The sequence below is a fragment of the Mangrovibacterium sp. genome (assembly GCF_041596335.1).
GTDB lineage: Bacteria > Bacteroidota > Bacteroidia > Bacteroidales > Prolixibacteraceae > Mangrovibacterium.
In genome coordinates this window covers 57,672-101,208 of the sequence record NZ_JBFHIT010000009.1, presented here as the reverse complement: position 1 = coordinate 101,208, position 43,537 = coordinate 57,672, and the positions used below count along the sequence as shown (strand labels likewise).

Sequence of the window (43,537 nt, the reverse complement as noted above, 5' to 3'; positions counted from 1 at the left end):
GGTCGTTGAAAGTCTTGGTCATTTTACATCAAACCACAACGCGCACATGTTCCGCATACAAGCTCGAACGGTTGAAAGTCTTGGTCATTTTACATCAAACCACAACGGGATATGTTGTGCCTGGTGAAATCATGGAGTTGAAAGTCTTGGTCATTTTACATCAAACCACAACTTGGTGGTGGCCGCAGCCATTACCGCCGGTGTTGAAAGTCTTGGTCATTTTACATCAAACCACAACCTCATTTGGTTGTTTGTTTGTTTATGCTACGTTGAAAGTCTTGGTCATTTTACATCAAACCACAACTGTTTAGGGCATTACTGCATTTGCCTGGTCGTTGAAAGTCTTGGTCATTTTACATCAAACCACAACAGCCTACGCCAAACAAGTGCGGCAAGGTACGTTGAAAGTCTTGGTCATTTTACATCAAACCACAACGAGCACTCGCTTAGTTGCCCGCTTATGAAGTTGAAAGTCTTGGTCATTTTACATCAAACCACAACATCATCGTTCACTACTTAATATTTGTTACTGTTGAAAGTCTTGGTCATTTTACATCAAACCACAACGTGTAATCGGCAAATTTCAGCCGGGCGCAAGTTGAAAGTCTTGGTCATTTTACATCAAACCACAACCCCAGCCAGTTCCGTCGAATCCTGAAAAAGTTGAAAGTCTTGGTCATTTTACATCAAACCACAACTAAACTCCTCGCGGTCGATTGTTCGTGGAAGTTGAAAGTCTTGGTCATTTTACATCAAACCACAACCTCAGCTGACAAAGCTATATTCATCTTATCGTTGAAAGTCTTGGTCATTTTACATCAAACCACAACGGAAATCTTCGATCTTTTTTTCTTAGTCCTGTTGAAAGTCTTGGTCATTTTACATCAAACCACAACTGAGCATGATGACTACACATTTCAATTATTGTTGAAAGTCTTGGTCATTTTACATCAAACCACAACTAAAGAACCAGGGTGATATTGTTGTACATAGTTGAAAGTCTTGGTCATTTTACATCAAACCACAACCGGATGTTGCGAATGGTATTTTCATAGCTGTTGAAAGTCTTGGTCATTTTACATCAAACCACAACCAGTCAGTAGACATAGCCGTAGAATCGCTTGTTGAAAGTCTTGGTCATTTTACATCAAACCACAACTAAGGCGAAGCGGGCGGGGTTTTGGTCTGTGTTGAAAGTCTTGGTCATTTTACATCAAACCACAACTGCGGAATTCGTCCCAGTCGCTTAGTGCAAGTTGAAAGTCTTGGTCATTTTACATCAAACCACAACTTCCGGTCGTGTGTCAGCCGCAAAGTACGAGTTGAAAGTCTTGGTCATTTTACATCAAACCACAACGGGGTTACTGTGTCGACTGCGAATAATCTTGTTGAAAGTCTTGGTCATTTTACATCAAACCACAACGGAGGACTAAAGTAGTATTGCCTGTAACTAGTTGAAAGTCTTGGTCATTTTACATCAAACCACAACCCAAGTGGAACTTCAAACTCAACATCAACAGTTGAAAGTCTTGGTCATTTTACATCAAACCACAACGGCCGACGTTCCTTCAATAACGATTATGAAGTTGAAAGTCTTGGTCATTTTACATCAAACCACAACTGCTTTACTGAATAAGACAAAAAAACGATCGTTGAAAGTCTTGGTCATTTTACATCAAACCACAACAGGTCGGCGATGTTGACGCAAGCGGCGGCAGTTGAAAGTCTTGGTCATTTTACATCAAACCACAACTTCGGGAAGAAAAAGAAAAACTTGCGATGCGTTGAAAGTCTTGGTCATTTTACATCAAACCACAACTTCCTGCCTTACCTATATATTCAGCCTTTAGTTGAAAGTCTTGGTCATTTTACATCAAACCACAACCGCATACTTACACTAAAAAACTACAATGTTGTTGAAAGTCTTGGTCATTTTACATCAAACCACAACCAAATTGCCTTTGATAGTGCGAACAAATTTGTTGAAAGTCTTGGTCATTTTACATCAAACCACAACGTTTAACTTGCGTCTGCCTTTTAAAAAATGGTTGAAAGTCTTGGTCATTTTACATCAAACCACAACGAAATTGTCCTTGATGAAATAGGGGGTTGAGTTGAAAGTCTTGGTCATTTTACATCAAACCACAACCGAAAAATGCCTTTGCCCTTTGCTCTGCGGTTGAAAGTCTTGGTCATTTTACATCAAACCACAACATCGAAACATTGAAGTTCATAAGATTACACGTTGAAAGTCTTGGTCATTTTACATCAAACCACAACTGTACGCCTGCCGAGAATTTCCTGCACATGTTGAAAGTCTTGGTCATTTTACATCAAACCACAACACTTTTGTCTTTACGCACATCCAGTACAAAGTTGAAAGTCTTGGTCATTTTACATCAAACCACAACACAGGATCGGGGTGAACGATCAGGCTATCCGTTGAAAGTCTTGGTCATTTTACATCAAACCACAACGCATTCGCATTCGACGGCGAATTATTCGAAGTTGAAAGTCTTGGTCATTTTACATCAAACCACAACCTTACCTAACTGAGGCAATCGAAAAATCGGGTTGAAAGTCTTGGTCATTTTACATCAAACCACAACGCAACAGACGTGTGCAAACTTCCAGGACGGGTTGAAAGTCTTGGTCATTTTACATCAAACCACAACGACTGGCTGAAGATGACCACTTAGTTATTGTTGAAAGTCTTGGTCATTTTACATCAAACCACAACGCCCCTCCGAATCGACTATTGCCACAGAAAGTTGAAAGTCTTGGTCATTTTACATCAAACCACAACTTTCAACAGCGACAGGAATTTTCACGTTTGGTTGAAAGTCTTGGTCATTTTACATCAAACCACAACATACCTTAATCGTTGTTCAAATGTTCCTAAGTTGAAAGTCTTGGTCATTTTACATCAAACCACAACCACATATCAAACCGAACAGGTCAGGGCGATGTTGAAAGTCTTGGTCATTTTACATCAAACCACAACAAAAGGAAATTTTAACCGCTTTAAATAATTGTTGAAAGTCTTGGTCATTTTACATCAAACCACAACGTAATGCTTTCTAAGGCGAGGTTGGTTATTGTTGAAAGTCTTGGTCATTTTACATCAAACCACAACCACTTATTTATGCTATGACCAAAAGGCACAGTTGAAAGTCTTGGTCATTTTACATCAAACCACAACGCAGATCCATTTCTCGAACCGCTTAACATAGTTGAAAGTCTTGGTCATTTTACATCAAACCACAACTGAGCATCGAGTGAGCCTCGAACAATAGATGTTGAAAGTCTTGGTCATTTTACATCAAACCACAACAACAGACTCACGCAAACTAGACAAGTCAGAGTTGAAAGTCTTGGTCATTTTACATCAAACCACAACACAGAGCAACAGTTAAAAAAATGATCGAATGTTGAAAGTCTTGGTCATTTTACATCAAACCACAACCTGATGATAGTTAGTGTACAAATTGTTATGGTTGAAAGTCTTGGTCATTTTACATCAAACCACAACATGATATAGTGACCATTCTCTCTGCTGATTGTTGAAAGTCTTGGTCATTTTACATCAAACCACAACTACAATTGTTTGCCATGCTGAATAACTTAGTTGAAAGTCTTGGTCATTTTACATCAAACCACAACCTTGAGCTCCTATTCCCTTATTTTGCGGGACTTTTGAAGCATTTTTCAATTCTAAAAATGCCCGATTTGTATCAAAGAAGCGGAATGATGTCTAATTTTTTAAATTCTATCGTTGTAAAACTAGCCAAATTTGTCAGTCTGTCAAAGAACGAATGTATGTGTTTCTTATTTCCGCAGTAAATTTAAAACATTTCCAGTTGCCGGGGGCCTTCTGGCAGGGGATCGTCCTTTTTACCCCAAAAATTGGTAATGTTACCATACTGCTTATCGGTAACCGACAGAATACTCACCTGCCCTTTCTCCGGAACAAAATCGTTCACTCGTTTCAGGTGTACATCGGCACTTTCTTTGCTGGCACAATGACGAATATACACAGAAAATTGCATCATTGAAAAGCCATCTTTCATTAGATCTTTCCGAAATCGGGCCGCCTGTCTCCGTTCCTTTTTTGATGTTACCGGCAAATCGAAGAAGACAAACAACCACATAATATGATAGGCATTTAATCGGATTTGTTCCATGGTTCTTCTATAAATAGACCTTCAAGGTGTTCGAAACCTTGAAGGTCTAATTATCCAGTTAGTTGAATTCAGGATAAACAATCTTTCGGCTCTCGCCACTAAAACAGCGACTTAAAGAAGCCGTAGTTTGAGAGAGCGCAACCATTAGCGGGCGTCGGTTGCCATCAATCCAAACATCGCCAGCCATCAAACTCAACATTTGAGCTTTCATTTCTTTTTTTAAGAACAAATCGTCCGGATAATCGCCATAAACACGCAGCGCTAGTTGGTCGACAAACGGCCGGTAGGGTTCCATCACATCGTCGGCCAGGCAAAACGCGTTGTACTTATTGTGATGGTGAATTCCCAGGGTTGGCAGTAAACCCGATCCCACCAATGCCCGGGCAACGGCCGATCGCAAGAGAATGTACCCGTAATTGAGCAAGTGGTTGGGAGGATCGCCGTAGCGGTCGCGAGTAAAGCCATTGCCAATTAATCGCGACCAATAGATGCGGGCTGCAAGCCCTTCGCGGTTTTCAGTATCGCCACTTTTCACGCTTTTGGCATAGGCCCTAAGCTCGTGCGATTTATTACCTTGTTGCTCGAGGTGGGCTGCCTGATTGGTAATTTTTGCTTCAATGGTCTGCTTCCATAAGTTCTTTTTCAAGGGTTCTGAAGCACTCACTTGCGCTCGAAATAATTCACTTTGCAGGCTATGGCTTTCCAGATTTAGCAACATCGATGAAGGCATGTGCTGGCTGTCGCAAAACACCACCGCCACATTGTTGGCATTCAACTGCTCCATCACTTTCATGGTGATTGAGATTTGCGGATGTTCCAGAACAATGAAGCCGATGTCTTCGATCGGGACAGTTTTGCTCATCATTTCATCTTTCGACTGAATTACCAACTGGCAATCGCGCAGGCTCAAGTGGTAGGCTTGTGAAAAAAACAAGGTTCGTTTTAGCATTTTTCTTCTTTTTGAACTTTGAAGGTTTTCCTAACCTTCAAAGTTTGGTTGAGTGAATAAACTCCAGTTGAAGCTCCCGATATCGCTCCAGCGACTGCTGTCCATGATAAACTTGAAACTGTTGCACATTAGCGTACCATTTCAGTACCGCATCCCGTTTCAAGCGAGTTTGTTTGGGCGACATAATTGATAGGTACGAACTCCAGGGATAATCGAGGTAGTGCTCGCAGTATCCGTGATGGATCGGATTGTGGTGAATGTAGTACACCAAATATTTTAATTGAGCCAACGATTCGACTCGAATGCGCCGGAATGGATGTTCGAACAAGGCACCAGTACGGGTATAACGTTTATTGTAAGCTTTCGTGTATGCGTTAAAAAGATTGGCAAATTGTTGGTTTACCCGATTCCGGTTTTTCAGACCTTCAAGCTTTTCGAAACCTTGAAGGTCTTTGATGTCTGCCTCTTCCTTTATCCGCACCAAAACATGAAAGTGATTCCCCATTAAAACCCAGGCATAAGTATCAGCCACAGGCGATATATGGTGATCATACAGTCGTAGGAAATGCTCATAATTGGTCGGTTCCCGAAACAACGCGCAACTGTTAATCCCCCGGTTATAGATGTGATAAAATTGACCGTATTGAAGTGGTTCTGTATTCATCTCTTCTTATTACTATGTTAGCCGTTTCCTGGAACCTTCAAAATCTCGTGAAACAAAGCTGCATTGACACGTTTCATAAACCTGATGTTTAGCGCATTAGACTCTACTCTTCGAAACAAGCTTCAGACCAATCATCAGCGAAACAAACTATACCAAGGCAAACTACGATGATGGAATCTGAATGCAATACAACCTGGTCAGATGTCATTCCGTTCCGGTTTTTCACATTTCGCTGCAACAAGTTACGGTTCGCCCTGGTCGTGTCGAAATCCGAATTGTTTTTTTTGCGGTGAGCTTCGGTTACTCTCATTTTGTGTTGACTTTCATCGTTTTGAGTTGTTTCGATCTAACTGTTTTCCAAAGTTTGAGACTTTGGAAAACAGTTGATCAGTCTACTAAATTGGTTTGATGTTGCCAAGTGGGTCGACGGTTACCTTAATAGGGTTGTATTTTCCCCACGCTCCAAAACTCTGGATATAAATTTCCTCATCTTTATTCGTTATTGTAGATGCTAAGTGATGCCGAAATGTATAATAAGAACTCGACACTTTTTGCACCCGATATAAGTGTTTGCTCAATATGGATGCATTTACTTGATTGATATCTACACCTTCGTCAACACCTAAAAGGAACATATCGTTAATTTCAAGTGTACTGATCATTTGCTTACCATCTTCTGGTAGTTTATAAACAGCGGATTGTTGGCGCTGTCGCTCTACCACTTCGATAAATGAAACTACTTGTTCCTGAAGTTTTCCATCAAAATCTTCATATATTAGCACATGGTGATTATTCCGAGGATTTACATACTGCTTGATGTTCTGTTTTAGCAAAATAGCATTTCCTATATTTTCGCGCAAACGCACTTTTTTCACAGGAACCGGTTCTCCTCCCTTTCGGTTCGGCAAAAATAGGCGGTATTGCCCATCTCTGAAGAAAGCGTCCTTTGGGATCGAAAAATTAGCTTTTGCAACATCAACATCACAATTATCCCGCAAGTGATCTAAAATGAGTTTGCGGATTGTATCATCGACCACTTTATTGATCTGCTTTTTATCCTTTAGACCGATGATATCTTTTCGGATGTGATACGAATCCTCTGATTGCCCAGGCGCCTTTCTCTTTCCAAACACGGTTTCCTTATGTAATTGCCCTCGTGCTGCAAAACCTACGCTTCGATGAGCTTCGCCGTTTTTCACAACTGTTTTTGAAATTTTGGTCAGTATCTTGTTATTTTGTTTGTGTGAAATAAACATAGCTTCCGCTGCCTTTCGCACATCGTCTGTAAAGCCCAACCATGGTTCCGGAAATTTTTTGGTGCTGTCGATTCCCCGTTTTTTATTCTCCTCCTGAGCATGGTAGGTGCTCAATCTTTGCAAAAAGCCCTGTTCGGTCAAGGCTACCGTAATCGCATCAATAGCATGATGGCGATGGTCATCGCGATTCTTTTTCGGGTCGTATTTAATCTCTCCTGTATTTCTATCAACCCAAACCGTAGCCTCCGTTAAACGTTGCCCTTTGGCTGGTACGGGGGCCTCATTCTCCAATGGATGCAATGTTTCTTCAACTAATTCAATATCGAACATACAATAATAACGACCTTTCGCTTTAGTTACCTTACGACGATAACCGGGATCCGGATCTGCAGCCATCCAACCATCCTCGTCAACGGTGGTATAGCTTATCAATTGCCGCTCTGCAGGTTCCGGTTTGGGGTTTACAGCTCGCACATAATCAACCTGCTCAAAATCCAGTTCGAGCAAAGCCCAGTATTTTCCGTCGGGTAAGCTAGTTTCGCATTGGTAAATGTGACAACTAAACTGCCCGTTGCGGATTTCGCCAAACAGAGCGATTGATGATCCGCTTGTTTTTAGTTTGCCTTTTCCTTCCGCCAGTTTAAACTGCTTTTCTTTTATGCTGAAGCTGGCCCAGTAAGCGCCATTATCCAATCCCTCTGCCTTAATCCGTTTGCCAACCGTATCGTTTGTAAAAAACTGTTTTTCAACCCGACCTTTAAATACAAGCCGCTGCTCATCCCCATCGGGTTTTTCAGCAAATACCGATTGAAATGAATGTGGTGCCGAAACATTCACCACAGCCCAGTATTCACCATCTTTCAAATTAGGTGCATCTATTTTCATACGTAAATATTTCGACGAAAAAGCTCCCTTATTTACAGCTCCGGTCAGCACCAGTTGTTCAGCGCCAGTTTCCGGACGGTCGTTTGATTTTCGCTGCATTGCCAATACCCGGTTATCTTCATCAGTAACCACATAATAGGTCAACCGTTCGTCACCCCTCACTTCGGCTTTAAAGTTTTCAATTCCCAGAACAGGGTTCAGAATATTGTTGATTCCCCAGAGGTGACGCAACTCGGCGGTTACCTGTCCTGGCAACATGCGCACATCGCTACAGATGGCCGATAATGATTCAACCGCTTTGCGACTAATGTATCGTGTGTCGTTTAGCTGGCGTTCAATAAAATCAGTTTTTTCAATCTTCTTCTTCACAGTAAAACGTTTAGCTTTTGGGTAGGGTAACACCTTGAAAGCCCGTTCCGAAATTTCTTTCCAGCCATCCTCCAAATCTGGATATTTATTGATGCCCCAAAGTTTATAATCCGGGTTAGTCAGGTAAAACTCATAAGGGGTTTTCTCGCCTTTCATCCGATTAAAGTTGGCTTCACAAAGAGTTTTGTTTCCGAAACTATCGTCGAGCGATACGCTGTAAGGAACCATGTGTTCAATTTGTACGGTATTGCCTCCGCCAATTAGGTCGGCCATGCTAATCACCTTGCCGGTATAAGGGCAGAGAACGGGCCCAGACACATGCATTTGAATTTCATCGTACAGTAAATAGCGCAATAAGTTATCCCGAGTCGGTCGCAATCCAAATTCTTCCAGTCGCTTCCGGGCCTCATCATTCTTTTTCTCATTATCCCTGATCTTACGCGTTAAATCTTGGCGCTTAGTTTTGTTGTTTTTTAGGTCGCGCCCCATTTCCACATGAATCCGGTCAAACGAAAAGTCAGGCTCTTTTTCCCGATATTTTTTCAACAACGAATTCACTAAACGGCGCATCTCCTGTAGTGCTTGTTGAACAATCGGGTTCCGTAAATTTTCCAGCTCAGGCACTAAAGCCAGGCGTTCTTTCTTCAAAATTTCCTGACTGTGATGATATAATTGCGAAAACGCCGGATCTTTTTTCGAGAAACCGTAACTATTCACCGGAGAGGCTAACCATTCTTTTATTTTTTCGATGCCTTCACCTTCTTTATTGTCTTCCCGCAATATCTGACATACAGCCCGCTCAATTTCATCCTGGTACATTTCAAAATTTCCCCAACGATATCCAAAAGCGTTTTTTACGCCCCCTAATACAACAGAGTCAGCGTACAAATAGCCTTTTTCCAAAAACGGATTGATATTGCGGATTGCTTTCAACGAAACATTCGAATAACCGTCTTTCAATCGGATTTTCGAAATTTTATCAGGGTCGTCAACTTTTAATTGAAAATCCTTTTTCAGTTTTGCAAACAATCGCTCATTATCATCATAAAAATAGAAGCAATGCCAAATAACCTCATAGTTGCGTTCCCAAATGCTAGCGGGAAAAAGCGGAGTTAGTTTTTTTATTGTAGTGTTCCCTGCTATTTTCTGGTCATTGTCGTAGTTGAACTTCTCATAAGTCAACTTCAATGCCTTCGGTATTTCTTCAAAATTGAAATTACCATCTCTGCCGTTCATCAGTTCCAATACTTGTTGTCGCTGTTCCAAGGTCAGCTTCTGTCCTTTTCCGTACCGGATGTTATTAATGAACTGATAGGCCCTGAACAGTTCAAACTCGGGGTGAGACAAAGGGCAAGGCTTTTTGCTACGGAGCACCAATTCCCCATTTTTCATCCGGTATTGTCCGTTTGTCATTAGCACAGGCCGGTTGTTCTCGAAACGACAGTTGTCCAGCAAGTTCTTCTGAGATCGAAGTGGCCGTTGCCAAAACAACAAACTCTCGTTACTTTTAAACTTCAATTGTCCATCCAACTCTTCAATTTCACCGGCAAAATATTTTTTCAAAGGAATTTCAGCAATACTTGTCACTTTATTGTCCTCGATAAAGAGGTTATTCTCGCCATATTTTTCCTTGTACTTTTCCAGCTTATGCTGGTTGCGGGGACTTTCCAAACTACCTTTCAGAAATCGGATTTTCCGCACAGGCATTACTCTCCGGTCTAGGTCTAATCGAGCGGCTTGTTTTTCCCAAATTCTCTGAAATTCGTCAATATACATGTCCCGTTGGGTATATCGGGCACGCAACCTCAAGGCTTTCCCATCTTTGTCTATTTTGTTGTGGTATTTTTCACCAGGCTTATATGATATGTCATGTAGCGCTTTTCCAAGTGTTTGTCCGTCCATCAGCACACGGGTACTATCAATCCCCGACATATTTTCCTTGCCTTTGTATATCGCTCCATCATCGCTCCCCTTTCGACTACTTAAAAATCCTCGGCGTTGTATGAAATGATAAAAAATGCGGCCTAGTTCCTGCATACTAAGCTGTTCATCTAACGCTTTGGCACGTAACTCGTATGGATTAAGTTTAAGCCATTCAACAAAATCCGGCTCCGATGGAAATTGTTGCCCATTGGTTTTCTGAGACTTTTCCCATTTACTCCATCCCTTAAGGCCATCGACAGACAAGGGACACATTTTCAGTTTAACCAGAGCCTCAAGCAATTTCACTTTTCTCAACTTCTTGCGATAAAACTGACGACGCATTTGTCGATGTTCTCTCCTTGTTGCATTTTTCGACTGTTCTTTATCGCCTTGCCCGATTGTGTTTGGTTCAACGCCTTCGGGAAAAATCCGAACTCCTGAATCAGAAATCGATAAGTAACGTTCAACCTGTCCATCTTTCATTGTAGCGTCCACCACTGCCCAGCCGATGCTGTTGGTGCCTAAGTCAAGTCCCAGTATTTTAGCCATAAGTTTATTTTTTTATATTATCTATTGTTTTGTATTTATCAATTCTTTACTTTAGCAGACATAAAATTGAATCATTTTACATCTTATCACAATAAGGCTATATGCCGAAGGTGTTAAAACCTATACTCCCGCTTCGGTGGGAGTTTTTATTTTCAGGCGGTTGGTTTCGGAATGCTGCCAGTTAAACTGTGTTTCCTCAAAGTACTCTTTCTCTTCAATCCAAAGCGGCTTTCTCCCTACGCGTAAAAACAGACTTCCAATTTATATTTTTATTATGACCACAGTAAGTTTTTCGAACGTAATTTCATGAACGAATGCTTTCGTGGGATGAAAGCTGAATTCTGGCCGATGAGCGAATAATGATTGTAAAAATTGCTTTACACTTAAGTCGGATTTTAGATCGTAGGTACTTGAAATTTTAATGCTATTTTTGCCAAAAATGTCAATAATGGGGAAAAACAAAGCGGAATTACTGGTTCCGGCCGGGAGTGTAGATTCGTTTCGGGCGGCCACCCGAGGTGGTGCCGATGCGGTTTATCTGGGCTTGAAACAGTTTAATGCGCGGGTTCGTGCCAACAACTTCAGCGAAGACCAATTACCGGCGATCATGCAGGAAGCCCGAAACCACGGGGTAAAGGTGTATATCACCCTCAATACCGTGATCAAAAATAAAGAGCTTCCCAAGTTGCTCGACTTTTTAGCCTATCTGGAGAAAGTTGGAGTCGATGCCATTATTGTTCAGGATTGGGGAGTATTTGCACTAGCCAAACAGTTTTTCCCTAAGCTTATCGTGCATGCCAGCACCCAAATGGGAACGCACAATTCGGTTGGCGTAGAGTTTGCCGCTCGACTTGGAATTAAACGAGTTGTTTTGGCACGTGAACTAACCGCGACAGAGATTGAGACGATCTCGAAAAATCCGGCCTGCGAACTCGAAGTTTTTATTCACGGAGCACTCTGTTATTCGTTTTCGGGACAGTGCTTTTTTAGCAGCTACATTGGTGGCCGGGGCGCCAACCGCGGAATGTGCAGTCAGCCGTGCCGCATGGTATACAACGATGATAATCAACAGAAATACCTGTTCAACCTAAAGGATAATCAACAACTGGCAAACATTGAAAAGCTGAACAGCGCTGGCATCCATTCGTTGAAAGTTGAAGGACGGATGAAGTCGGCCGACTATGTTTACCAGGTCGCATCGGCTTACCGTTTAGTGCTCGATCATCCGGATCGCAAAGCGGAGGCAGAAGAAATGCTTCGGTTAGATTTTGGACGGGCCAAAACGGGCTACTTTCTGGCCAGCGATGTTTCAGAAGCCATTGCGGACAATTCGAATACCGGCATTCCGTTGGGGCAAGTGATTCGCGCCACCAAATCGGAGATTACTATTTTTAGTACTCAGGAGCTTAAAAACAACGACCGTATTCGAATTCAGCATGCGAAAACGAATAAAACAACCAGTTTAAAGCTGGAAGACGTATGGGAAGAAAACGGCCGATATAGTTTTCCGAACCGAAGCGAAGAGACCGTAAATTCGGGTGACGAAGTTTACTGGATTGGTCGCCGCGAGCAATCCTTCCCTTCCCGCCTCCCTAAAGTTCAGGCTCCACGGGTTCAGCTGAACTTTCAGAAGAAAAGTCAAATGATCAGCCAACAGAACATCGCAACAAAACCGAGCCCGAACCAAAGTCTGTTTTTGCGTATTGACGATACCGGTTGGTTTCCGTTTATTCGGGCTGAAGAGGTGGATTGCATTATTCTGTCGCTTAGCCGGCAACAGTTGAATGAACTAAGCTGGGACCAAAGTTTCATTCGAAAAAACAAGACTAAAATAGCCATCGAACTACCCAAATTTATTGCTGAAGGGCAGCTCGATCAATGGCGAAAACTGATTGCGACAGCGGAATCGAATGGTATCAATCATTTTTTTGTCAGTCATTTGTCGCAGAAAAACTTACTGCCGAATAACTGCCGGATGAGCTGTAACGAGCAAGTTTACGTTTACAACGATGCGGCATCGAAATTCATTAACAGTCAAAATGCCCTAAACTTTTGCTACTCGCTCGAAAATGATTTCGAAAACCTGAATAATCTGCAGAACAGGCAGGGTATTGTGTTGTTGCACAGCATTCCGGAGCTGTTTTATTCGCGTATGCCCGTGAAAGTTGAGAACGAAAATCATCAGTTTAAAGATGAATTCAATAAAACTTACCGCAAGCAGATTTCAGATGGAATCACCATCGTCATTCCGGATCGGCCTGTCAATCTGTTTCAGTATAAAAAGCAGTTAGTAAAAAGCGGCTTCAGCCGTTATTTAATCGATCTGAAACATCAGGCTCCCAATCCCAAATGGATTAAGAAGCTTTTTCTGGGGTACCGTTCCGGGGAAACAATTCAACCATCAACCATTTTCAATTTTAAAAAAGGATTACAGTAATACCCATTTTCTGCAATAATTGCGTAATCATTATGCAATCTCTTTTTCATTTTTCTAACTTAGAAGCCTGACTAACAAGAACCATCGACTTAAAACCTCCATGATAAGAAAATTAAATATTGTGCTATTTGTTCTGCTGTTGGGAGCCGGAACAACATCGGCGCAAATTAGTATTAAAAAAGAACAAGGTGGAATTTGGATTACCGACGGAGGCAAAAACGTTGCCTTTTACCAAAAAGAGCCAATGGGAATCAATCAGTCCGAAAAAAGGAACAATTTCCTTCATCCACTGATGCTTCCTGACGGCACAACCATCACCGAAAATGCGCCGGACGATCATCCCCATCATCGTGGTATATTTTGGGCCTGGCATCAGATTTTAATCGACAACAAAAAGATTAGCGACGGTTGGGATTTGATCGATTTCTCGATTGATGTAAAGACCATTGAATTCAGTCGCCTGAAAAATGGCGACGGGGAGGTTCACACAACCGCCTTTTGGAGTTCGCCGAAGTACAAAGAAGGTAAAGAAGCCTATCTCAAAGAAACAACCTCGTTTACTTTTCATCAACAAAAAGGAAACTTCCGAATTATTCATTTTACCATCGGTTTAACTTCGCTGGTTGACAGCCTGCAGCTAGGTGGAGCCGATAACGATAAAGGCTACGGAGGATTTTCTGCCCGGATAAAATTAACTGATGATGTGCAGTTTAAATCGAATCAAGGCCTTATTGAACCACAAAATTTACCGGTAACTGCCGGCGATTATATCCACATAAGGGGCTCAATAGCAAAAAACGGGAAAAGTGAAGGAGGGATCATTTTATATGCCGCACCAACCAACCCACAGCCTGCCAACAGCTGGATCCTACGTAAGAAAGCCAGTATGCAAAATGCTGTTTTCCCGGGACGCTCACCAATATTACTCGAGAAAGATGTTCCACTGACACTGAAATACAGTGTGGTATTGTATCATGGAAAAATAAAAGAACGGAAGATTCGGAAAGAAGTTGAGCTTGACGACCGGCAAAACTGATCTACAATTTAATCGTTCGCTTTTCGGCATTACTCAGCAAACAAGCTTCGAGAACTTTCAAACAATCACGACTTTCTTCAGGCTTAACCCACAAATCAGCGCCATTCACAATCGCGTCATAGACATTTTCGTAAAAAACGGCATAATTACCAGCGATCGTTTTCAGTCGCTTTTGAACAAGCTGACCTTCGTTCTCTGTATGTAAAAATCCCCATGCTTCTTCGGGTTCTTCACCCCAGCCAAACTCATTTGGCAGTTTCCCGGCCTTTAGAGCTTCTTCCTGCGGATCGATTCCCCATTTCTGAAAAGACCCCAGCGTACCATGCAATGAATACCGTGGGCCCGGCTCCCGAACCAGGTACGAGCTTTTAAGCAAGGCCGCAAAACCATTGTACTGTAGGCGAATGTCATAATAATCGGGCACCACACCACCCGTTCGCAGTTTCGCCAGGTGCGCCGTCACCTCACCGGGCATTCCAAACAAATTCAGCACCTGATCGACCATGTGCGACCCCAGGTTGTACAATACCCCTACCCGGTCAATCCCTTCTTCTTTCCATGTATTTGGTTGTATGAAATTGCGATAACGGTCGAAATGTGACTCGAACTCAACCAGACGCCCCAATTGTTTTTCCTCCAAGATTTTTTTCACAGTCATAAAATCGCCATCCCAACGCCTGTTCTGATAAACAGTGAGCACCAACCCTTTTTTCTTTGCCAATTCAATTAAGTCGTTGGCTTGTTCCATGGTTTGGGTAAAGGGTTTCTCAACGACCACATGCTTGCCGGCCTCAAGAGCCTGTTTACACATTGTGTAATGAAGATAATCCGGCGTGTTAATCAGCACCAAATCAATCGCCGAATCGCTTATAAGCTCATCGAAATCGCGAACAACAGTTGCTTCGGGATAGTTGGGCTCTGACAAATTTTTAGAGCGCTCCAGAATCTTGCTGATCTGAAAATTAGGATTGACTTTTAACGATGGTCCGTGAAAAACCATCCCAGACATTCCAAAAGAAGCGAGGGCTGTTCGTATTGTTCGGCTCATACTATTCGTGTTTAAAGGCGAAGATACAAAAGCCCGGTTAGTTTCGGAATAAGGTAAGCAAAGAGTTTACTTAGCGAAAATGAATTAAGGGAGGAATGGAAAATAAGAAAGCCGTCAGTGTGTGAAGCTAGAACGACAGGTCAAAACCCATTTAAGGGTCAAAAGTTATTAACAACTAAAAGTCTGTTTTTACGATACTTACAGCAATATTTTTTAGGGTTTACTATTGCAAATTATAACCACCTTTTTACCTTTGTGGTTATAACGTGGTTATAATATGGCAACACTAAAAATCATGCTTCACCCGATTAATAAAGATGCGAGAGGAAAAAGAAAAATTGTTCTCCGCTTAACCATGCACCGGGTGAAATATTACATCGACTTAAAGATTAACGAACGGTTTTTTCCGGATCATTTCACCGATGGGCAAATAAAACCAGCATCCGGAGTAAAGCAGTACAAGCAGATCAATGCTTTTGTAATTCAGCGGGAAGCCGAGGCACACAGTGTTTTACTGGATCTTGAAAAAAGAAACATTCCGGTAACCCTGGAGACCTTCAAAAAGTATTTTTTCAAGATCAAAGATCAAAACTACGTCTATCCTTTTTTTGACCAGTTGATCAAAGGCCTTGAAAAGAAAAACAAGATCGGCAACGCCGGGATTTATAAGACGGTGAAAAACTCACTGTGGAATTTTAAACCGGTGTCCGGACTTCGCTTTACCGACATCGATCTTTCATTTCTGGAAGATTATGAGACACACCTCACCCAGAAGGGAATGAAGGGAAACGGGATGGTTTTGTATATGCGTACACTCCGGGCGACATACAATAAAGCCATTGCCGCCGACATTACACCAGCCGATCTGTATCCGTTCCACAACAACACAAAACCAAACGGGTACAAAATAAGCGCGCTGGAAACCGTCACCAGGAAACGGGCTGTAAGCCTGGACACGATCAGACTGGTTGAGAATGCCGAAACAAAGCCCCTGTCCTCTTTACACGATGCCCGGCTTTATTTCCTGTTCAGCTTTTACACCCGTGGTATGAACTTTACGGACATGGCCTACCTCACCAAAGACAACCTATCCGGAAACCGGATCATCTATTCCAGGATCAAGACCCGGAACAAACAGCGGTTTTCGATTGAGATTATGGAACCAGTTAGCGATATGCTAAAGTATTTTTCAAAACATCCTTACGCCGGTAACTACTTGCTACCAATATTAAACGACAAGATTTATAAAACACCCAAGGAGCAAAAGGAACGGATTAAAACTGTACTACGTCAAACCAACCGGAAACTAAAAGACTTATCGAATGAGTTAGGGATTGAGCCGTTGACTACTTATGTAGCCCGGCACAGTTGGGCAACTATCCAAAAACAATTGGGTTCTCCGGTGGCTGCTATATCGGAAGGAATGGGACACACCAACGAAAAGACAACGACAATCTACCTCAAAAGCTTTGAGGATAGCTACCTGGACGAAATGAACAGAAAACTATTATAGCAACCTTTTGCGACTGTTATTTAGTTGCATTTTTATATATTTGTACTATGAGCAAAATTGAAAAGCTGATTAGCCGGTTTAAGAGCAAACCCAAAGATTTTACTTACAACGAGCTGCTTACCCTGTTGTCCCACTTTGGTTACAAACAAGCCCAGGGAGCCGGATCAAGAGTTGTTTTTGCCAAAGAAGAAAACGGGCACAAAATGAAACTGCACAAGCCACATCCGGGCAACATCTTAAAACGCTACCAGCTGGATCAAATTGAACAGGAACTAAAAAACATGAATGCACTATGAAAAATGTAATGGAGTACAAAGGTTTTATGGGCACAGTTAATTACAGTGCCGACGACCGGGTTTTCTTTGGTAAAGTTGAAGGGATAAACGACCTGGTAACTTTTGAAGGAACGACCGTTGACGAACTGGAGGCCGCCTTTGAGGAAATGGTGGATCTGCATATTGAGGACTGCAAAAGAGAAGGAAAGCCGGTAGAAAAATCGTACAAAGGGAGTTTTAATGTTCGGCTTAGTGTTGACCTCCACCGGAAAGCCGCTCAAGTAGCAGCCGCCAAGGGCATTACCCTAAATCAACTGGTAAAACACGCTCTAAAGCGGGAACTGCACGAAGAAAACGAAGTTGATTAAAAATTGTAATCTGCAATAATAAAGAAAGGCCTGTGCACCGACCAAAGTATCACAAGCCTCTCACCTAAAATAAAATTTAGACATGGACAAAATTAACAAATTACCCGACAAACCGCAAAAACGGCCTACCAGGTTTGTCATTTTACCGCTTAAGCCACACTTGGCAAAGTTTATAAAAGTGGATTGGGATCGTATTTGGCCACTGATTCCCCGGGAAGAAACAGAGAAATACATCAAATCATTATCTAATGCCAGAAAACTAGGCAAGTACAAGTTTGAAAGAATCTACTCCGATGAAAGTATGAGAGAAGACCGTATCTGTCATATCATAGATATGTATTTCATGATGTTACTTGATGGCATTGAGCCGCTAGTTAATGATTATGATGATTTAACTATTGAGTGGTACAAAAGCAGAAAAAACTTACCGCCAGAGCTGAAACAGTTTGTATTGACCGGATATTCCCTCGTAAAAATCACCTTTCCTATAAAACGAGTAAATAAGTACAAAAGAAAAACTGGAGACTATAACTCTTCTATTTTCCTGAATACGTACGCTAAAAGGATTCGCTCGATCAATGAATCCCTAAACAGTTTTTTCTACGATTACATCAATTCAAAATGCTTCTATCACAAAACTATTGATGCTGCAATAGAAGAGGTAAAGGCAATTACCGGGATTAATGAATCTCATATCAAAACAGCGACTCTCAAACGAAAATTACATAGTTCACGGGAGGATCACCGGTTGAGAAGTAGAGATCTGTTTGAAGAAAGACACCTACATAAAAGAATATGGGATAAAGAACTGGTTGAAATATATCAAGACCACATTCAAAATGATATATCCTACTCCCAACTAGCAGCCAAATACAATCACTCTAAAACCACAATTGCCAGAGTTTGTAAGAACCCAAAAGTAATTGCGTTATATCACGATATTAACAGGTATCACGATACTTTTTTTGACTGGCTATTAAAAAAATAACCTACATCTTGTCATTTTCTGAAACGAATTTATATTCCTGTCTTATAGATCCTTAACTAAAGTCAAGGAAAATAGTAAATCCACAAAATGCTAAAATACAAATTGTTACAAATTGTATTTTGTCCTTTATTTCGTTTTTTGAGTTAATGACCTTTGTTTAACGTTATTAGTAATAAAAGTTAAAACACTCATTATCATGACATTCAAGATCCCAAAGAAGACCCATAAAACAAAGCTTTTGGGTTTTAAAGCTTCACCCGAAGAGGTAAAGAAGCTAAAACAGTTCTGCGAAAAAGAACAGGTTAGCCAGAGTGAGTTAATCCGCTTTGCCATTCGATTAGTAATCCCCAACTTTTAAAATCCTGCTCATGAAAGAAGAAAAAATACTTGAAGCTCTGGAGGCCTTTGTAAAGCCAATAGTAGAAAAGTGCATTAACCAGGCACTAAGTAAAGAACCCGCCTCAGCTCTTAAAGATCCTGAGCAGTTTATAACCCTGCAAACGGCTGAAAAAGAGTTTGGCTGCAAAGACTACATGCTACGTAAGGCCATCAACAACAACGAACTTTCATACTACCAGCCCGGACGGAGGTTATTCGTAAAACGCGGAGAGGTTGCCGCCTGGATACAATCAATCAAAGTGATTGCAAAGGATCAGCCGCAGGACTATTCGTTTCTAAACAAATAATCATGAGCGCAGAAAAAAAGAAAAAATACACCGCCGCTTTTCCCGGAATCGGCAAGGTAGAAATTAGCCAGGAACGAGCTGAGCGAATACTCTGGCTTCAGAAGGTAATCCGGGAGAGAAACCAGAATAAGAATAAATGAACTTGTAAGGGGGACGAATGAAAAGAATAAGAACCGCAAATCAAAGAATTGAGGACGCTCAAAAGCAGCCGGATATTCTTTCTCTATTAGGTCCAATTTGGCACAGTGGAGAAGTTGCAATATTGTTTGCAGATACTGGAGTCGGAAAATCAATATTTAGCATACAGACTGGAGATGGCCTAAGCAAAGGTGTAAATGTTACTGATTCATTACTAAATGAATGTGAACCACAAATAGTGCTCTATTATGACTTTGAGCTATCTGACAAACAATTCCAAAAAAGATACCAGGATGATAAAACCGGGAAAATCCATGAATTCTCAGATAACTTTTTTATCGATAACATAGATTTCATTGAGCTATTTGACAAAGATCCAAAACTGAGCTTTCTAGAATCGATTTTTCATAAGTTCAAAAATGATATTATTGAGACAAGGGCTAAAATCCTAATTATTGATAATATCACTTTCCTTAATACTCAGACCACACAGGATCAGCAAGCCTCTTTAGATATAATGAGAAAGCTTATTGAACTAAAACGAGAGCATGAATTGAGTGTTTTAGTTTTAGCCCACACCCCCAAAAGAGCTGAAAACTCACCTATTACTATTTCCGATCTTTCAGGATCTAAACATCTCTCAAACTTTGCCGATTCAGTTTTTGCAATCGGTAAAAGCTCGAAAGGATCATCAAACCGATATTTAAAACAAGTTAAGCCGTCAAGAAGCTGTGAGCCGGTCTATCACTCCGGTAATGTTTTAGAATTTGGGATTGATAAAGACGGAGATTTTCTCCAGTTCTTTGAGATTGGCACCAGCTCAGAATCTGACAATCTGAGCATTTCGACCGATGATCCCAAGATCATGGCATTCTCCCTAAAAAATCAAAACCCACAATTAACGATTAGAGAAATAGCCGCCAAAGTTGGAAAATCAAAGTCCACCGTTGCGGATTGGCTAAAGGATAGCCCTCACTGGGGAAATTCTATAAAAGAAGAACTGGACAAGCCGGACAAACCGGACATGCGGACTTTACCGGACAAATATTCAGATAATGGACAGCCCGGACTGCCCGGACATGCTGGACATATCGGACAGCCATTTGCCGCAGTCAAGGCTTAACTGCCTTCCCGGACAAAACCGGACAGCCGTAACTTGCTACATATCATTATTATATATATAAATTAAAAATAAGACTGGACAGAGTTGTCCGGTAAGATAATCGGACGGACAAGGCTATCTATTCTGTCCGTCCGGGAATGGAACCGGACAGAGGAGCGTTAATAGTTGTCCGAGCACTAAACAGAATTGCTAGTCAAAAAAGAAAAGAACATGAATTGCAACGAAGCAAATAATATCCCGTGCACCCACATTCTGACCCTGCACTATAACCAAAGTGGAGAAGTCAGGAAACATGATATTTGGTTTAAGTCACCAAACCGCAACGAGAGCCAAGCGAGTTTGAAAATTGACCGGGTTAAAAATGTCTGGTATGATTTCGGATCGGGCAAAGGTGGCCGCCCGGTGGATCTGGTTTGCTACCTGTCTGGGGTATCGGTTGCCGGCGCGTTGCTGATCCTATCGGGCTTCTCCCCTGCACCAGTCGAATCTTTTTCTTTTGACCAGCCTGTTGATCCTGGAATTGAGATTAAGCACCTCCAACCGCTGCAAAACCGGGCATTAATTCAATACCTGAATTCCCGGAAGATTTCGGCCACAATTGCCGAAAAGTACCTGAAGGAAGCCTATTATCGAGCCAACGATAAAAATTATTTCGCCCTGGCATTCAAAAACGACAAAGGCGGGTTTGAACTTCGAAATAAATATTTCAAAGGTGGCAGTTCTCCCAAAGCAATCACAACAATTCCAGGAGTTACAAAGTCGGTAAACCTGTTTGAAGGTTGGCCGGACTTCCTATCTGCTCTCGAATACTTTAGATCTCTCGAAGCAAAAAACAATACAATTGTTCTCAATTCACTCAACAATATAAACGAAGCCCTATTGGTGGATCTTCAAAAGTACAACCGGGTTAACCTCTACCTGGACACAGATCCAGCCGGTAAAGAAGCCGCTCAACGAATTATAAACGCACACCCGAACACGATCAACCAGGCAGAAATGATATATCCAAATTATAAAGATTTCAACGAATTATTAATCAATAAAATTTAGAATTATGATGCGATCAGATTTACTATTAGAAGAAACTATTGCAATCTATATCGAAGAGATTCGCAAAACCAAAGATTTCTTAATTTTTAATAACGCTGGTGAGGAAACATTGACTCATTTAGCAACATTAGCAGGCCTAGAAATGGATCTGGTGAATTTAAAGGAAAACCTCCCCTTCATTGAGATTGATCTTGAGAAATTGAGCAACGCAAAATAACAGCGTCCCCCGCTTTTTTAAGTGGATTTTTGAAAGATATTATCATGATAATTCAAAATTTTAAAATCCATCAAAGCACTCTTGTTAAAAGGGTGCTTTTTTCATTATGGGAGATCTTCTCCCTCTTTTTATTAGAATCTTTCTAAATAATTTCCTGTTCTATTTATCAATAATATTTGACACGCTGATAATCAACAGTTTAGCCATTCGTGAAAAAGTCATTTTTCAAGTTGTCCTTTTGGTTTTGACTCTATTTGCTCACATTGGAAATAAAAAACATGACAATAAAATTCCCAAAGAGCGAAGTAGTTTCTTTTCGGTTGACAAGGGAAGAGAAGCGAAATTTTGAGCAACTAACAAAGATGCTCAATACAACCAAAAGCGACTTTCTATACAGAAGGCTTAAGAATATTTTATTAACAACAAAAAGTAATGAAAATGAAAAGTGAATTTACACCGATGTTAATCGGGAAAGATGAAGAGAGAATCAAAACAGAGCTTAATCGTTGGGATGAATTGATTGAAGCTTTAAATCATCTCTCTTCTGAATGGCAAAAGAGGTTTAAAAGTCCTATTGAATTGAAAGACTTATCGACACTGGCAGCAACTAGAGATTTGTTGCGTTTCTTCCAGGTTCTCCACATTGAACAGGATGAGCGGTATTCTGATTTTATGAATTCTCTCAGCGTGAAAATTGATAAGCTTATTGAAATGGTTGAATTGCCAGATTTCACAAATATCATAATGGCAGTTCAGGCATTTCAAGAAACAACTATTCATCTCCCAGGATGGCAGAATCAATTTAAGTCAATTTTTAATGGAGAATCGTTTGAAGCTACGTCCGAGTTAGTTTCCCAGATTGTAGACTCAAATTCTCATTACACGAGAAACGAGCAGGAAAATACGGTTTTGATTCTCATTCAAAAGTTTTGCGCGACCATTAATTCACTCAATAATATTGGGTGTAATTTTTGCAAAGAAGACTTTCCGGCTTCGTTCTCTCAGCTTATGATCCCGTATAGAACTGAAAGGAAATACAGTGATCTACCTAAATCTACCGGGAATCCAAACTACTTCATAACGAACTACAAACCGGCATACTGCATGTTCAGAAATTCAAATTCAGGAGTTGTAAGTATGATCAGTTATCTAAGCGACGAACAATCCAAAGTTTTACAATTAAAATTTTAATTCATGAAAATTCTTATTCTTTCAGCCGCTCCGGGCAGTTATGCAACTCGTGATATTGTTTTAAAAGGACAAAAAAGAGGGCACGAGATGATTGTTAAAGATCCAGCTTTCTTGTATCTACTGATATCCGATAAAGTAGCTGGTTACGACCGTGTTTATGATGGATACGGGCAAGAAGACCGCCCTATCCGGCTAAACGCAAAGGGATACGATGCGATTATTCCCCGTATCGGAATAAATTTAGCTTATGGGTGCTCTGTATTAGAGCACCTAAACAGGAACCTTAAGATTTTCAGTACCCAAACATCCAACGGAATTAAGACAGCAGCCGACAAGTTAATCTCTCAGCAGAAGATTAGCCAGGCTAAAATTCGAGTTCCTCAAACGGTTCTAGGGGATAGAGCTATTCATCCGGCATGGATGATTGAGCAGGTTGGTGGATTGCCTGCAATTGCCAAAGGCTTAACCGGGAGCCAAGGGAAAACAGTTTTTCCGCTGAATGATGAGTATCAAACCAATGTGTTTTTGAAAAATTTCTCAGATCGAAAAGAAAATCTATTGCTTCAGAATTTTATTGATTCAGGAGCAAAGGATATTAGAGCCATTGTGATTGACGGAAAAGTAATCGTAGCAATGGAGCGAACAGCCAGAGAGGGGGAACTCCGGGCAAACATTAGCCAGGGAGGAACCGGGAGGAAAGTTGAGCTATCAGAAGAAGATAAAACCATTTGCGTTGATGCTGCCAGGGTTTGCGGTCTTGAGGTTGCCGGGGTTGACATTATGAAGGATAAAAAAGGGAAAACCTTTGTGATAGAAGTCAATGGCAACTACGGGTATCATATTCAGCAGGTTACAGGTGTTGACATATCAACACCATTAATTGAATACTGTGAGCGCAATCACAAGGACGGCAACATGAGCAATAACACAACAGACATGAAAGCATCCGGTTTTTCAAATCCTCTAAGTGCGGAATTGTCTTCATTGGTTGGCCGCCCTGTTCATATTCTCTTTGGTGAAGGTCTATCAAAAGTTGTACTCTCAGAACGCGAGTATCACCGGAATAAGACTGAAATAGACAAAATGTGTATCCGTCAAAGTTTAACCATTCGCTTAGTTTAATGATTATGAGCTGTATTTGTAGTGACTCTAAAAAGCTTGCAAGGCTTCAACGGGATCTTTCCGAGTTACTGGATCTATCACAGGTGCCAGTTTCGAAAATTGTCAAAGAGACAGAAATATCTACTTCTCATTTTTACAGGCTATTAAGGGCCAGATCTTTTACTCCAGAACAGTTGGTAAAAGTATATAAATCAATTCTTAAAAATTCTGGGTACCTGATGATGAAAGATAAGAGTGTTTAAATTGTCTGATATTTAGGCATATAACACAACATCTCTATTTTGTGCGCACAATTAGTCTACAGGGCGGTGCGGGGTGTGTAGAGGATAAAATGGAAAGATAATTGACTTTTTACACACTAACATGCTGTCCTGTAGTTCTTTATTAATTTTACATATGAGAAAACGAAAATTAATTAAACAGATTCTAAATAACATCCTCGACACGAGCCAATATGTTATTAACACTCAAAACCTATAACCACAAAATTCACGCCGTGTATATACAGTGGTTATATCTGATCATTCGATTTAAGAAACAAAAGGCTACAAGTCTTTGATAATCAGAAGTATGTAGTCATATATAAATAAGAAAGCCGTCAGTGTGTGAAGCTGACGGCTTTTATTGTTTGAAAAAAAACGTTTGAATTCTGTGTGTGTGTGTTTGAAAAAATAAATTAATTATTCAGAAACGACTTCGAAGTTGAAGTCAACCAATACTTCTTTGTGAAGTTTGATTTTTGCGGTGTATTTACCAACTTCTTTGATCGTGTCTTCTGACAAACGGATTTGTTTGCGATCGATTTCGAAGCCCAATTTGTTGATAGCTTCTGCCAATTGAATGGTATTAACCGAACCGAAGATTTTACCTGAAGTACTTGTTTTTGCACCGATAACAACTTCTTTGCCTTCCAATTGAGCGGCCAACGCCATAGCTACTTCTTTCAGTTTAGCTTCTTTGTGTGCACGTTGCTTAATGTTTTCAGCAAGAACTTTCTTGGTACTTGAGTTGGCTACAATAGCCAGTTTTTGAGGAATAAGGTAGTTACGTCCGTAACCATCTTTAACTTTAACGATATCGTCTTTGCTCCCCAAGTTATTAATATCTTGTAATAAAATAATTTCCATTGTTCTTTCTTTTTCTTATTTCAACATATCAGTTACGAAGGGCAGCAAAGCCAAATGACGGGCTCTTTTTACTGCTTTAGCCACTTTACGTTGATACTTCAATGAAGTACCTGTAATACGACGTGGAAGAATACGACCTTGTTCGTTCAGGAATTTCTTCAAGAACTCAGGATCTTTATAATCCACAAACTTGATCTTGTTCTTTTTAAAGCGGCAATACTTTTTCTTTTTAATTTCAACCGACGGGGGGGTCAGGTAACGGATTTCACCTTGATTACTTGCCATAGCTTAGTTCTCCTTTACAGTTTTAGCTTTCAAATTATTGATTCTTTTTGCGCTGTACTCAGTAGCATATTTATCCTGTTTGAAAGTCAGGAATCGAATGATACGTTCGTCGCGACGGTACTGCAGCTCTAGCTTTGCAATCAGTTCTGGTTCAGCTTTGAACTCGAACAAATGATAGAAGCCAGTGCTTTTTTTCTGAATGGGATAAGCTAACTTGCGTAAACCCCAGTTCTCTTCATTGACAATTTCGCCACCGTTTTCGGTGATGATGCCCTTGAATTTACTTACCGCTTCCTTTATCTGAACGTCAGATAAAACGGGAGTTGCAATGAAAACGGTTTCATACTGGTTTTTCATAAAACATCTAATTTATTAAACATTAAAAATTCTACCTATATTTTAGGTGGCGCAAAATTAGGAATATTTTTATTCTTAACAAACGTTTTCGACTAAAACAAAGCCTACTAGCTCTGTTTAAAGGGAATTTTAAGAATTTATACGATTCCGCTCTCTGAGAGCCGGAATTGAAAACCTCCGAAATAAGTTTAGTACATTTGCCACTCAAATTTGAATTATGGCACTTGATAAACACCCGCAAGCAGAAGCGTTAATTTTTGATCTGGATGGAACTCTGTCGGATTCGCTCCCGGTTCATATTGCTACCTGGCACAAAGTATGCGCGCACTACAACTGCACGTTTAACGAAAAGATTATTGAAGAAATGACCGGTATGCCAACGATTAGCTTTGCCAATCGGGTTATTGCCGAGAATAAACTGGAAGGCGTCGATCCGCACGAAATGGTGCAGCTAAAACAGGAAACCTTTTGGGACCATGCGGAACTGTTGAAACCGCACAGCTCGGTTGTTGACCTTGTGTATAAATACCATGGCAAAATACCACTGGCCGTGGGAACAGGAGCGAGTCGCCGAAGTGCAGAAGTTCAACTTGAGAAATTAGGCTTAACCAGATATTTCGACGCTATTGTAACAGCTGACGATGTTACCCGCCATAAGCCGGAACCCGAAACCTTTTTAAAGTGCGCTGAACTAATCGGTGTGAAAGCTGAAAAATGCCAGGTTTTAGAAGATGGTATCCTGGGCATGGAAGCAGCAAAGACAGCGGGAATGTTTCTAATTGATGTCCGTCCGTTTACCTACGAGAACTTTAGCCAGGAAAGCTAAACATACGAGAGTCACTGTGGAATGAAAATATTCAAGCAGCTACTTATTATATTGGGAGTAAATCTAGCCGGCGAGCTTTTGAGTGAATATTTTCATTTACCTCTTCCCGGAAGTATTACCGGAATGATACTCTTACTTATCCTGCTGTTGACCGGAGTTGTTAAGGATCATCACATTCGTGATACAGCCGATTTTATGATCCAAAATATGGGTTTCTTTTTCATTCCGGCCGGCGTGAGCGTTATGATTTCATACCATACGCTCGATGGTTTTTATTTTGAGACCGTCGTTGTCGTGATCCTTTCAACCTTAATTGTTTTTGCAGCCACAGCCCTTTCAACTGATTTGTTGATTAAATTCAAAGAAAAAAAAGATGCAAAGCCTGACTAATACCCATTTGTTTGGGATCCTGCTTACAGTTGGATGCTTTTATCTGATTACATTGGCGAAAAACCGTAGTCGCCAAAACTGGCTGAACCCGCTGCTATATTCGGTTGTCATCATTATCTGTTTTCTTCTGCTTAGCGGTATTCCGTACGAGCACTATCAAAAAGGAGGCAGTGTAATTCATGCTTTTTTGGGGCCTGTTACGGTAGTACTGGCTCTCCCCTTGTACCGCCAACGAAAATTATTGGTTCAGCATAAATATTCAATCCTCGGAGGCATTGTTGCCGGAGTACTTTCGGCCGTGACTTCTGTTATTGCCCTTAGCAGGTTATTTGGGTTGAACGAAATGCTGGAAAAATCACTCATCGGCCACTCCGTAACCACTCCAATTGGTATCAGTGTCAGTAAAATGCTCGGTGCAACTGAAGGGATCACGATCATTTCCATTATTATTACGGGAATACTGGGAGCTTCAATTGCACCATTAATGTTGAAATTTCTTCGCGTTAAACATCCTGTGGCCAAAGGAATAAGCATAGGCACATCGTCGCACGCACTGGGAACCACAAAGGCAATTGAAATGGGCGAAACTGAAGCTGCTATGAGTAGCCTGGCAATTGGTGTTGCCGCTTTAACTACGGTTTTGGTGGTAATATTGATGCAACTAATGGGATGGTACTGACATTGGAAAATTCAAAAGTTAGCACCGGCGGATGGATTAAGTCCAACTGTTTGGGTACAAATATGCTTTATTTTTTGCCGTCCTACTTACGTTCCAGATAGTGCATCAACTCGTGAACCACACGTTCATGGTCAATATCCCTTCCTATAAAAACCAGTGTATTTACGGGCTCTTCGCCAGGCTCAACAAATGAACCATCGGTATATGAAACGGCACCGCCAACCGACTGCACGATTGTTTTAAATGGTGAGCCGTCGGCATTCAAAATTCCCTTAATACGATAAATTTCGCTCCGGTTAATGGCTGCATAGTAGTTAAACCAGTATTTAAAACGGTCTAAATTGATAAAACCAGGAAACTGATGAGTAAATGTGCTGTATTTTTTCGACTCAACCAGTCGGAACATCACTGGTTGCTGTAATTTCTGCTCCAGTTGGCCTCGAACTTTATCGCTGAATTCTGCGAGTGAAAATTCCTTCAAAAGTCCGAAATTTGTCCATTCAATCAATGCCGAGCCGTTGTAAGCCAACAGCTGTCTTTCCAGTAATGACAAGGCCTTCGCATCAATACCGCTTGTTTTATTGACAATCAGCAGATCACTCAAAATGACCTGCATCTGTTGTTCGTTCCCGGCCAGTTGATCTTCAAAATTGAGCGCGTCAACCAAACAAATGCTACCCTGTAGTTCAAATCGGGCTTTCAAATCTTCCTCATCGTAAAACGGACGGATTACATTAGACAGGTCAGCAATTCCAGTGGTTTCGATCAATAGGAAATCGAGCTCGCCGGCTTTATCTGCCAAATCGAGAAGTGTGAGTGAAAATTCGTTCGAAATTGTACAGCAAATGCAACCATTGCTCAGGTCGAAAATGTTTTCAGCTCTCATTCCGATAATCAAATCCTGATCAATCGATTTTTCGCCAAACTCATTTTCCACCAAAGCCAGCTTTAGATGTTGGTGATTTTTAATGACTTCGTTGATAAAAGTCGTCTTGCCGGCTCCCAAAAAACCGGTCACCAATACGACCTGTATCTTTTTACTATTCTGCATTTTTATCATGAAGTTTAAACATGCCTTGCTGAATTGAGCACCCGATAATCGGGTTCTATTCCTGAATATTCATGCGGGCAAAAGGTATGGCATCCATTGCTGCGAATTCGCCTTTCAAATACTTGTAATGAGCAGTCATTGCAATCATCGCAGCATTGTCCATCGTGAAAGCAAACTTTGGAATAAACAAATTCCAATGGCGTTTTTCGGCTTCAGCGCGCAAGGCATTTTGCAATCCCGAATTAGCTGAAACCCCACCAGCGACGGTCACTTCGCGGATTCCGGTTTGTTTGCAGGCTTTCACAAGTTTGTCCATCAAAATGGCAATAATCGTTTTCTGCAACGATGCGCAAAGGTCAGCTTTGTTTTCCTCAATGAAGTTTTCATTTTCCTTCAACCGGTCGCGAAGAAAATACAGGAAGCTGGTTTTTAATCCGCTAAAACTATAATTCAGATCTTTTATGCGGGGCTTTGCAAACTGAAAAGCATCCGGGTTTCCTTCCTTAGCCAATCGGTCAACCAATGGACCACCAGGGTACGGCATGCCCATTACTTTAGCGCATTTATCAAATGCTTCACCGGCAGCATCGTCAATCGTTTGCCCAATCACTTCCATCTCCAGATGGTCTTTCACTAAAATAATCTGCGAATTACCCCCGCTAACCAGCAAACACAGGTGCGGAAACTTAGGCGAACGGTTTTCAGCTCCTTCTTCCTTTAAAAAATGAGCCAGTACATGCCCTTGCAGGTGGTTTATTTCAATCATCGGAATGCCTGAAGCCAATGCAAAACCTTTGGCGAACGAAGTACCTACCAACAGCGATCCCAACAATCCGGGGCCACGGGTGAAGGCAATGGCTGAAACATCCTTGCGGCTGATGCCGGCCTGTTTTATGGCCTGATCGACAACCGGAACAATGTTTTGCTGATGTGCCCGCGAAGCCAACTCGGGGACTACTCCCCCATATGCTTCGTGCACTTTCTGACTGGCTATTATATTTGACAACAAATACCCATTTTTCAACACTGCTGCCGAAGTATCATCACACGATGATTCAATAGCGAGTATAACAATATCCTTTCCCTGTTCCATGTTTCTATCTGTTGGTTTTAGCCCAAAAACTTTATCGAACTACAAAAGAAATCCATCGAATTTCGTTTAATTTGCGACTAATTAAGGGGACAAAAATATTAAAAAAACATTCAAAATAGCAGTTTGGTTTACAGGAGTATTCGTGCTACTTCTGCTCTCGATCTATCTGGCGTTTCAGATTAGTGTTGTTCAAACTTATGTTGTAAGCAAGATCACTGATAACTTGAGCAAAAAGTTCCAAACGACAATCAGCGTTAAACGGGTTGACATCTCATTTTTCAACAAACTCGTCTTAAAGCAGGTATATATTGAAGACCAAAAGCATGATACGCTGCTCTACATTGACAATTTAATTGCATCGGTTTCGCATTTGAATTTTAAAAAGCAAGAACTCAAACTTTCTTCTGTTGAATTCGTTCGCGCTAAGATTCATGTTTCAATGGATGAGCAACACCTGCCAAACTATAGTTTCCTGATTGACGGATTACGAAATTCATCGAAGAAAAAAGATCCACAAAGCTGGACCATCTCATGCGAAACTTTTTCGTTCGACCAGGCTCAGGTGGGATATGCGTATTTCGAACAAGAAAACCTCCACTTAATTGATATCCAGAACATTAAAATGGATGTTTCCGATTTCGAATTTGATGAAGACTCTGTGTATTTCCGAATCAACAAAATGCAGCTTGATGACCACAAAAGCTTTCAGCTGAAAAACCTGACCGGCGATTTTGTCTCCCGCAAGAAATACGCGAAATTAAGCCAGCTAAATTTATCGACCGGACAATCGGAAGTACGGAATGCAACAATCATTTTCGATCAGACTAAGCTTGATGACGGAGCCGACATTACCGAAAGTTACATTGATCTGATGTTGGATGATTCGGAGCTCGATTTACGCGATCTTGCAACCGTGGTTCCCGACATCAAGGGAATGGATCAAAAGCTTCAACTGTCGGGGCATATCTACGGTAAAATCAATGAGTTAAAAGCTAGAAAACTTCAGATAAAAACCGGAAAATCAACAACAATTAATTGCGACTTTTACATCAACGGATTGCCGGAAATTAATCGTGCCTTCATTCAACTTGACTTAAATAACTCGACGCTTGATTTTAAAGATCTGGCAGAGATACGTCTTCCGGATCGCTCGCCTACCCGATACCCAAAAATATCGAATACGCTTTACGAAGCCGGACTAATCCGGTACAACGGCAATTTCACCGGATTTTTAAGCGATTTTGTCGCCTACGGTACCATTAATTCGAACTTTGGTCGTATTGACACCGACCTGTCGTTTAAACCTGGAGAACAAGAAAACCTGGACGTGAGCGGACATTTAAAAACCGTTAATTTCAAACTTGGAAAATTAACACAAACCAGCAAACTCGGGAAACTGACCTTTACCGGCCGCATTGATGGTCGTTTTAACCAGATTACGAACGTTTTGGACGCTAAAGTTGAAGGAACAGCTGACAGCATCATGGTTAGCGACTACATGTACAAAAACATTATTCTCGACGGGCTGATCCAGAATCAGAAGTTTGAAGGCGATTTGGTGATCGACGATGAAAACCTGAAGTGCACGTTCAATGGGAAAGTGAATGTGAACCCGGATTCATCGTTATTCGATTTTAAATTGCTGTTGCATAAAGCCGACCTTGTTGCTCTGAAAATTGACAAAGTGCACCAAAAATCGGAATTATCGATGCACATTAACGCAAATTTTACCGGAAGCACAATCGACGATTTAAAAGGAATTGTTCAATTCGAAGGTGGGAAATATACGAACGAGAACAATTCGATCCTGTTGAATAGTTTGTCCTTAACAACTTCCTCGGGAGAAAACAACAAACTTGAACTAAACTCTGATTTCCTCGATGCTGAAATCGAGGGTAGCTACCAGTTTATAAGCCTGAGCCGGAGTATTGAAAACCTTATCGCCCATTACATGCCGTCAAGCGGTGCAAAAATCAGTAAAACACCCGGATTGAACCGGTTTAGTTTGAATGCTGAAATTAAAGATACCGCACCGATTCTACGTACATTTTACCCGCGATTGACCTTAAGTCCGGGTTACATTACCGGCGTAATTGATGAAACAAAAAACCAAATTAATCTTTACACCGAAATCTCTGATATCCAACTCAATGGACTCTACATAAAAGGCTATTCGCTATCGCTCCACTCAACCGATAAACTTGAATTTAAAAGCCGTATTGAAGAGCTGGAAATCAGCGAAAATCAGCACCTCTACAACATCGCGGTACTTGCCTCGGCCAAGGACGATGAAATGAGCACCAAGCTGCTTTGGAACAACTACGATGTTTTGACATACAGCGGTGAGCTTGAGGGATTTATGAAATTCACCATGCGCGAGAATAATAGAGCACACGTTGATCTTAAAATCGAGCCCAGCAAGATTTATGTCGCGGATACCTTATGGCAGATCAATCCGTCTTATGTGACGATAGATTCGAGCCGGGTCGAAGTGGATAATTTTATGATTTCGAACCGCAACCAGTTTATCTCGCTAAACGGTGTGATTTCGAAAGAACAAACCGATGAGCTCGCGGTACGAATCAATAACTTCAAACTTGATAATTTTAATCTGATTACCGGTGAAAACAATAAACTCACTGGGATATTGGATGGAACCATCAGTTTGGTTGACCTTTACAATCGGGCCTTGTTCCTCTCTGATGTAAAATTGAATGACTTTAAGTACAACGATACGAAAGTCGGCAACGTTAGTGTGCTAAGTAAATGGGACACGCCCTCGAACGCGATTCAATCTGAGCTAATCGTTTCGAACAAACAACAGCAGAACCTTTACGGATACGGGAGCTATTTCCCAACACAGGACAGCCTCGACTTCACGATCAACACTGAAGCACTCTCGCTGAGCTTGCTGGAGCCATTTCTGGAAGGTAGTTTTCAGGATATTCGTGGCGAAGCGACAGGAGAAGTGAAAATTACCGGCAAACACGACAAAATAATGATGTATGGCGATGTGATGGCAAACAATGCCGGTCTGGCTCTAAGCTATCTTCAAGTAGGCTATAAATTTACAAACAAGGTGAAATTCAGAGGCGACTCAATCATCTTTGACCATATTACCATCAACGATTCAGAAGGTAACTCAGGTGTTTTTAACGGATCGATCAGGCACGATAATTTCTCGAATATGGACTACAACCTGTCTGTTAATTCGAAAAACCTGCAGGTTATTAATACAACTCCGGCTATCAACGAGCGCTTTTACGGGAAAGCTTACGCTGCAGGAGTGGTTAAAATTACCGGGCACGGACGAGAGATTTTTATCGATGGAAATGCCCGGACATTGAATCACACCGCATTGAACATCGCCTTAGATTACGAAGAAGAAGCACAGGAATATGATTTTATAAAATTTGTCGATCACAGCAAACTGGAAGACAAAAACATGAGAATCAGGACCTCGACAGATCAGTCCGTTGTGTTCATGAATTTCAATATTCAGCTAACGCCTGAAGCACGCTTTCAACTCGTATACAATTCTCAGGTCGGCGATATGATTCGGGCTCAGGGAACCGGAAACATTCAGTTAAAAATCGATCCGAACTACAATATTGAAATGTTTGGCGAATACACGATCGATCGAGGAGATTATCTGTTTACACTACAGAATGTAATTAATAAGAAATTTGAGATTGAAAGCCTGGGAACAATTCAGTGGAACGGTGATCCATATGATGCGACAATCAATGTCAACGCCATCTATCGGCTGAAAGCATCGTTAAGTGAATTATTCGCCAACTCAACCGAAAACGTTAACTACTCACAACGCATTCCGGTTAACTGTAAAATAGCGCTAAAGGATCAGCTTAGCAACCCTACCATTGGGTTCGATATTGAGTTTCCAACGGCCGAAGACCGGATCAAGGACGAAGTATTGCAATATCTGAGTACAGAGGAAGACATGAACAAGCAAATTCTTTCGCTTCTCGTGATGGGACGTTTTTACACCCCTGAGTATTTGCGCGGAAGTTACGAGTCGCAAAATTCGAATTTAGTTGGAACCACTGCCAGCGAGCTGTTTTCAAACCAATTGAGCAACTGGCTTTCACAAATCAGCAACGATTTCGACATTGGCGTTAATTACCGTCCGGGGAATCAGATTTCGGACGATGAAATTGAATTAGCTCTTAGCACCCAATTTTTTAACGACCGCGTGACCATAAATGGAAACATCAGTAATAATGTCAACCAAACAGGATCGACTATAAACAATAATAGCGCCGATTTTGTCGGTGATTTTGATGTCACGGTGAAACTCACGAATAATGGAAAACTCCAATTCAAGGCATACAATCAATCCAATAACAGTCTGATCTATGAGACCTCGCCCTATAAGCAAGGGATTGGTATTAGCTACCGCGAGAGCTATGATACCTTCGGTGAACTATGGCAGAAGTTTATAAACTTGTTTCGAAAGCGCAAAAGAGCAAACTAGTTTTTTATTCGGGATTTGAAATCGGTAGTTTTTTTTTGAGTAGTCAATGTTTTATCTGGAACGATAATTGTTAACGACAGGAAGCTGTATACCGACGAAAACGATATTACTCCCAGGTTAAGCGAGTGGTATTAGTCGCTTCAGGATCAACAGACGAATTGACCGCCATTGCTCTTTATAAGATCGGTTTCATCCGGTATCGGAAATAAAAACATCCGGATTGGAATTGGTTGGTTATTTAGTAGCTGCCGCTTTCTATTATATTGAGTTTATGCTGTAAGGTCAGCTTGAAAATATTGTTATTTTTGCGCAGCATACTTTTCTGAAGTGTGCCTCGTTTTACATTTACATGACTACAAAAAAACAGAAAACTATATGCTGAACTTCTTTTTATTACAGGTGAGCACATCCACCGAGGGTGCTGACATGGTCGCTCAAGCTGCGCAACAAGATGGTATTGTAACCCGCTTTTTCGATCTGGCCTTGAAGGGCGGATGGATCATGATTCCGATCCTGGCTTTATCGCTCATTGCAGTTTTCATCTTCATCGATCGTTATTTAGCTGTTAAAAAGGCCGGAAAGGTTGACAACTCGATGCTCGAACGGGTAAAAGATTATATTCTTCAAGGAAAAATCGATGCAGCCCTAACCTTGGCCCGTTCTCAGGATACTCCAACTGCCCGAATGATTGAAAAAGGGATTACACGCATTGGTCGCCCAATGTCGGATGTAAATTCAGCGATTGAAATGGTCGGAAACCTGGAAATTTCGAAATTGGAAAAAGGACTGCCCGTATTGGCCAGTGTAGCCGGTGGAGCTCCTATGATTGGTTTCCTTGGTACAGTTATTGGTATGATTCAGGCTTTCTATGATATGGCAAATGCCGGAAATAATATCGATGTTACACTGCTTTCATCCGGTATTTATCAAGCTATGGTAACTACTGTTGCCGGATTAACGGTGGGGATTATCGCCTATTTCGCCTACAATATTTTGGTGTCGAATGTCGAAAAGGTGATTTTTAAAATGGAAGCAGCCACATCTGATTTTTTGGATTTATTAAATGAACCTGCAAAATAACCAGCATGGCTTTAAAACGAAGAAATAAAGTAGATGCCAGCTTCAGCATGTCGTCAATGACCGACATTGTGTTTTTGCTGTTGATCTTTTTCATGGTCACGTCAACTTTAATTGCGCCAAACGCGCTAAAGTTAATGTTACCTGAAAGCAATAACCAAACGGCTGCAAAACCAATTACAACTGTCTCAATTACAGCCGACCTAACATATTCGGTTAACACCGATGGTAATAGCCGCAAAGTAAAGTTCTATGAAATTGAGCCTGCCCTGCAACGTAGTATTGGTGATAATCCGGATGCCTATGTTTCGCTGCACGCCGACAAATCGGTTCCGGTTGAGCAAGTTGTAAAAATTATGAATATCGCCAAACGTAACAAATACAAACTGATATTAGCTACCGCACCGGAACATTAATGAGCTACATTCAAAAACATAAAGAAGGATTTTGGGGAACCATTGTCGTGCATGTCATCATTCTGATATTGCTGCTGCTTTTTGGTTTTTTCACACCGCTCCCCTTGCCCGGCGAGGAAGGAATTCTGGTGAATTTCGGCGATAGCGAGCAAGGTGCGGGAGAAGAAGAACCAGCCCCGGCTCAAAAGCAAAGTCCTCCTGTTGTGGTTAAGGAAGAAAAAGCTCCGGTAGTGCAGGCCAGTACACCGCCGCCCCCTCCAGCATCGGCAGCAGCCTCAGTTCCTTCAACCCAGGCGAAAGAGGAATTGATGACGCAGGATTATGAAAAGACTGTAGCTTTGGAAGCCGCAAAGAAGAAAAAAGCAGAAGAAGCAAAAAAGCAGCAGGAAGAGCTGAACCGTCAGCAACAGATCGCCGACCAGAAAAAGAAAGCGGAGGCTGTTCAACAACAAAAGCTGGCTGCTGAAGCCGAAAAAAAGCGGCAGGCTGAATTGGAAAAGCAAAAACAAATAGAAGCGGAGAAACAGCGCTTGGCCGAAATTGAACGTCAAAAGCAAGCAGAACTGGAACGCCAGCGCAAGGCTGCAGAGGAAGAGCGTTTACGCAAGGAAGCCGAAGCACAAAAGTTAGCTCAAATTAATAACCGCGCGGCCAATGCCTTTGGTTCAGGCTCGGGAGCCGGAAGTAGCAGCTCAAAAAGCACCGGACAGGGCACCAGCTATCCGGGAGGCAACCAGGGAAGTCCGACAGGCGGCAACTCAACCAATAACGGAAATGGCGGAACAGGCAACGGAGCCTCTGGCACGGGCCCATCTTTCAGCCTTGAAGGACGAAATGCAACAGGCTTGCCCAAACCTACTTATCCCGGAAATGAAGAAGGTGTTGTTGTCGTGAGTATCACGGTTGATAAATACGGTAAGGTTAGTAATGCAAAGCCCGGAGTACAAGGTACGAATACCTACAATGCCAAGATGCTGGAAGCTGCCCGACAAGCAGCACTTAAAGCAACGTTTAACGCCGATCCCAATGCGCCAGCATTCCAAACCGGAACAATCACCTACCGGTTTGTTTTGAAATAATCATGGATTTAGCAGATCTGGATTGAAATAACCAAGAATTGACCGGGCCATCTCGATACGGGATTGAGCTGCCGGATAATCCGGATCAATCTCCAGAACCCGATTGAACTGGTTGATCGCACTTCCCCATTTTTCCTGCTTTACATTAATTTGCCCCAGCAAAAAATGAAGATCAGCATCGTCTGCCCTCGTCGCCAGACCATCCTGAATAATACAGGTAGCTTCTGCCAATTGGTTTTCTGTTATCAGATCTCGAATCTTATCAATCTGCGGTTTCATCTCTGTCATTGGAAAACGTGGTTGTATTTTTCTGGTTCAAAAAAAACTATTGACGAAGATACAAACTAATCGCTTTATACTTTGTTCCTTCCTCTAAATTCAAAACTATAAAACAATGGAGACAACGGCGGAAAATATTGAGAAGTGGATTAGAAACAGAAAATCGACCTTTGTAAATGGACTGAAAGAAGGAAGTTTGATTGATGATTCTGTGATCGAAAAATTGCTTGTAAATGCCAGTTGGGCACCATCGCATGGGTTGGTTCAAGCCTGGCATTTTAAGGTTTTTGCCAGCGATGCCGTAAAACGTTTTTTTGCGTTTCAGCAACGTGTTTATAAGGAAATAACGCCGGCTGAGAAGTTCGCTGATCTTAAATATGACGCTTATTCTGAAAAACACAAGCGGGTTTCGCACATAATCGCGGTAATCGCCAAACGCGATCCGTATAAACGCTTTCCAAAGCAAGAAGATTTAGCATCGGTCGCTTGTGCTGTCGAAAATATTTACCTGAGCCTGGAAGCTTACGGAATTGCCGGTTACCTGAGCACCGGTGCGATCTGTTACTCCATGCAAACACGTATTTTTCTGGGATTGGAGCCCGAAGACGAACCAGTTGGTTTTTTCATTTTGGGTGAAGCAGATGAGAATTTCAAACGCCCGCCACGAATGCGAATCCCGGCAGAAGATAAAACGGAATGGTTTCGGGAGTAGCACACTAAAAGGCAAACGAAAATGGCAAAATAGCGGTACTCGATTAAAAAATGAGGTGGTGAATACAAATCACTGCGACTATTTCAACTGATCGATTAAACGGTAAAGGGTGCTGTGCAGATTTTTTAGCTCATCGGCGCTCATGTTCATCCCACCAGCCATTTTCGCTGGAATTTCGGCTGCTACAAGCTCCATTTTTTTCCCTTTTTCGGTGAGTTTAACGATTACTTTTCGCTCGTCGTCTTCCGATTTGTCACGAACAACAATGCCCTGCGATTCCATTCGTTTCAACAAAGGTGTAACCGTGTTCGTTTGTAAAATCAATCTTTTGGCAATATCGTTCACCGGCATTGCATCAGACTCCCACAGAACCAACAACACAAGATATTGCGGGTAAGTAATTTCCAATTCGTCCAAATACGGCTGATATTTGCGAACAATCAGTCGCGAAAGTGAATAAAACGGGAAACACAATTGATTGTCGAGCTTTAGTTGTTCCATGAAACGAAAATTAGCAGGTAGTTAGTTGTACTACCTGCAATATTAATTCTTTTTTAAAGCAATTCCAGAATATCCTGTTCCATTTTAGAGGGATTAGTAATCGGCGCGAATCGCTTTACCGGAATGCCGTTCCGATCGATCAGAAACTTGGTAAAATTCCACTTGATTCTACTGCCCAACAGGCCGGATTGTTTATCTTTTAGAAAGCGATACAGCGGATGCTGATTTTTACCATTCACATCAATTTTCTCGAACATCCGGAAAGAAACGCCATAATTTATGGCACAACCCTTTTCAATATCTTTTGACGAACCAGGCTCCTGATTACCAAACTGATTGCATGGAAATCCCAAAATCACCAATCCCTGCTCTTTGTATTTCTGATATAACTGTTCCAAGGAAGCATATTGTGGCGTAAAGCCGCACTTGCTGGCGGTGTTTACCACCACGACCACTTTCCCTTTAAATTCGCTAAAATCAACCTCCTTACCTTGAAGAGATTTTGCGCTAAACTCATAAATTGTTTCCATACAAATCCTGTTTTTAAGTGCCGTTTATGATCCTATTTCTGTCATCGAATTTTCTACTACGGTTATTTCAACCGGGATATTTCCTTTTGTTGCCTTCGAGTATGGACAGGTAGCATGAGCCTTGGCGACCAACATTCTGGCTGTTTCAAAATCAACATCTTTAATCTCAACCGATAATTTCACACTTAAATCAAAATCTTGTCCGTTCCGATTGAGGTCTACCGTTGCTACGACCGACGATTCTTTTCGTTTCAATCCTTCTTTCAAAATCATTAACTGAAGCGCACTGTCGAAACATGCAGCGTAGCCCGCGGCAAATAACTGTTCCGGATTCGTGTGCGATCCTCCCGGCCCTCCCATTTCTTTCGGTATCCTGATCGTCAGGTCGAGCACACCATCTTCACTTTTAACCTCGCCATTACGGCCGCCTGTTGCTTTTACTTTTGTTGAATACATATCTTCATTATTTTATATCGTTCGCGATACAAACACACAAATATTATATCGTGCACGATACACATTAACACCTTTTAACAACTGCCCTCCCCGGAACAATTGTTAAAATAGCGGTTTAAACTTTTAGGTATCGGCGCGCGAAACGTGCTGAATTCCTTTGATATGTTGAAGTTTACGCATCAGGAAGTCCAAGTGATCGAGGTTGTTCACATACACGCGCAAAGTTCCTTCAAATTCGCCATTCAGGGAATCAATATTGATTGAACGCATCGAGACGCCAATATCTTTCGAGATAACATGCGAAATTTGCGCCACGATTCCAACGTCGTCCGTTCCCGACAACCGGATTGTTGCCTGAAATGATGATCGTTTATCAGACTCCCGCCATTTTGCCGGTATAATTCGATACGGATACCGCTCGAACATCTGACGGGCATTTGGGCAAGTACGCCGATGAATTTTGATGCCCTCACTAATTGTAACAAAACCGAAAATGTCGTCACCAAAAATAGGATTACAACACTGTGCCAGTTTATGGTTGACGTTTTTAAGATTATTGTCGATAATCAGATAATCGTCGCCTCCGGTAAATTCCAATTCCTTGACCTGCTCGTTTGGCAAAGAATCTTCCAACTTATGCTTGACCGAGTGATCGGCCTCATCCTTAGCTGTTATTACTTCTTTGATATCGAGCGTATCAATTTTTCCGGTCGAGATATTATAATAAAAATCCTGGGCTAGCTTTAACTGGTAGTGTTTTAGCAAGATGCGAATGAGTTCATCGTTGTAATCGATTTTCCAGTTTTTCAACTTTCGCGTTAAAATTTCCTTGCCGTTTTCGGCCTCGCGTTTACGCTCTTCGTTCAAACTGGATTTAATCCGGTTCTTAGCCTTACTAGTAATGGCAATATCTAACCAATCTAATTTTGGTTTTTGATTATTCGAAGTGTCAATTGAAATTTGTTCGCCATTCTTCAGTTTGTACTTAAGCGTAACTTTTTTGCCATCGACCATACCACCAACACAGTGATCTCCAACAACCGAATGAATTTCGTAGGCAAAGTCAAGCAAAGTCGCTCCTGCCGGAAGCCTTCTCAAATCGCCTTTGGGCGTAAAAACAAAAATTTCTTCATTATAAATATTGGTATTGAATTCGTCGATAAAATCCACAACGTTTAACTCCGGATTTTCGAGAATTTCACGAACACTAGCCAACCATTTCTCCATTTCCATGGAAGCAGATCCACCTTTATATTTCCAGTGCGCGGCTAACCCTTTCTCTGCAATCTCATCCATTCGGCGAGTTCGAATCTGAATTTCAACCCACTTTTTATGCGGTCCCAACACGGTGGCGTGTAAACTTTCGTACCCATTTGACTTGGGAACAGTAATCCAATCGCGCATTCGCTCAGGATTAGCCTGATACTCTTCCGTTACAATTGAATAGACCTGCCAACAATCCGATTTCTCTGTTTCCTTATTTGAATCGAGAATCACCCGAATTGCAAATATGTCAAAGACTTCATCAAAAGCCACAGCCTGTTTGCTCATTTTATTCCAGATGGAATTAATGGCTTTAGTACGTGCTTTCATTTCAAACTTGAAGCCTTTTGCTTTCAGCTTTTCTTCAATCGGTTTGACAAATTCAGCAACAAAATTCTTTCGTTCAAGTTCCGACTCCTGCAAGCGTTCTGAAACGTGATAATAAGCCTCCGGAGTAATGTATTTCAAGCATAAATCCAGCAGCTCAGAGTTGACGTAATACAACCCTAACCGGTGAGCCAGTGGCGCATACAGGTGGGACGTTTCAACTGAAATTTTGGATTGCACATCCGCAGGATAGTTGTCCAGATGTCTCATAACGTGCAAGCGATCCGCGATTTTGACCAGAATTACCCGAACATCGCCAGCCAGAGCCAGCATTAGTTTTCGGTAATTCTCCGAGTGCAAATCAACAGTGTCTGTTCCCAAGGCATTAATTTTTGCCATCCCTTCCAGGATTCCGCCAACAAACGGCCCGAAACGGGTCTCAATCTCTTTTATTCCCGGACGTCGGGGAACATCTTCATATGGAACATTATGCAGTAAACCCGCAGTTACTGAATCGACGCCAAGCCCGATTTCTTCCGCCACCACCTGCGCGACTTCCAGCGAGTGAACAATAATTACTTCGCCTGATGACCACGTACGTTCACCCAAAATATCGTATGCGTATTCAAATGCCCGCGTAACTTGCTCTAACTCCTTGTGGTTTAAGTTTACGCGACATGCTTCGAGTAAAGCGCCCCAAGCTTTTTCTATTCTTTTATCCATCTGTTTTCGTCGTTTGTGGTGCTTCAACATAAAAAAAGGCTACCATATAGGCAGCCTTTTTGTAATACTTTTATCACATTATTCTGCCGATGTAGAATCAACAAATGAGCGGGAAGCCAATTCACGATTCAACATGAACAAACCATTTCCCTGACCACCGATCAAACGAAGGTCATCCAAAATTCCGCTAACTGTTGCCTCTTCTTCCACTTGTTCATCAACAAACCAGGTAAGGAAGCTTTGTGTTGCGTGGTCGCTTGCAGCAATGGCGGTATCAACCAAACCATTGATCAAACTGGTCACTAACTGCTCGTGCGCAAGTGTTTTTTCGAACGCATCAATCACGCTGTCAAATTCCTGATCAACACTAGCGATCGGTTCCAACAGAACCCGGCCATTACGTTCATGAACGAAATCGAAAAACTTCATGGCATGAGTCAATTCTTCCTGGTACTGAATTTTCATCCAGTTGGCAAATCCCGACAATCCTTTAGCTTGAAACCAAGCTGACATGGACAGGTATAAATATGCTGAATGAATCTCAGCATTTATTTGTGCATTTAATGCTTTCTCTACAGTCTCCTTGAGCATAATCAGTTTTTTTATGTTTTTTTCAAATATAGAAAATAAGAACGGTTTTTGTAAAATCAGGTCGCTGAAAGTTCAGTTTTTTAACCCAATTTAAGACAGTATTCAAATTTTATTCGTTAAAATCGAGCGAAAAGGTTTGCTTCAATAAATTAACATTTGGATTCTTTTTTACCATTTCAATCAGTCGTTCCATATCCGAAAGGGGGCGCGACGAACTTCCCTCCATCTCCACAATTTCGGTAATCAGTTCAATTCCGGTGTTGCGAAGTTCCTTGCGCAACCACGATACCAAATCAGGCTTAATCTTTGAAATCTCGGTTTCCTGAAAATCGTTATCAATTGGTAAATTCAATTTACAGGAATCAACAATCCGGGGAACGCGAGTCAGGGTTGCCTTCAAATTCGGACGATCGTTTAATCGTTCTAAATATTCAGCCCATTTAGCCTCGAAAGCTTCTTTTGTAAAAGGTTCATGAAGTTCTTCACCGGAATAATACTTCATTTTCTCTTTCGCATCGTCAGCATTCGCGTCGTCGGCAAACTTGCCCGACATCGCATCCTTTATAGAAGGTGTAAATCCCCGCCCCGAACGTCGAATGACTCTTTTGGACGAAACTCGTGGTTCCTTTACTTCATTTTCTTCTGAAGCACCGGGTTGGACAGATTTTTTTGATTGCGGAATGTTTGCGGTTTCCTGAGAACCGTTGGCTGGCGACGAACCGGCCTGTTTCTGAAAAATAGGCTCAAGTTCCTCCGATTTCGACTCGTCAGCTATTTTTTTTTTTCGGAAAGCTGTGCCATTTTAATTAAAGCCAGTTCAACCAACAAGCGTTTATTTTGACTTTGCTTGTACTGCAGATCACATTCATTACTGACTTTCAAGGCTTCGAAAAGTAAATCCTGCTGACAACCAGCTGCTTGCTGTTTGTATTTATCTTTAATTTCGCCACCAACTTCGAGCAGTTGAACCGTAATCGGATCTTTGCAAACCAATAAATCGCGGATATGACTGCTTAATCCGGTAATAAAATGATGACCGTCAAAACCATGATCCAATACTTCGTTGAAGAGCATCAATGCTCCCGAAACATCGCTCTTTAGAAATTGGTCGATTAAACGGAAGTAAAAATCATAATCCAACACATTTAAGTTGGAAATAACATTTTTATAGGTGATGGTTTTGCCTGAAAAGCTAACAATCTGGTCGAAGATTGACAGAGCATCACGCATGGCGCCATCCGCTTTCTGTGCAATCACATTCAATGCTTCCGACTCAATATCAACCGATTCGCTTTTCGCTACGTAGCCC

Annotated in this window: 40 protein-coding genes and 1 CRISPR repeat array (1 of these 41 running past the window's edge); of the genes, 22 read left to right on the top strand and 18 right to left on the bottom strand. The window is 41.5% G+C overall.

Annotation, left to right across the window (positions count from 1 at the left end; all coding sequences use genetic code 11):
* Nucleotides 1–4 precede the first annotated feature (4 nt).
* Nucleotides 5–3,663: a CRISPR direct-repeat array (repeat unit 36 nt; unit sequence GTTGAAAGTCTTGGTCATTTTACATCAAACCACAAC).
* Nucleotides 3,664–3,845: 182 nt separating this feature from the next.
* The 4 genes from cas2 to cas9 all read right to left on the bottom strand — a co-directional run bounded on the left by cas2 (nt 3,846) and on the right by cas9 (nt 10,779).
* Nucleotides 3,846–4,184, bottom strand: a complete 339-nt coding sequence (cas2, locus tag ABZD21_RS05490) for a CRISPR-associated endonuclease Cas2 (RefSeq protein WP_372773493.1) — start codon at nt 4,182–4,184, stop codon at nt 3,846–3,848.
* A 58-nt stretch (nt 4,185–4,242) separates the two neighbouring features.
* Nucleotides 4,243–5,133 carry a type II CRISPR-associated endonuclease Cas1 gene (gene cas1, locus ABZD21_RS05485; RefSeq protein WP_372773491.1) on the bottom strand — a complete coding sequence of 297 codons (891 nt, stop codon included), beginning with the start codon at nt 5,131–5,133 and terminating at the stop codon, nt 4,243–4,245.
* Nucleotides 5,134–5,170: 37 nt separating this feature from the next.
* Entirely contained in the window at nt 5,171–5,797 is a 627-nt protein-coding gene (locus ABZD21_RS05480) for a transposase (protein WP_372773489.1), read from the bottom strand.
* 395 nt (nt 5,798–6,192) lie between these two features.
* On the bottom strand, nt 6,193–10,779 hold the full coding sequence (gene cas9, locus ABZD21_RS05475; RefSeq protein ID WP_372773487.1) for a type II CRISPR RNA-guided endonuclease Cas9: 4,587 nt from the start codon (nt 10,777–10,779) through the stop codon (nt 6,193–6,195).
* 448 nt (nt 10,780–11,227) lie between these two features.
* On the opposite strand from cas9, the gene ABZD21_RS05470 reads away from it, so the two are divergent.
* Together ABZD21_RS05470 and ABZD21_RS05465 are read left to right on the top strand one after the other, a co-directional pair.
* Nucleotides 11,228–13,216 (top strand): peptidase U32 family protein, encoded by a 1,989-nt coding sequence (locus tag ABZD21_RS05470; RefSeq protein WP_372773485.1) that lies wholly within the window; start codon nt 11,228–11,230, stop codon nt 13,214–13,216.
* A 100-nt stretch (nt 13,217–13,316) separates the two neighbouring features.
* Complete coding sequence (locus tag ABZD21_RS05465) at nt 13,317–14,252, top strand: DUF6807 family protein (RefSeq protein ID WP_372773484.1); 936 nt, start codon at nt 13,317–13,319, stop codon at nt 14,250–14,252.
* A gap of 1 nt (nt 14,253) precedes the next feature.
* Here ABZD21_RS05465 and ABZD21_RS05460 read toward each other — a convergent pair whose 3' ends face one another.
* A complete protein-coding gene (locus ABZD21_RS05460; RefSeq protein ID WP_372773483.1) occupies nt 14,254–15,300 on the bottom strand; it encodes a Gfo/Idh/MocA family oxidoreductase in 1,047 nt (348 codons plus the stop codon).
* A 277-nt stretch (nt 15,301–15,577) separates the two neighbouring features.
* Between ABZD21_RS05460 and ABZD21_RS05455 the strand changes: the two genes are divergently transcribed.
* From ABZD21_RS05455 to ABZD21_RS05400, 12 genes are all read left to right on the top strand, one after another.
* Nucleotides 15,578–16,813, top strand: coding sequence for a site-specific integrase (locus ABZD21_RS05455; protein ID WP_372773482.1), 1,236 nt, complete (start codon nt 15,578–15,580; stop codon nt 16,811–16,813).
* A gap of 47 nt (nt 16,814–16,860) precedes the next feature.
* Nucleotides 16,861–17,109, top strand: coding sequence for a type II toxin-antitoxin system HicA family toxin (locus tag ABZD21_RS05450; RefSeq protein WP_372773481.1), 249 nt, complete (start codon nt 16,861–16,863; stop codon nt 17,107–17,109).
* On the top strand, nt 17,106–17,456 hold the full coding sequence (locus ABZD21_RS05445) for a type II toxin-antitoxin system HicB family antitoxin (protein WP_372773480.1): 351 nt from the start codon (nt 17,106–17,108) through the stop codon (nt 17,454–17,456). Before ABZD21_RS05450 ends, ABZD21_RS05445 begins: the two co-directional genes overlap by 4 nt.
* Before the next feature lie 82 nt (nt 17,457–17,538).
* Nucleotides 17,539–18,444: a hypothetical protein gene (locus tag ABZD21_RS05440; RefSeq protein ID WP_372773479.1), complete on the top strand. Its 906-nt coding sequence runs from the start codon at nt 17,539–17,541 to the stop codon at nt 18,442–18,444.
* A gap of 196 nt (nt 18,445–18,640) precedes the next feature.
* Nucleotides 18,641–18,802: a ribbon-helix-helix protein, CopG family gene (locus tag ABZD21_RS05435; protein WP_372773478.1), complete on the top strand. Its 162-nt coding sequence runs from the start codon at nt 18,641–18,643 to the stop codon at nt 18,800–18,802.
* Between the two features lie 10 nt (nt 18,803–18,812).
* The gene (locus ABZD21_RS05430; protein ID WP_372773477.1) at nt 18,813–19,130 is read left to right on the top strand and encodes a hypothetical protein; all 318 of its coding nucleotides are present in this window, start codon (nt 18,813–18,815) and stop codon (nt 19,128–19,130) included.
* Nucleotides 19,131–19,132: 2 nt separating this feature from the next.
* Complete coding sequence (locus ABZD21_RS05425) at nt 19,133–19,270, top strand: hypothetical protein (RefSeq protein ID WP_372773476.1); 138 nt, start codon at nt 19,133–19,135, stop codon at nt 19,268–19,270.
* 17 nt (nt 19,271–19,287) lie between these two features.
* On the top strand, nt 19,288–20,391 hold the full coding sequence (locus ABZD21_RS05420) for an AAA family ATPase (protein WP_372773475.1): 1,104 nt from the start codon (nt 19,288–19,290) through the stop codon (nt 20,389–20,391).
* Nucleotides 20,392–20,601: 210 nt separating this feature from the next.
* Nucleotides 20,602–21,441: a toprim domain-containing protein gene (locus ABZD21_RS05415; protein WP_372773473.1), complete on the top strand. Its 840-nt coding sequence runs from the start codon at nt 20,602–20,604 to the stop codon at nt 21,439–21,441.
* 4 nt (nt 21,442–21,445) lie between these two features.
* Complete coding sequence (locus tag ABZD21_RS05410; RefSeq protein WP_372773471.1) at nt 21,446–21,658, top strand: hypothetical protein; 213 nt, start codon at nt 21,446–21,448, stop codon at nt 21,656–21,658.
* 438 nt (nt 21,659–22,096) lie between these two features.
* Entirely contained in the window at nt 22,097–22,849 is a 753-nt protein-coding gene (locus tag ABZD21_RS05405) for a hypothetical protein (RefSeq protein WP_372773470.1), read from the top strand.
* A 3-nt stretch (nt 22,850–22,852) separates the two neighbouring features.
* The gene (locus ABZD21_RS05400) at nt 22,853–23,971 is read left to right on the top strand and encodes a RimK family alpha-L-glutamate ligase (protein WP_372773469.1); all 1,119 of its coding nucleotides are present in this window, start codon (nt 22,853–22,855) and stop codon (nt 23,969–23,971) included.
* 680 nt (nt 23,972–24,651) lie between these two features.
* Here the strand turns inward: ABZD21_RS05400 and rplI are convergent.
* The 3 genes from rplI to rpsF are packed head-to-tail and all read right to left on the bottom strand — an operon-like array spanning nt 24,652 to nt 25,740.
* Nucleotides 24,652–25,098, bottom strand: a complete 447-nt coding sequence (rplI, locus tag ABZD21_RS05395; protein WP_372773467.1) for a 50S ribosomal protein L9 — start codon at nt 25,096–25,098, stop codon at nt 24,652–24,654.
* 15 nt (nt 25,099–25,113) lie between these two features.
* The gene (gene rpsR / locus ABZD21_RS05390) at nt 25,114–25,383 is read right to left on the bottom strand and encodes a 30S ribosomal protein S18 (protein WP_282590340.1); all 270 of its coding nucleotides are present in this window, start codon (nt 25,381–25,383) and stop codon (nt 25,114–25,116) included.
* A gap of 3 nt (nt 25,384–25,386) precedes the next feature.
* A complete protein-coding gene (gene rpsF / locus ABZD21_RS05385) occupies nt 25,387–25,740 on the bottom strand; it encodes a 30S ribosomal protein S6 (protein ID WP_372773466.1) in 354 nt (117 codons plus the stop codon).
* Between the two features lie 217 nt (nt 25,741–25,957).
* Here rpsF and ABZD21_RS05380 point away from each other — a divergent pair, with 217 nt between their 5' ends.
* The 3 genes from ABZD21_RS05380 to ABZD21_RS05370 are packed head-to-tail and all read left to right on the top strand — an operon-like array spanning nt 25,958 to nt 27,635.
* The gene (locus tag ABZD21_RS05380; protein ID WP_372773464.1) at nt 25,958–26,566 is read left to right on the top strand and encodes a beta-phosphoglucomutase family hydrolase; all 609 of its coding nucleotides are present in this window, start codon (nt 25,958–25,960) and stop codon (nt 26,564–26,566) included.
* Nucleotides 26,567–26,587: 21 nt separating this feature from the next.
* Nucleotides 26,588–26,956, top strand: a complete 369-nt coding sequence (locus ABZD21_RS05375; protein WP_372773463.1) for a CidA/LrgA family protein — start codon at nt 26,588–26,590, stop codon at nt 26,954–26,956.
* Nucleotides 26,940–27,635, top strand: coding sequence for an LrgB family protein (locus tag ABZD21_RS05370; RefSeq protein ID WP_372773461.1), 696 nt, complete (start codon nt 26,940–26,942; stop codon nt 27,633–27,635). Before ABZD21_RS05375 ends, ABZD21_RS05370 begins: the two co-directional genes overlap by 17 nt.
* Before the next feature lie 82 nt (nt 27,636–27,717).
* Here the strand turns inward: ABZD21_RS05370 and ABZD21_RS05365 are convergent, their stop codons facing one another.
* On the bottom strand, nt 27,718–28,686 hold the full coding sequence (locus ABZD21_RS05365; RefSeq protein ID WP_372773459.1) for a GTP-binding protein: 969 nt from the start codon (nt 28,684–28,686) through the stop codon (nt 27,718–27,720).
* Between the two features lie 55 nt (nt 28,687–28,741).
* Nucleotides 28,742–29,779, bottom strand: coding sequence for a tRNA (adenosine(37)-N6)-threonylcarbamoyltransferase complex transferase subunit TsaD (tsaD, locus tag ABZD21_RS05360; RefSeq protein WP_372773458.1), 1,038 nt, complete (start codon nt 29,777–29,779; stop codon nt 28,742–28,744).
* 223 nt (nt 29,780–30,002) lie between these two features.
* Here tsaD and ABZD21_RS05355 point away from each other — a divergent pair, with 223 nt between their 5' ends.
* The 4 genes from ABZD21_RS05355 (at nt 30,003) to tolA (ending at nt 36,846) form a co-directional block, all read left to right on the top strand.
* Complete coding sequence (locus ABZD21_RS05355) at nt 30,003–34,274, top strand: translocation/assembly module TamB domain-containing protein (RefSeq protein WP_372773456.1); 4,272 nt, start codon at nt 30,003–30,005, stop codon at nt 34,272–34,274.
* Nucleotides 34,275–34,649: 375 nt separating this feature from the next.
* Nucleotides 34,650–35,354 carry a MotA/TolQ/ExbB proton channel family protein gene (locus ABZD21_RS05350; protein ID WP_372773454.1) on the top strand — a complete coding sequence of 235 codons (705 nt, stop codon included), beginning with the start codon at nt 34,650–34,652 and terminating at the stop codon, nt 35,352–35,354.
* Nucleotides 35,355–35,359: 5 nt separating this feature from the next.
* Nucleotides 35,360–35,767, top strand: a complete 408-nt coding sequence (locus ABZD21_RS05345; protein ID WP_372773453.1) for an ExbD/TolR family protein — start codon at nt 35,360–35,362, stop codon at nt 35,765–35,767.
* The gene (gene tolA / locus ABZD21_RS05340; protein ID WP_372773451.1) at nt 35,767–36,846 is read left to right on the top strand and encodes a cell envelope integrity protein TolA; all 1,080 of its coding nucleotides are present in this window, start codon (nt 35,767–35,769) and stop codon (nt 36,844–36,846) included. Before ABZD21_RS05345 ends, tolA begins: the two co-directional genes overlap by 1 nt.
* On the opposite strand, the gene ABZD21_RS05335 is transcribed toward tolA, so the two are convergent.
* Nucleotides 36,847–37,134, bottom strand: coding sequence for a tetratricopeptide repeat protein (locus ABZD21_RS05335; RefSeq protein WP_372773449.1), 288 nt, complete (start codon nt 37,132–37,134; stop codon nt 36,847–36,849).
* Nucleotides 37,135–37,240: 106 nt separating this feature from the next.
* Here ABZD21_RS05335 and ABZD21_RS05330 point away from each other — a divergent pair, with 106 nt between their 5' ends.
* Complete coding sequence (locus ABZD21_RS05330) at nt 37,241–37,837, top strand: nitroreductase (RefSeq protein ID WP_372773447.1); 597 nt, start codon at nt 37,241–37,243, stop codon at nt 37,835–37,837.
* Between the two features lie 78 nt (nt 37,838–37,915).
* Here ABZD21_RS05330 and ABZD21_RS05325 read toward each other — a convergent pair whose 3' ends face one another.
* From ABZD21_RS05325 to ABZD21_RS05295, 7 genes are all read right to left on the bottom strand, one after another.
* Nucleotides 37,916–38,338, bottom strand: coding sequence for a MarR family winged helix-turn-helix transcriptional regulator (locus tag ABZD21_RS05325; RefSeq protein WP_372773445.1), 423 nt, complete (start codon nt 38,336–38,338; stop codon nt 37,916–37,918).
* 53 nt (nt 38,339–38,391) lie between these two features.
* The gene (locus ABZD21_RS05320) at nt 38,392–38,868 is read right to left on the bottom strand and encodes a glutathione peroxidase (protein ID WP_372773443.1); all 477 of its coding nucleotides are present in this window, start codon (nt 38,866–38,868) and stop codon (nt 38,392–38,394) included.
* Nucleotides 38,869–38,892: 24 nt separating this feature from the next.
* Entirely contained in the window at nt 38,893–39,324 is a 432-nt protein-coding gene (locus ABZD21_RS05315) for an organic hydroperoxide resistance protein (protein WP_372773441.1), read from the bottom strand.
* Nucleotides 39,325–39,447: 123 nt separating this feature from the next.
* Nucleotides 39,448–41,637, bottom strand: a complete 2,190-nt coding sequence (locus ABZD21_RS05310; protein WP_372773440.1) for a bifunctional (p)ppGpp synthetase/guanosine-3',5'-bis(diphosphate) 3'-pyrophosphohydrolase — start codon at nt 41,635–41,637, stop codon at nt 39,448–39,450.
* Nucleotides 41,638–41,715: 78 nt separating this feature from the next.
* A complete protein-coding gene (locus tag ABZD21_RS05305; RefSeq protein WP_372773438.1) occupies nt 41,716–42,228 on the bottom strand; it encodes a ferritin in 513 nt (170 codons plus the stop codon).
* 109 nt (nt 42,229–42,337) lie between these two features.
* Entirely contained in the window at nt 42,338–42,781 is a 444-nt protein-coding gene (locus ABZD21_RS05300; protein ID WP_372773436.1) for a hypothetical protein, read from the bottom strand.
* A gap of 218 nt (nt 42,782–42,999) precedes the next feature.
* Nucleotides 43,000–43,537, bottom strand: partial view of a DNA polymerase III subunit gamma/tau gene (locus ABZD21_RS05295; RefSeq protein ID WP_372773434.1) — the 3' end only. 566 nt of this gene lie beyond the right edge of the window; only the last 538 of its 1,104 coding nucleotides appear in the window; the start codon falls outside the window, past its right edge; its stop codon occupies nt 43,000–43,002.

Bases quoted from the DNA above. Each gene is read 5' to 3' on its own strand.
- ABZD21_RS05480 (WP_372773489.1), bottom strand. From the start codon at position 5,797: ATGAATACAGAACCACTTCAATACGGTCAATTTTATCACATCTATAAC.
- tsaD (WP_372773458.1), bottom strand. From the start codon at position 29,779: ATGGAACAGGGAAAGGATATTGTTATACTCGCTATTGAATCATCGTGT.
- ABZD21_RS05380 (WP_372773464.1), top strand. From the start codon at position 25,958: ATGGCACTTGATAAACACCCGCAAGCAGAAGCGTTAATTTTTGATCTG.
- ABZD21_RS05315 (WP_372773441.1), bottom strand. From the start codon at position 39,324: ATGTATTCAACAAAAGTAAAAGCAACAGGCGGCCGTAATGGCGAGGTT.
- ABZD21_RS05465 (WP_372773484.1), top strand. From the start codon at position 13,317: ATGATAAGAAAATTAAATATTGTGCTATTTGTTCTGCTGTTGGGAGCC.
- ABZD21_RS05335 (WP_372773449.1), bottom strand. From the start codon at position 37,134: ATGACAGAGATGAAACCGCAGATTGATAAGATTCGAGATCTGATAACA.
- rpsR (WP_282590340.1), bottom strand. From the start codon at position 25,383: ATGGCAAGTAATCAAGGTGAAATCCGTTACCTGACCCCCCCGTCGGTT.
- ABZD21_RS05415 (WP_372773473.1), top strand. From the start codon at position 20,602: ATGAATTGCAACGAAGCAAATAATATCCCGTGCACCCACATTCTGACC.
- ABZD21_RS05320 (WP_372773443.1), bottom strand. From the start codon at position 38,868: ATGGAAACAATTTATGAGTTTAGCGCAAAATCTCTTCAAGGTAAGGAG.
- ABZD21_RS05305 (WP_372773438.1), bottom strand. From the start codon at position 42,228: ATGCTCAAGGAGACTGTAGAGAAAGCATTAAATGCACAAATAAATGCT.
- ABZD21_RS05450 (WP_372773481.1), top strand. From the start codon at position 16,861: ATGAGCAAAATTGAAAAGCTGATTAGCCGGTTTAAGAGCAAACCCAAA.
- ABZD21_RS05460 (WP_372773483.1), bottom strand. From the start codon at position 15,300: ATGAGCCGAACAATACGAACAGCCCTCGCTTCTTTTGGAATGTCTGGG.
- ABZD21_RS05300 (WP_372773436.1), bottom strand. From the start codon at position 42,781: ATGTCGGGCAAGTTTGCCGACGACGCGAATGCTGACGATGCGAAAGAG.
- ABZD21_RS05375 (WP_372773463.1), top strand. From the start codon at position 26,588: ATGAAAATATTCAAGCAGCTACTTATTATATTGGGAGTAAATCTAGCC.
- ABZD21_RS05325 (WP_372773445.1), bottom strand. From the start codon at position 38,338: ATGGAACAACTAAAGCTCGACAATCAATTGTGTTTCCCGTTTTATTCA.
- ABZD21_RS05430 (WP_372773477.1), top strand. From the start codon at position 18,813: ATGAAAGAAGAAAAAATACTTGAAGCTCTGGAGGCCTTTGTAAAGCCA.
- ABZD21_RS05440 (WP_372773479.1), top strand. From the start codon at position 17,539: ATGGACAAAATTAACAAATTACCCGACAAACCGCAAAAACGGCCTACC.
- rplI (WP_372773467.1), bottom strand. From the start codon at position 25,098: ATGGAAATTATTTTATTACAAGATATTAATAACTTGGGGAGCAAAGAC.
- cas2 (WP_372773493.1), bottom strand. From the start codon at position 4,184: ATGGAACAAATCCGATTAAATGCCTATCATATTATGTGGTTGTTTGTC.
- ABZD21_RS05425 (WP_372773476.1), top strand. From the start codon at position 19,133: ATGAGCGCAGAAAAAAAGAAAAAATACACCGCCGCTTTTCCCGGAATC.
- ABZD21_RS05445 (WP_372773480.1), top strand. From the start codon at position 17,106: ATGAAAAATGTAATGGAGTACAAAGGTTTTATGGGCACAGTTAATTAC.
- ABZD21_RS05470 (WP_372773485.1), top strand. From the start codon at position 11,228: ATGGGGAAAAACAAAGCGGAATTACTGGTTCCGGCCGGGAGTGTAGAT.
- ABZD21_RS05435 (WP_372773478.1), top strand. From the start codon at position 18,641: ATGACATTCAAGATCCCAAAGAAGACCCATAAAACAAAGCTTTTGGGT.
- cas1 (WP_372773491.1), bottom strand. From the start codon at position 5,133: ATGCTAAAACGAACCTTGTTTTTTTCACAAGCCTACCACTTGAGCCTG.
- tolA (WP_372773451.1), top strand. From the start codon at position 35,767: ATGAGCTACATTCAAAAACATAAAGAAGGATTTTGGGGAACCATTGTC.
- ABZD21_RS05365 (WP_372773459.1), bottom strand. From the start codon at position 28,686: ATGCAGAATAGTAAAAAGATACAGGTCGTATTGGTGACCGGTTTTTTG.
- ABZD21_RS05455 (WP_372773482.1), top strand. From the start codon at position 15,578: ATGGCAACACTAAAAATCATGCTTCACCCGATTAATAAAGATGCGAGA.
- ABZD21_RS05330 (WP_372773447.1), top strand. From the start codon at position 37,241: ATGGAGACAACGGCGGAAAATATTGAGAAGTGGATTAGAAACAGAAAA.
- ABZD21_RS05400 (WP_372773469.1), top strand. From the start codon at position 22,853: ATGAAAATTCTTATTCTTTCAGCCGCTCCGGGCAGTTATGCAACTCGT.
- ABZD21_RS05405 (WP_372773470.1), top strand. From the start codon at position 22,097: ATGAAAAGTGAATTTACACCGATGTTAATCGGGAAAGATGAAGAGAGA.
- ABZD21_RS05370 (WP_372773461.1), top strand. From the start codon at position 26,940: ATGCAAAGCCTGACTAATACCCATTTGTTTGGGATCCTGCTTACAGTT.
- ABZD21_RS05410 (WP_372773471.1), top strand. From the start codon at position 21,446: ATGATGCGATCAGATTTACTATTAGAAGAAACTATTGCAATCTATATC.
- rpsF (WP_372773466.1), bottom strand. From the start codon at position 25,740: ATGAAAAACCAGTATGAAACCGTTTTCATTGCAACTCCCGTTTTATCT.
- ABZD21_RS05310 (WP_372773440.1), bottom strand. From the start codon at position 41,637: ATGGATAAAAGAATAGAAAAAGCTTGGGGCGCTTTACTCGAAGCATGT.
- ABZD21_RS05350 (WP_372773454.1), top strand. From the start codon at position 34,650: ATGCTGAACTTCTTTTTATTACAGGTGAGCACATCCACCGAGGGTGCT.
- cas9 (WP_372773487.1), bottom strand. From the start codon at position 10,779: ATGGCTAAAATACTGGGACTTGACTTAGGCACCAACAGCATCGGCTGG.
- ABZD21_RS05345 (WP_372773453.1), top strand. From the start codon at position 35,360: ATGGCTTTAAAACGAAGAAATAAAGTAGATGCCAGCTTCAGCATGTCG.
- ABZD21_RS05420 (WP_372773475.1), top strand. From the start codon at position 19,288: ATGAAAAGAATAAGAACCGCAAATCAAAGAATTGAGGACGCTCAAAAG.